51 protein-coding genes and 1 riboswitch (2 of these 52 running past the window's edge) are annotated in these 56,976 nt (G+C 70.3%); of the genes, 19 read left to right on the top strand and 32 right to left on the bottom strand.

Translation table 11 applies throughout. The annotated features are described in order from the left end of the window. The 3 genes from ACIBW9_RS39095 to ACIBW9_RS39085 form a co-directional block, all read left to right on the top strand. Nucleotides 1-237 carry the 3' portion of an SDR family oxidoreductase gene (locus ACIBW9_RS39095; protein WP_398962554.1) on the top strand. 618 nt of this gene lie to the left of the window's left edge, so only the last 237 of its 855 coding nucleotides appear in the window; its start codon lies off the left edge, out of view; it ends in the stop codon at nucleotides 235-237. Between the two features lie 128 nt (nucleotides 238-365). Further along, on the top strand, nucleotides 366-1,316 hold the full coding sequence (gene rarD / locus ACIBW9_RS39090; RefSeq protein WP_398962552.1) for an EamA family transporter RarD: 951 nt from the start codon (nucleotides 366-368) through the stop codon (nucleotides 1,314-1,316). A 98-nt stretch (nucleotides 1,317-1,414) separates the two neighbouring features. Continuing rightward, a complete protein-coding gene (locus ACIBW9_RS39085; protein WP_398962549.1) occupies nucleotides 1,415-1,885 on the top strand; it encodes a VOC family protein in 471 nt (156 codons plus the stop codon). Nucleotides 1,886-1,929: 44 nt separating this feature from the next. On the opposite strand, the gene ACIBW9_RS39080 is transcribed toward ACIBW9_RS39085, so the two are convergent. After that, complete coding sequence (locus ACIBW9_RS39080) at nucleotides 1,930-3,108, bottom strand: tetratricopeptide repeat protein (RefSeq protein WP_398962546.1); 1,179 nt, start codon at nucleotides 3,106-3,108, stop codon at nucleotides 1,930-1,932. Between the two features lie 246 nt (nucleotides 3,109-3,354). Between ACIBW9_RS39080 and ACIBW9_RS39075 the strand changes: the two genes are divergently transcribed. Continuing rightward, a complete protein-coding gene (locus tag ACIBW9_RS39075; RefSeq protein WP_398962543.1) occupies nucleotides 3,355-3,864 on the top strand; it encodes a hypothetical protein in 510 nt (169 codons plus the stop codon). Here the strand turns inward: ACIBW9_RS39075 and ACIBW9_RS39070 are convergent. The 5 genes from ACIBW9_RS39070 to ACIBW9_RS39050 all read right to left on the bottom strand — a co-directional run bounded on the left by ACIBW9_RS39070 (nucleotide 3,854) and on the right by ACIBW9_RS39050 (nucleotide 9,395). Continuing rightward, nucleotides 3,854-4,735 carry an ABC transporter permease gene (locus tag ACIBW9_RS39070; protein WP_398962541.1) on the bottom strand — a complete coding sequence of 294 codons (882 nt, stop codon included), beginning with the start codon at nucleotides 4,733-4,735 and terminating at the stop codon, nucleotides 3,854-3,856. The genes ACIBW9_RS39075 and ACIBW9_RS39070 overlap by 11 nt on opposite strands. Next, nucleotides 4,722-5,699 carry an ABC transporter ATP-binding protein gene (locus ACIBW9_RS39065; RefSeq protein ID WP_398962538.1) on the bottom strand — a complete coding sequence of 326 codons (978 nt, stop codon included), beginning with the start codon at nucleotides 5,697-5,699 and terminating at the stop codon, nucleotides 4,722-4,724. Before ACIBW9_RS39065 ends, ACIBW9_RS39070 begins: the two co-directional genes overlap by 14 nt. Before the next feature lie 84 nt (nucleotides 5,700-5,783). Then, complete coding sequence (locus tag ACIBW9_RS39060) at nucleotides 5,784-7,022, bottom strand: outer membrane lipoprotein carrier protein LolA (RefSeq protein WP_398962535.1); 1,239 nt, start codon at nucleotides 7,020-7,022, stop codon at nucleotides 5,784-5,786. A 257-nt stretch (nucleotides 7,023-7,279) separates the two neighbouring features. Further along, the gene (locus tag ACIBW9_RS39055) at nucleotides 7,280-8,233 is read right to left on the bottom strand and encodes a CHRD domain-containing protein (protein WP_398962532.1); all 954 of its coding nucleotides are present in this window, start codon (nucleotides 8,231-8,233) and stop codon (nucleotides 7,280-7,282) included. Between the two features lie 151 nt (nucleotides 8,234-8,384). Continuing rightward, a complete protein-coding gene (locus tag ACIBW9_RS39050; RefSeq protein WP_398962530.1) occupies nucleotides 8,385-9,395 on the bottom strand; it encodes a polyprenyl synthetase family protein in 1,011 nt (336 codons plus the stop codon). Nucleotides 9,396-10,071: 676 nt separating this feature from the next. Then, nucleotides 10,072-10,245: riboswitch (cyclic di-AMP (ydaO/yuaA leader) on the top strand. Nucleotides 10,246-10,249: 4 nt separating this feature from the next. Between ACIBW9_RS39050 and ACIBW9_RS39045 the strand changes: the two genes are divergently transcribed. After that, entirely contained in the window at nucleotides 10,250-10,732 is a 483-nt protein-coding gene (locus tag ACIBW9_RS39045) for a transglycosylase SLT domain-containing protein (RefSeq protein ID WP_398962527.1), read from the top strand. 123 nt (nucleotides 10,733-10,855) lie between these two features. Here ACIBW9_RS39045 and ACIBW9_RS39040 read toward each other — a convergent pair whose 3' ends face one another. The 3 genes from ACIBW9_RS39040 to ACIBW9_RS39030 form a co-directional block, all read right to left on the bottom strand. Beyond that, entirely contained in the window at nucleotides 10,856-11,713 is an 858-nt protein-coding gene (locus tag ACIBW9_RS39040; protein ID WP_398962524.1) for an HAD family hydrolase, read from the bottom strand. 134 nt (nucleotides 11,714-11,847) lie between these two features. Further along, nucleotides 11,848-13,050 carry an FAD-dependent oxidoreductase gene (locus ACIBW9_RS39035; protein WP_398962521.1) on the bottom strand — a complete coding sequence of 401 codons (1,203 nt, stop codon included), beginning with the start codon at nucleotides 13,048-13,050 and terminating at the stop codon, nucleotides 11,848-11,850. 67 nt (nucleotides 13,051-13,117) lie between these two features. Next, nucleotides 13,118-14,386, bottom strand: a complete 1,269-nt coding sequence (locus ACIBW9_RS39030) for an ATP-grasp domain-containing protein (protein ID WP_398962518.1) — start codon at nucleotides 14,384-14,386, stop codon at nucleotides 13,118-13,120. Nucleotides 14,387-14,628: 242 nt separating this feature from the next. Here ACIBW9_RS39030 and fahA point away from each other — a divergent pair, with 242 nt between their 5' ends. From fahA to ACIBW9_RS38990, 8 genes are all read left to right on the top strand, one after another. Continuing rightward, a complete protein-coding gene (fahA, locus tag ACIBW9_RS39025) occupies nucleotides 14,629-15,858 on the top strand; it encodes a fumarylacetoacetase (RefSeq protein WP_398962516.1) in 1,230 nt (409 codons plus the stop codon). Nucleotides 15,859-16,066: 208 nt separating this feature from the next. Next, nucleotides 16,067-17,008, top strand: coding sequence for a M56 family metallopeptidase (locus ACIBW9_RS39020; protein ID WP_398962514.1), 942 nt, complete (start codon nucleotides 16,067-16,069; stop codon nucleotides 17,006-17,008). Nucleotides 17,009-17,299: 291 nt separating this feature from the next. Continuing rightward, nucleotides 17,300-18,088 carry a GntR family transcriptional regulator gene (locus tag ACIBW9_RS39015; protein WP_398962511.1) on the top strand — a complete coding sequence of 263 codons (789 nt, stop codon included), beginning with the start codon at nucleotides 17,300-17,302 and terminating at the stop codon, nucleotides 18,086-18,088. 42 nt (nucleotides 18,089-18,130) lie between these two features. Beyond that, a complete protein-coding gene (locus ACIBW9_RS39010; RefSeq protein WP_030347217.1) occupies nucleotides 18,131-18,358 on the top strand; it encodes a ferredoxin family protein in 228 nt (75 codons plus the stop codon). A 16-nt stretch (nucleotides 18,359-18,374) separates the two neighbouring features. Then, a complete protein-coding gene (locus ACIBW9_RS39005; protein ID WP_398962507.1) occupies nucleotides 18,375-19,718 on the top strand; it encodes an ABC transporter substrate-binding protein in 1,344 nt (447 codons plus the stop codon). Between the two features lie 68 nt (nucleotides 19,719-19,786). Next, complete coding sequence (locus tag ACIBW9_RS39000; protein WP_398962582.1) at nucleotides 19,787-20,635, top strand: ABC transporter permease; 849 nt, start codon at nucleotides 19,787-19,789, stop codon at nucleotides 20,633-20,635. Next, nucleotides 20,619-21,386: an ABC transporter ATP-binding protein gene (locus tag ACIBW9_RS38995; protein ID WP_398962505.1), complete on the top strand. Its 768-nt coding sequence runs from the start codon at nucleotides 20,619-20,621 to the stop codon at nucleotides 21,384-21,386. Before ACIBW9_RS39000 ends, ACIBW9_RS38995 begins: the two co-directional genes overlap by 17 nt. Nucleotides 21,387-21,397: 11 nt before the next feature. After that, nucleotides 21,398-24,163, top strand: coding sequence for a fumarate reductase/succinate dehydrogenase flavoprotein subunit (locus tag ACIBW9_RS38990; RefSeq protein WP_398962503.1), 2,766 nt, complete (start codon nucleotides 21,398-21,400; stop codon nucleotides 24,161-24,163). 203 nt (nucleotides 24,164-24,366) lie between these two features. Here ACIBW9_RS38990 and recQ read toward each other — a convergent pair whose 3' ends face one another. The 15 genes from recQ to ACIBW9_RS38915 form a co-directional block, all read right to left on the bottom strand. After that, nucleotides 24,367-26,355: a DNA helicase RecQ gene (gene recQ, locus ACIBW9_RS38985; RefSeq protein WP_398962579.1), complete on the bottom strand. Its 1,989-nt coding sequence runs from the start codon at nucleotides 26,353-26,355 to the stop codon at nucleotides 24,367-24,369. Between the two features lie 168 nt (nucleotides 26,356-26,523). After that, entirely contained in the window at nucleotides 26,524-28,182 is a 1,659-nt protein-coding gene (gene nuoN, locus ACIBW9_RS38980) for an NADH-quinone oxidoreductase subunit NuoN (protein WP_398962500.1), read from the bottom strand. Further along, nucleotides 28,179-29,753 carry an NADH-quinone oxidoreductase subunit M gene (locus ACIBW9_RS38975; protein WP_115906544.1) on the bottom strand — a complete coding sequence of 525 codons (1,575 nt, stop codon included), beginning with the start codon at nucleotides 29,751-29,753 and terminating at the stop codon, nucleotides 28,179-28,181. The genes nuoN and ACIBW9_RS38975 overlap by 4 nt, the downstream gene beginning before the upstream one ends. A gap of 5 nt (nucleotides 29,754-29,758) precedes the next feature. After that, entirely contained in the window at nucleotides 29,759-31,705 is a 1,947-nt protein-coding gene (gene nuoL, locus ACIBW9_RS38970; RefSeq protein ID WP_398962496.1) for an NADH-quinone oxidoreductase subunit L, read from the bottom strand. A gap of 14 nt (nucleotides 31,706-31,719) precedes the next feature. Continuing rightward, nucleotides 31,720-32,019 (bottom strand): NADH-quinone oxidoreductase subunit NuoK, encoded by a 300-nt coding sequence (gene nuoK, locus ACIBW9_RS38965; protein WP_020130147.1) that lies wholly within the window; start codon nucleotides 32,017-32,019, stop codon nucleotides 31,720-31,722. Then, nucleotides 32,016-32,858 carry an NADH-quinone oxidoreductase subunit J gene (locus ACIBW9_RS38960; protein WP_398962493.1) on the bottom strand — a complete coding sequence of 281 codons (843 nt, stop codon included), beginning with the start codon at nucleotides 32,856-32,858 and terminating at the stop codon, nucleotides 32,016-32,018. Before ACIBW9_RS38960 ends, nuoK begins: the two co-directional genes overlap by 4 nt. Further along, nucleotides 32,855-33,505 (bottom strand): NADH-quinone oxidoreductase subunit NuoI, encoded by a 651-nt coding sequence (gene nuoI, locus ACIBW9_RS38955; RefSeq protein WP_398962490.1) that lies wholly within the window; start codon nucleotides 33,503-33,505, stop codon nucleotides 32,855-32,857. Before nuoI ends, ACIBW9_RS38960 begins: the two co-directional genes overlap by 4 nt. Continuing rightward, complete coding sequence (gene nuoH, locus ACIBW9_RS38950) at nucleotides 33,498-34,859, bottom strand: NADH-quinone oxidoreductase subunit NuoH (protein WP_398962488.1); 1,362 nt, start codon at nucleotides 34,857-34,859, stop codon at nucleotides 33,498-33,500. The genes nuoI and nuoH overlap by 8 nt, the downstream gene beginning before the upstream one ends. After that, nucleotides 34,856-37,360 carry an NADH-quinone oxidoreductase subunit G gene (locus ACIBW9_RS38945; protein ID WP_398962485.1) on the bottom strand — a complete coding sequence of 835 codons (2,505 nt, stop codon included), beginning with the start codon at nucleotides 37,358-37,360 and terminating at the stop codon, nucleotides 34,856-34,858. The genes nuoH and ACIBW9_RS38945 overlap by 4 nt, the downstream gene beginning before the upstream one ends. After that, entirely contained in the window at nucleotides 37,357-38,706 is a 1,350-nt protein-coding gene (nuoF, locus tag ACIBW9_RS38940) for an NADH-quinone oxidoreductase subunit NuoF (protein ID WP_398962483.1), read from the bottom strand. Before nuoF ends, ACIBW9_RS38945 begins: the two co-directional genes overlap by 4 nt. Next, on the bottom strand, nucleotides 38,703-39,578 hold the full coding sequence (gene nuoE / locus ACIBW9_RS38935) for an NADH-quinone oxidoreductase subunit NuoE (RefSeq protein ID WP_398962480.1): 876 nt from the start codon (nucleotides 39,576-39,578) through the stop codon (nucleotides 38,703-38,705). Before nuoE ends, nuoF begins: the two co-directional genes overlap by 4 nt. Then, complete coding sequence (locus ACIBW9_RS38930) at nucleotides 39,575-40,897, bottom strand: NADH-quinone oxidoreductase subunit D (protein ID WP_398962477.1); 1,323 nt, start codon at nucleotides 40,895-40,897, stop codon at nucleotides 39,575-39,577. Before ACIBW9_RS38930 ends, nuoE begins: the two co-directional genes overlap by 4 nt. After that, nucleotides 40,894-41,637 carry an NADH-quinone oxidoreductase subunit C gene (locus ACIBW9_RS38925; RefSeq protein WP_351462614.1) on the bottom strand — a complete coding sequence of 248 codons (744 nt, stop codon included), beginning with the start codon at nucleotides 41,635-41,637 and terminating at the stop codon, nucleotides 40,894-40,896. Before ACIBW9_RS38925 ends, ACIBW9_RS38930 begins: the two co-directional genes overlap by 4 nt. Continuing rightward, a complete protein-coding gene (locus ACIBW9_RS38920) occupies nucleotides 41,634-42,188 on the bottom strand; it encodes an NADH-quinone oxidoreductase subunit B family protein (protein WP_007383964.1) in 555 nt (184 codons plus the stop codon). The genes ACIBW9_RS38925 and ACIBW9_RS38920 overlap by 4 nt, the downstream gene beginning before the upstream one ends. Nucleotides 42,189-42,202: 14 nt before the next feature. Further along, nucleotides 42,203-42,562: an NADH-quinone oxidoreductase subunit A gene (locus ACIBW9_RS38915; RefSeq protein ID WP_003992243.1), complete on the bottom strand. Its 360-nt coding sequence runs from the start codon at nucleotides 42,560-42,562 to the stop codon at nucleotides 42,203-42,205. Nucleotides 42,563-43,327: 765 nt separating this feature from the next. Between ACIBW9_RS38915 and ACIBW9_RS38910 the strand changes: the two genes are divergently transcribed. Then, nucleotides 43,328-44,119, top strand: a complete 792-nt coding sequence (locus ACIBW9_RS38910) for a C40 family peptidase (RefSeq protein ID WP_398962473.1) — start codon at nucleotides 43,328-43,330, stop codon at nucleotides 44,117-44,119. Nucleotides 44,120-44,481: 362 nt separating this feature from the next. On the opposite strand, the gene ACIBW9_RS38905 is transcribed toward ACIBW9_RS38910, so the two are convergent. Continuing rightward, on the bottom strand, nucleotides 44,482-45,798 hold the full coding sequence (locus tag ACIBW9_RS38905) for a geranylgeranyl reductase family protein (protein ID WP_398962470.1): 1,317 nt from the start codon (nucleotides 45,796-45,798) through the stop codon (nucleotides 44,482-44,484). A gap of 100 nt (nucleotides 45,799-45,898) precedes the next feature. Here ACIBW9_RS38905 and ACIBW9_RS38900 point away from each other — a divergent pair, with 100 nt between their 5' ends. Then, nucleotides 45,899-46,423 carry a GNAT family N-acetyltransferase gene (locus tag ACIBW9_RS38900; RefSeq protein ID WP_398962468.1) on the top strand — a complete coding sequence of 175 codons (525 nt, stop codon included), beginning with the start codon at nucleotides 45,899-45,901 and terminating at the stop codon, nucleotides 46,421-46,423. A gap of 83 nt (nucleotides 46,424-46,506) precedes the next feature. Beyond that, nucleotides 46,507-46,842, top strand: a complete 336-nt coding sequence (locus tag ACIBW9_RS38895) for a PASTA domain-containing protein (RefSeq protein WP_398962465.1) — start codon at nucleotides 46,507-46,509, stop codon at nucleotides 46,840-46,842. Nucleotides 46,843-46,845: 3 nt separating this feature from the next. On the opposite strand, the gene ACIBW9_RS38890 is transcribed toward ACIBW9_RS38895, so the two are convergent. The 4 genes from ACIBW9_RS38890 to ACIBW9_RS38875 form a co-directional block, all read right to left on the bottom strand. Then, entirely contained in the window at nucleotides 46,846-47,538 is a 693-nt protein-coding gene (locus tag ACIBW9_RS38890) for a demethylmenaquinone methyltransferase (protein ID WP_398962462.1), read from the bottom strand. 133 nt (nucleotides 47,539-47,671) lie between these two features. Beyond that, nucleotides 47,672-48,118 carry an imidazolonepropionase-like domain-containing protein gene (locus ACIBW9_RS38885; protein ID WP_398962459.1) on the bottom strand — a complete coding sequence of 149 codons (447 nt, stop codon included), beginning with the start codon at nucleotides 48,116-48,118 and terminating at the stop codon, nucleotides 47,672-47,674. Between the two features lie 7 nt (nucleotides 48,119-48,125). Next, nucleotides 48,126-49,325 (bottom strand): cyclic dehypoxanthinyl futalosine synthase, encoded by a 1,200-nt coding sequence (mqnC, locus tag ACIBW9_RS38880; RefSeq protein WP_398962456.1) that lies wholly within the window; start codon nucleotides 49,323-49,325, stop codon nucleotides 48,126-48,128. Nucleotides 49,326-49,491: 166 nt separating this feature from the next. After that, nucleotides 49,492-49,905, bottom strand: coding sequence for an SsgA family sporulation/cell division regulator (locus tag ACIBW9_RS38875; RefSeq protein WP_398962453.1), 414 nt, complete (start codon nucleotides 49,903-49,905; stop codon nucleotides 49,492-49,494). Between the two features lie 241 nt (nucleotides 49,906-50,146). Between ACIBW9_RS38875 and ACIBW9_RS38870 the strand changes: the two genes are divergently transcribed. Together ACIBW9_RS38870 and ACIBW9_RS38865 are read left to right on the top strand one after the other, a co-directional pair. Then, nucleotides 50,147-51,901, top strand: coding sequence for a sigma-70 family RNA polymerase sigma factor (locus tag ACIBW9_RS38870; protein WP_398962451.1), 1,755 nt, complete (start codon nucleotides 50,147-50,149; stop codon nucleotides 51,899-51,901). A gap of 179 nt (nucleotides 51,902-52,080) precedes the next feature. Beyond that, nucleotides 52,081-53,178, top strand: a complete 1,098-nt coding sequence (locus tag ACIBW9_RS38865; protein ID WP_398962448.1) for a sugar ABC transporter substrate-binding protein — start codon at nucleotides 52,081-52,083, stop codon at nucleotides 53,176-53,178. 12 nt (nucleotides 53,179-53,190) lie between these two features. Here the strand turns inward: ACIBW9_RS38865 and ACIBW9_RS38860 are convergent, their stop codons facing one another. Further along, a complete protein-coding gene (locus ACIBW9_RS38860) occupies nucleotides 53,191-54,990 on the bottom strand; it encodes a protein kinase (RefSeq protein ID WP_398962445.1) in 1,800 nt (599 codons plus the stop codon). A gap of 67 nt (nucleotides 54,991-55,057) precedes the next feature. Next, nucleotides 55,058-55,906, bottom strand: a complete 849-nt coding sequence (locus ACIBW9_RS38855) for a menaquinone biosynthetic enzyme MqnA/MqnD family protein (RefSeq protein WP_398962443.1) — start codon at nucleotides 55,904-55,906, stop codon at nucleotides 55,058-55,060. 307 nt (nucleotides 55,907-56,213) lie between these two features. On the opposite strand from ACIBW9_RS38855, the gene ACIBW9_RS38850 reads away from it, so the two are divergent. Beyond that, nucleotides 56,214-56,417, top strand: coding sequence for a cold-shock protein (locus tag ACIBW9_RS38850; RefSeq protein WP_003992177.1), 204 nt, complete (start codon nucleotides 56,214-56,216; stop codon nucleotides 56,415-56,417). Nucleotides 56,418-56,526: 109 nt separating this feature from the next. On the opposite strand, the gene ACIBW9_RS38845 is transcribed toward ACIBW9_RS38850, so the two are convergent. Next, on the bottom strand, nucleotides 56,527-56,976 hold the 3' portion of the coding sequence (locus ACIBW9_RS38845; RefSeq protein ID WP_398962440.1) for a helix-turn-helix domain-containing protein. 117 nt of this gene lie beyond the right edge of the window; the window shows 450 of its 567 coding nt (coding positions 118-567); the start codon falls outside the window, past its right edge; its stop codon occupies nucleotides 56,527-56,529.

Genomic DNA, 56,976 nt, shown 5'->3' with positions numbered 1-56,976 from the left:
GCCGAGCTCAGCAAGCAGACCGGCAAGGAGATCGTCTACAGCCCCGTCTCGGTCGAGGCCTACACCGGGATCCTGACCGGCGCCGGGCTGCCCGGCCCGCTCGCCGCCGTCCTTGCGGGCGTGGACGCCTCCATCGAGAAGGGCGAGCTGGTCGTCTCCACCGGCGACCTGTCCCGCCTGGCCGGCCGTCCGACCACGCCGCTCGCCGACGCGATCGCGGTGGCCGTCAAGGGCTGACGCTCCCGGCGCCCCGGGTGCGACACCCCCGCCTGTCATGACCGTATGGCGATACGGGCATGACAGACGGGGGCGCTCGGCGTTACTTTCTGCCTGGCACGCGTGCGCGACGAGGTGAGGAGGGGCCCGTGACCGGGAAGCCGAGGGGCGAGCGGCACATAGGACTGCTGAACGGCTTCGCCGCCTACGGGATGTGGGGCCTCGTCCCCCTCTTCTGGCCCCTGCTGAAGCCCGCCGGCGCGGTCGAGATCCTCGCCCACCGGATGGCCTGGTCCCTGGTCTTCGTGGGCGCCGCGCTCGTGGTGATGCGGCGCTGGGCCTGGGCGGGCGAGCTGCTGCGGCAGCCGCGCAGGCTGGGGCTGCTCGCGATCGCCGCGGCCGTCATCACCGTGAACTGGGGCGTGTACATCTGGTCCGTGAACAGCGGGCATGTCGTCGAGGCCTCGCTCGGGTACTTCATCAACCCGTTGGTCACCATCGCCATGGGAGTGCTGCTCCTCAAGGAACGGCTGCGGCCCGTGCAGTGGGTGGCGGTCGGGACCGGCTTCGCCGCGGTGGTGGTGCTCACGGTGGGGTACGGGCAGCCGCCGTGGATCTCGCTCACGCTCGCCCTCTCGTTCGCGACGTACGGTCTGGTGAAGAAGAAGGTCGGGCTCGGCGGGATCGAGTCGCTGGCCGCGGAGACCGCGATCCAGTTCCTGCCCGCGGTGGGTTATCTGCTGTGGCTGAGCTCGCGGGGCTCGTCGACGTTCACGACGCACGGGGTGGGGCACGGGGCGTTGCTCGCCGCGACCGGGGTGGTGACGGCGTTGCCGCTGGTGTGTTTCGGGGCGGCGGCGATTCGGGTGCCGTTGTCGACGCTGGGGCTGCTGCAGTATCTGGCGCCGGTGTTTCAGTTTCTGCTCGGGGTGCTGTACTTCCATGAGGCGATGCCGGTGGAGCGGTGGGCCGGGTTCGCGTTGGTGTGGGTCGCCTTGTCTCTGCTGACCTGGGATGCCTGGCGCGGGGCGCGGCGCTTGCGGAGCGAGGTGGGCGTGCCGAGGGTCGAGGCGGCGCCGCCCGCTGCGGTGGACGCCTGACCGGGAGGTCTGCCCCGGACCCCCGTGTCGGTCTGAACGGCCTCGTCCTCAAACGCCGGACGGGCTGAGTGTCGTACCCGACCGCTATAAGTGGTCGCATGACACAGACTTCCGAAACCACCCCCGTTCACTGGAAGCTCGTCATCGACGCGGCCGACCCCCATGCGCAGGCCGACTTCTGGGCCGCCGCGTTGCGGTACGAGGTCGAGGACAACAGTGCGTTCGTGGAGCGACTGCTGGAGCTCGGGGCGCTGCCCGTCGCGGCCACCGTCGAGTTCCATGGGCGGCGCGCCTTCCGGGACCTGATTGCGGTACGGCATCCGGACGATCCGTACGACAAGGAGCGGGGTACGGGGCTCGGGCGGCGGTTGCTGTTCCAGCGGGTGCCCGAGGCGAAGAGCGGCAAGAACCGGCTGCATCTGGATCTGCATCCCGGCGACGGGCGGCGGGACGGCGAGGTCGAGCGGCTGGTGGGGCTGGGGGCGAGCGTGCTGCGGCGGGTGCGGGAGCCCGCCGGGGAGTGGGTGGTGATGGCGGACCCGGAGGGGAACGAGTTCTGCGTGCAGTAGGTCAGGGCGCCGTTCAAGGACGGCCGAGCAGCAGCCCTCGGTCGTCAGCCCGGCGTCTGCCCGGCCGACTTGCGGGCACGTTCCGTGAGCCTGCCCATGCGGGTGCGGGCCGACTCCAGGCGTTCGATGTCGTCGGCCGCCGGGCCGTCCTCGGCCGTGAGCTCGGTCCACAGGCCGATCAGTTCGTGGCCGAGCTCCAGGCCCTGCTGCGGGTCGCGCACGGCACGCCAGGCGGAGGCGGCGCTCTGGATGTTGCCGTAGGCCGCCTCCGCGTCCCCGGTGCGGCGGTGGAGCCGGACCAGGTCGAGCGAGAGCCGGAACGCGCGGATCGGTTCGCCCGCCAAGTAGGCAATGTACGCGGTGAGTTCACGCAGCCGGAGCACTTCGGCGTGCTCCGGCCCGAGTGCCGCGGACGCCTCCTCGACCGTGGTCTCGGCCAGTGCGGCCGCGATCTCTGTCCGCCCCGCCTTCACGGCCTCGTTGATCTGCGCCATCGGCTCCGCGAGGAAGGCGGGAGCGGTCGGCGGTTCGTCACCGAGGACGGCTTCCGCCACGGCGTCGAAGCCGCGGGCGGGGGTGGGCCCGGGGTCGGGGTCGAGGGCCGGGTCCGGGGGGACCAGGAGGAGGGGGGCGGGCGCCGGGCGCTTGGATGCGGGTGCGTCCTCGGGTTCCGGGTGGTGCCGCGGGACCGCGTCCATCGGCGGGGGCGGGCCGAACTCGCCGGTCGGGGCCGCCACCGTGCCCGGGGCCCTGTCCGGTGCCGGCTGCGGCAGCGCACGCAGCACGAACGTCGGGGAGGCCTCCCGCGCGGTTTCCGCGGACGCCCGTAGGACGTGCGTCGGCGTGTCACCCTGGGGCGACGGCTCCGGCTGCCGCGGCGGGGACGGCGGAGCCTGGGCCGCGGGAACAGTCATCCCTACGGGCTCCCCGGTGAAACTGCTGGCCCCGTCCGTGTCCACCTGAAGGTGTACGACACAGCCGATCCGCTCGTCGTGCACGGTGGCGAGGACGCAGCGGCCGGTGGCGAGGGCGATGCGATGGAGATGGTTCAGGACGGCCTGCTGGATCTCCTCGCCGGCGGCCGCGGTGACCGGCACACCGCCGACCCAGGCGCCGATCGCACCTGCTTCGGGGACGCGGACGTCGATGGGAGCCGCCACCAGGGCCGCCGAGCCCTCGGCGCGCTGCTGTTCCCGCTTCTTCTCGCGGCTGAGTCGAGCCATCGGTTCCCTCACTCGGATGCGTCGGGGAGTCTGCGGACAGCGCGTTCGGGTTCCATGGTGCTCCCTCCCGCCGTCGGGTTTCCGCTCCCCCGGCGTCAAGATCCGTTCGTGCACGTACTGTTGAGTCTCGCCGGTCGCTGCCGGTTCTCCGGTCACCGTGGCGTCACAGACTCGTCCCAGGAGCCCGCCCCCCTCGTGTGGCCGGCGTCATGAGCACCGGTGGGTGTACGAGGGAGGAAGGCGGGCATGCGGACGGACGTGCAACAGGGACCTGAGATCTGGATCCGCGGCCCGGTCACCGTACCGGAGCCGGGACCGCAGCGGCCCGCACTGTCCACCGCCACCGCCCGGCGCTACTCCTTCGTGGGCACGCACGGCGGCGCGGGCGTGTCCACCCTCGCCGCCGTCTACGGCGGCCATGACTGCGGCCGCGCCTGGCCCGGCCCCGAGGACCCGCAGTCCGTCCTGCTCGTCGCCCGTACGCATGCGTCGGGGCTGACGGCGGCCCTGCGCACCCTGGAGGTCTTCCGCCTCGGGGAGGCCCCGCCGGGGCTCGACCTCGACGCCGTCGTGCTCGTCGCGGACGCGCCGGGGCGGTTGCCGCGGCCCCTCGACCGGCAGGTCCGGCTGATCGAGTCGCTCGTCGACGTGTACCGGGTGCCCTGGGTGTCCGGCTGGCGCCTCGGCGACCTCGCCGGGTCACCGCCGCGCGGGACGCAGCCGCTGGCCCGCCTTATGGGGGCGGCTAGGCGGTGATGTCCTTCGCCGTGAACCGGGCCCAGGCCGCCGAGCCGAACACGGCCGCGTACAGGGCCTGGATCTCGAGGTTCTTCACCAGGTCGTCCCAGTAGACCGGGTCGCGCATCAGGTCGGCGAAGGACAGCCAGTAGTGGGAGAAGAAGTACGGCTGTATCGCGTGGAGCTGGGGTATCTGGTCGAGGATCTGGACGGTGATCAGCAGTCCGACGGTCGTCGCCATCGCGGCGATGCCGCTTCCGGTCAGGGTGGAGACGAACACGCCGAGTGCCGCGACGCCGATGAGGGACACGGCGACGATCAGAGCGATCAGCAGGGCTCTGCCCAGCCCCTCGGTGAAGCTGATCCGGGTGCCGGAGATGGTCGTCAGTTCGCCGAGCGGGAACAGTATCGCCCCGACGGTGAGCGCCGAGACCGCCACCACGAGCGTGGCGACCAGGCAGAAGGTCATCACCGTCGCGTACTTGGTGAGCAGCAGGCGGGTTCGGCCGGCCGGGGCGACCAGCAGATAGCGCAGGGTGCCCGAGCTCGCCTCGCCGGCGATGGCGTCGCCCGCGATGACGCCGATCGCCATCGGCAGGAAGAACGGGAGCGTCGCGGCCAGCGCGGTGAACACCAGGAACAGGCCGTTGTTGGTGATCTGCGAGATGAAGGCGGGACCGCCGCCGCGACCTGGGCCTTCCGGCGAACCACCGCTGGTCTCGATCTTGACTGCGATGCCGACCAGGACCGGGATGGCCGCGAGCACGGCGAGGAGCGCGAGGGTCCGCCAGCGGCGGAACGTGGTGACCAGTTCACTGCGGAAGAGCCCGAAGGTCCACAGGGGACTCGGCTGACGCACCTCGGTCACGACCGCTTCAGCCTGCGACATCGAAGCCCTCCCCCGTCAGTGCCACGAACGCGTCCTCCAGGGAGGCCCGTTCCACGCCGAAGCCGCGGACCCGGACGCCGGCTGTGACCAGCGCGGCGTTCACCTCGGCGAGGTCGCGGTCCGGGGGCTCGGCGGTCACTCGGTCGTCGGTGACGACGACGTCGGCGGCGCCTTGCTCCTTCAGCACCCGGGCCGCGTCCCCGGGGTCGGGCGTGGTGACGACCAGCCGGCCGCGCACCCCCGCGGCCAGGTCGGCCACGGCGCCCTGGGTGATCAGTCGGCCCTGCGCCATCACCGCGGCATGGGTGCAGACCTGCTCGATCTCGTCGAGGAGGTGGGAGGAGAGGAAGACCGTCGTGCCGTCGGAGGCCAACTCCCTGACCAGCGACCGGATTTCACGCATGCCCTGCGGGTCGAGCCCGTTGGTCGGCTCGTCGAGCACGAGCAGTCTGCGGGGCTGCAGCAGCGCCGCCGCGAGGCCGAGCCGCTGCTTCATGCCCAGCGAGTAGGCCTTCGCCTTCTTGCCGGCCGCCGCGGTCAGGCCCACCCGGTCCAGCGCGGCCGCGACACGGGCACGGCGGGTGCGCGGATCGGCGGTCGGGTCGGCGGCGTCGTACCGCAGCAGGTTGTCGCGGCCGGAGAGGAAGCCGTACAGGGCGGGGCCCTCGATGAGGGCGCCGACGTGCGGGAGCACGGTGCGCGAGGCGCGCGGCATGGGCCGCCCCAGCACGCGCGCCGTGCCCGATGTGGGTTCGATCAGCCCCATCAGCATGCGGATGGTGGTGGTCTTGCCCGAGCCGTTCGGACCGAGGAAGCCGAAGACGCTGCCCGCCGGGACGGTCAGATCCAGACCGTCGACGGCGAGTTGCCCGCCGCGGTAGCGCTTGGTGAGCCCATGGGTGGCGATGACACTGTCACCCGGCGGCTCACTCCGCTCCGGCTCCGTGGCGGACTCCTCGTCCATCGGCTTCCTCGATTCGTACGGGTACGACCTCATGCGGCGACTACGTACAGTGATTACGTACGGGCGCCGCGCAAGGTTCCCGGGCTAGCCCGCGTTCGCCGCCCTGACCAATGCGTCCTTGCTCACCGCACCGACGTAGACCTTGCCCTTGTCGGTGATCAGGGCGTTGATCAGGCGGGTCTTGAAGACCGTGCCCGAGCCGAACTTGCCGGAGACCTTGTCGCCGAGCGAGTCCAGGAAGCCGCCGAACTGGCCGCCGGCCTCGGAGCCGGACGGGATGCCCTTGCCGCCGGTGTCGAAGGTGGCGATGGAGTTCCAGCCCTTGCCGATGACGTTCAGCCCGTCGGCCCCCTTGCCGAGGTCCTGGCCGGGCTTGCCGTGGGGCGTGCCGGGCTTGTGGTCGGCCTTCGGGCCGCCCTCGAAGTGGCCCTTCGCGTGGTCGCCCGGCTTGTCCTCGGTGACCTTCGCGCCCTTGGGCGGGGTGAAGTCGAAGGTCGAGGCGCTCGGCTTGGCGAAGCTGACCTGGGTGAAGCCGGCGTCGATCACGGCGGCCCCGCCGCTCGCCGGGGTCAGGGTGAACTTCAGGGGCAGGCCGGTCTTCGAGTCCACGGCCACGGTGATCTGACCGACCGTCGTACCGGACTGCTTGGGCTTGATGACCAGCCGGTATGCGTCACGGCCCGCGACCTGGGCGGTCCCCTCCACGGTCACCGAGGTGGTGGAGTCGACCGACTTCAGGGCGTCCTTGGTGAGGTCCTCGGGCGTGGCCGGGACGTCCTGCTTCTGCTGCTTCTCCGCGCCGGCGGGGGCGGTCGAGTGGTAGACCTCGTTCGACTGGCTGTCGTAGCCCCAGACGTCCTTGCCGTTGTGGATGATGCTGTATTCGGCCGCGTTCTCCAGCAGCGACAGCTTCTGCCTGTCCTGGCCGTCGGCCGCGACGCGCAGGGTGTGCGTGCCGGCGGCGAGCTCCGTGAGCTTGGAGGTCGGGTCGGCGGACGAGCCGTCGCCCGACTTGCCGGCGCCGGACGTCAGGCTGCTCTCCAGACCGCCGAGGTTCGGCAGCCCCAGATCCGTGGTGATCTTCACCGTGCCGGACAGCTGCTGTACGTCCGACTTGGCGATCTTGTCGATGAGTTGCTGTGCGCTGATCTTCGGCAGATCGGGGTCGCCGGAGTCGGCGAGCGCCGGGACCAGGCCGATGGTCGCCGCCGCCACCCCCACCACCGCGACCGGGACGACGTACCGCGCGGCCTTGCGGCGACCCGCACGCAGGTCGTCGGCCTCCTCGGCGCTCGTGCTGTCGTCGGTTTCGTACGGTGCCATGTGTGCGCTACCTCCGTCGTCGGCGGCGGCTTGTCCAACTCCTGTGTTTCCGTTGTCCACCCCGAGCCGCCATTCTCACCCGAATCGGTGATCAGTGGTGATTTCCGTGGTTTCCATCTCACCAAATCGGCCAGGGGGAAGCGTCAGCCCCGGGGGCCAACTCCGTGTACACCTGGGGTATGACGCGAGCGGGCGACGCCTGCCCCGACCCGTAGGGGTCGCAGGGGAGGACGCCGCACGCCCGAGGTGAGCTCCCGTCAGCTCTGCAGGAAGACGTAGTCCGCCCGGTACGGGACTCCCACGATCGCGCCGGGCGTGCAGGAGCCGGCCGGGGCCACTCCGCCCACGGTGTTGAGCCGCAGGATCTCGGCGGTGTTCGCGAGCAGACCGTGGTGCTTGCCGGACCGGGTGGCCTTGAGGTCGAGCTCGGGGATGTTGCCGTCGCCGTTCGGCGTCTTGGACAGGACCGCCCCGGTCACCGCACTTCCGTCCGGTGCGACCCACTGCGGCATACCGGAGTCGGGCGCGACGAAGGAGTGCCGGATGCCGCCGCCGAGCAGGGCGCCGACGTCCCGCTGGGCGAAGGCGTAGCCACCGCCGGCGGCGGGCTTGCACTCGTAGATCTGCTTGCCCTTGATCACGGACGCCTGGAAGTTGTGCAGGGCGTCACGGAAGTCGAAGGCGGCGACGGCGACCTTGTGGAGCTGGCCGCGGACGGCGCCGCCGGGGAACTCGGTGGTGTGCAGGTTGGCGTAGAACGAACCCGGGTCGGACTTGAGGGCGGCGAGCAGGCCGGCGTCCTTGACCTCGACCGTGCCGGTGACGCTGTGCCGCTTGCCGTTCTTCAGCAGGTCGGTGAAGTCGACCTTGACGCCGCCGTTGGTGCCCTTGGCGCCCTGGTGGATGTGGAGCATGGTCGGTTTGCCGGTGCCGCGCCAGGTCACGGCGACGGACACCTTGTCGTCCTGCACCTTGATGAACTCGAGAGCGGCCCCGTCCTGGTCGCCGACTGCCGGACCGCCCGCCACGGGCACCTCGTTGGCCCCGCGCAGACTGGCGGCCAGAAGGGTTCCCCCGTTGTCGTCGGACGCGGCCCCTGCGGTGGCATGGGCAGGGATCACCGCGACGGCGATCCCCCCGGCGGCGACCACCGCGACAGCGGTGGCCATCAGGCTCTTACGGCGCTTCGAGAACGTCGCGTTCATGCCCATGATTCTGTTTTCTCCCCGTAGACCGGCCGACACCCCCTGCGTCGGCCTCTGGCTGTGTCTACGGAAGTGATCTCATTCTGGACTCAGTCCAGATGTGTGACGCGTATCACACCATGTGGAACGCAGGACGGAGTCCGACCCGGCCGACAGCTCAGCCGGCCCGATGCACCACGGCGTCGCACATCTCCATCAGCGCGAGCTTTGCATCGCACTCCGGCAGCGGAGCCAGCGCCGCTCGCGCCTCCTCCGCGTAGCGCACCGTGTCCCGACGTGCCTGCTCGAGCGCCGGGTGCGCCCGCAGCCCGGCGAGCGCCTCGGCGTGCCGGGCGTCGTCGCTCAGATCGGAGTCCAGCAGCTCGCACAGGGCGATGTCCTCGGCAAGCCCGAGCCGGGCCGCCCGCTCCCGCAGCCGCAGCACCGGAAGCGTGGGGACTCCCTCGCGGAGGTCGGTGCCCGGGGTCTTGCCGGACTCGCGCGACTCGGAGGCGATGTCCAGTACGTCGTCCGCCAGCTGGAAGGCGACCCCGAGCCGCTCCCCGTACTGCGTGAGCACGTCCACGACGGTCTCGTCGGCGCCCGACATCATCGCCCCGAAGCGGCACGACACGGCCACCAGCGAGCCCGTCTTGCCGCCGAGCACGTCCAGGTAGTGGTCGACCGGGTCCCGTCCGTCCTGCGGCCCCGCCGTCTCCAGGATCTGCCCGGTGACCAAGCGCTCGAACGCCTCGGCCTGCACCCGGACCGCCTCGGGTCCGAGGTCGGCGAGGATGTGCGAGGCGCGCGCGAACAGGAAGTCGCCGGTGAGGACCGCCACCGAGTTGCCCCAGCGGGTGTTGGCGCTGTCGACGCCGCGCCGCACGGCGGCCTCGTCCATCACGTCGTCGTGGTACAGCGTCGCCAGATGGGTCAGCTCCACCACCACGGCCGACGGCACGACCCCCGGCGCATACGGGTCGCCGAACTGGGCGGCGAGCATCACGAGCAGCGGGCGGAACCGCTTCCCGCCCGCCCGCACCAGATGCTGGGCGGCCTCCGTGATGAAGGGCACCTCACTCTTGGTGGCTTCGAGCAAACCTTCCTCGACGGCCGCCAATCCGGCCTGGACATCGGCTTCCAGAGCCTGGTCCCGCACGCTCAGCCCGAACGGCCCGACGACGGTCACGAGGGGTCTCCTGTCTGCTGGTGTCTACTGGCGGTTACACGGTTTGTCGATAGGTCGCTGACATCACTCAAGTCAGCGTATCCGGTCACCTTTCGATCACCGATGCCGCCCACCCGTCCAGCCCGGGCGGTATCGGATCACGACCGGTATGTTTTTGATCAAGAGATAAGAACGGATATCTATCGACTTGTCTATCGGGGTGTCGGCCGGCGCGCCTCTCGGCGTGTACCCCGGCGCGTCCGTACGAGTCGGAACGCCCGATCGCCCCTCCCTCACGAAACGACTCACGAGGACCTCCGGATCCCGGTGCGGGGCGCTCGACGGGCGACCGTCATGACAACGACGCGCACCACACGCCAGGTTCCGCTTTCGCCCCCCAATGAGGCGATGGGCGGCTGGTTGACCACGAGTTGGGGCCATTGCCCCATTTGCCGTTCTTGCGGATGCCGGTGACTTGACTCACACGGCAGTGCCGGCCGACGAGCGCCGCGCTCACTCCGGTTCCCCTCCTTCGTACGCGAGTTGAAGCTTGGCAACCGCAAAGGATCAAGTCCCCCATAAGCCTCAGACCAAGGTCAACAGGTGTGATCTGTGAAGCTGACACTTGTTCCCGCCATGTGCTCTCGCATACGTTCCCGGCCTGTCGGGTGGACGCCGAATCCTGCCGCCACCCGGGCACGACCATCGACCGACTCACTCGCACGGCAGGAGCGGGGGAACCAGGTAGGCCGCCGGACCGGGCATCGTCCCGGGCCGGCTAGGGGTGAAGTCGCGTTGCCGTACGGCTGCGCGGCCGGGCATCTCCCCGCCCGAACCCGACAGCTCACCTCGCAGGCGACGGAGAGGATCCCGCCATGCCTGCAACAGGTCAGCACCGCCGCCCCAGAAGCAACCGCCTCGCCCGCAAGCTCGCCGTCACCGGTACGGGCGCCGCCGTTCTCGCCCTCCCGCTCATCGGGGCCAACAGCGCGTCCGCGGCCACCCCGACCGTCGCCAACGTGAAGTCGATGGGCTACGCCGACAACCTCGACGGCTGGATCCGGGGCGCCCTCCAGGTCATGAAGCAGAACGGGATTCCCGGGACGTACAACGGCATCTACCGCAACATCATCCGCGAGTCCTCGGGCGACCCGGCCGCCATCAACAACTGGGACTCGAACGCGCTCGCAGGCACCCCGTCCAAGGGACTGCTGCAGGTCATCGACCCGACGTTCCTCGCCTACCACGTGCCCGGCACGGCGATGAACCCCTTCGACCCGATCGCGAACATCACGGCCGCCTGCAACTACGCCGCCGCGCGGTACGGGTCGATCGACAACGTCTTCGGTGCCTACTGAGCCCTCCGTCGGAGGTGCCGCGATGGGCCGTTCGTTGTCTGCTGCGCCGTCGTGGCTGGTCGCGCCGTTCCCCGCGCCCCTGAAGGGGCGCTGCCGGACCGTGGCGGACTTCGCCGAGGCCGCTCAGAGCTCCTCCAGCTCCCCGAGTTCACGGAGCACATCGAGCTCCCCGAACTCGAAGAACAGTCGCTCGAGGACGACGGCGATGCCGTCGTCCTCGTTCGACAGGGTGATCTCGTCGGCCACCGCCTTGAGTTCGGGGTGGGCGTTGGCCATGGCGACGCCGTGGGCGGCCCAGTCGAACATGGGGATGTCATTGGGCATGTCGCCGAAGGCGATGGTCTGCTCAGGACCGAGTCCCAGGTGCGCGGCGGCCAGTGCGAGGCCCGTCGCCTTGGTGATGCCGCATGGCTGGAGTTCGACGGTCCCCGGCCCCGACATGGTGACGGTGGCCAGCGAACCCACCACCGAGCGTGCCGTCGCCGCCAACTCGTCGTCGGACAGGGCGGGATGACGCAGCAGCACCTTGCTGATGGGTTCGCACCACAGGTCCTCGCGTCGGTCGACCCGGACCGCCGGCAGCGTCGGATGCGGCATCAGATAGCCCGGTTCGATGAGCGTGAGTCCCTCCACACCGTCCTGGTCGACAGCCGCGTACACCTGGCCCACCTCTGCCTCGATCTTGCCGAGGGCGGTCTCGGCCAACTCCCGGTCCAGGGTGACGGACCACAGCAGACGGTCCGCGCCCACGTCGTACACCTGCGCGCCCTGCCCGCACACCGCGAGCCCCCCGCTGCCCAGTTGCTCGAAGAGCGGCCGCACCCTGGGGGCCGGCCGGCCCGTCACGACCAGGTGCCGGGCACCGGCCCCGGCGACCCGTGCGAGAGCGGCGAGGGACCGGTCGGACAGCGTGTCGTCGCCTCGGAGCAGCGTGCCGTCCAGGTCGGTGGCGATGAGTGCATATGCGGTGGGTGCGGCCATGATCAGAGAATACGGACAGGACGCCCCACCTACTCATCGCGAACCGGAGGACGGCTGATTGCCCCGCCGTCCCCCGCTCAACTCCCCTATCCTTGTTGGCTCTTCCTCGTCAGGCAGGGGCCCGCGGCCGCTGCCTAACCGTGCACTGCCGCCAGGTGTTTGGCCAGCCTCGGAGAGGCGAACTCGGTGCCGCACACGAAGCGCATCACCGGGCCGTACGACGCCGCGGCCGGCAGGCCGGTGAAGTACAGGCCGGGGACCGAGGAGACGTATCCCGCACCCAGTTTGGGCGTGCCGCGGCTCACCGCGAGACGGGTGCGCAGTTCGTGGCCGAGGAAGTCCATGGCCGCGATGTCCACCCGGTATCCGGTGGCCGCGATGACATGGTCCGCGGACATGTCCAGGATGCGGCCCGCGTGGGTGCGGACCGTCAGCTTGGGGCTGCCGTCGGCCGCGTCCGCCCGCACGATCCGGTCGACCTCGCTGACCTGCACCTTCCCCTCGAAGCGGTCGCGCAGCCACCACGCGCCGAGCGGACCGAGGACGCGCCGCACCAGGTAGTGGCGGGCCTCCGCCGGCAGATAGCGGTACGGGTGCGGGTAGTAGCTGAGGGCCCACAGGGACCAGGCGCGGCCGAAGGGCGACTCGGGGCGCAGCCTCGGCTGCTTCCACGGTGGTGCGCCGAAGGCGACCCTGCCACGACCGCGGGAGACCACCCGCACCTGTGCGCCCGCCTCAGCGGCCAGTGCCGCCGTCTCCAGCGCGGACTGCCCTGCGCCGATCACGATCAGTTCCTTGCCGGCGTAGCGCGTGAGGTCGTGCTGCTGGGAGCTGTGGGAGACCGGGCCCGTGGGGGTGGGTCCGTCCGCCGCGGCGGTGGCCAGTTCGGCCGGCAGGTGGGCGAGGCCGGACAGACCGGTCGCCACGACGACCGCGCGGGCGGTGAACAACTCACCGGAGTCCAGCTTCAGTTCGAAGCCACCACCCTTGCGCCGGTCCACCGACACCACCCGCACCCGCTCCAGTTCGGGCACCAGCTTCTGCTGGAACCACTCGCCGTAGGCGATGAAGGTCTCGACGGGGATGATGTCCTCGTCCGTCACCAGCCGCCTGATGCCGGCGGCATCGCAGTAGTCGGCGAGTGTGTGGCCCTGCTGCGGCGCGTCCAGACTGGAGGCGACAGGGGTCGACTTGAGGAGCATTCCGACGGGCATGTGGTCGCGCCAGCTGACCATGGGCTCGCCGAAGACGCGGACCGGCAGTCCGCGGGCTCGGAGATGGGCGGCGGTCGACAGGCCGAAGGGCCCGGCGCCGATGACTGCAACCGGTTGAATCACGAAGTCCCTCCCCAGGACGCTCACTTCGTCACTTCGTGTGATTCGTCTCGGGCCGCTGACCGGTCGGCTAGCCGCCCGAACTGGTGGTGCTGCCACGGCGGTTGGTCCGCCACAGCTGGTACAGGTGCTTCGCGCCCGGCCGCACGAAGCGCGCGAGCATCGTCAGGAACGGCAGCGGGTCGTCACCCGCGAGCCAGGCCAGCTCCGTCCCGCTCGCGCGCGCCGGGGCGTGCGGCGTCGTATAGCCGCTGCGGCGGTAGGCGAGCAGGGCGGGCAGGTCGATGTTCTCCACGATGTACCGGTGGCCGGCCCGCTGTTCCCCCTCCGGGACGGAGCGGCCGGTCAGGTCCAGATGCATGGCGCGGACGACGTCCACCCCCGACTCGTTCTCGAAGAGCCGGAACTGGGCGCCCATGCGGGGGTTGAAGTCGAGGAGTTTGTACTGTCCGTCGCGCCGGTCGAAGCGCAGGTCGAGGTCGATGATGCCGGTGAAGCCGATCTGTTTGATGAAACGCGCGGCGATGTCCGCGAGTTCCGGGTTGTCGACCACGTACGCGTTCGCCGTCATGCCCGCGTGCGGCGGCCAGGAGCGCACCTTCACGCCCGTGAACATCGCGAGCGGCGTCGAGTCCCGGTCGAAGTAGGCGTGCACGATCCAGTCCTCGGCGTCCTCCCTCGGCAGGTACTCCTGGAGGATCACCCCGGGGCACTCGCCCCAGTCCCGGGCGAGGCGGAGCAGGCCCTCGGGGGTGGCGATCCGCGTGGTGCCGTTCACCGCCGGCCGTTTGCGCCGTACGAACGCCTCACGGTTCTTGGCGACCACCGGGAAGCGGGCCTTCTCGGCGAACGTGACGATGTCGTCGTACGACTGCGGGAAGGCGGCCGTGGGGCTCGGGATGCCGTGTTCCACGCACAGTTCGTGCAGGCCCTGCTTGCTCGCGAGACGGCGGGGCAGGGCGGGCTCGACCCGCGGGAACAGGAAACGGCCGGCGAGCGCGTCCTGGTTCTCTGCGATCAGGACGGCTGCCTCCTCGTCGGTGGGGACCAGGACGGTGGGGCGGCCGATGCGGCGCCCGATGCGCAGCAGGCCCTCCACCAGACGGGCGGGGTCCTCCGTGCCGGTGGTCGGCCAGACGAAGGCTTTCCGGAGGTAGCGGGAGCAGGCGGCGGGCGTGTAACGGTCCTCGGCGATCGCATACATCGGCACGCCGAGACGGCCCAGGCTGCGGATCGCACCGACACCGCCGTGGTGCAGCGGGTAGTCGCCGAACTTGACGATCAGGCCCGGCACTTCACGGTCGGCCGCGAACGGCACACTGCGCGTGCTGCTGGCCACGGGTCCCCCCACGCGTCCCCCCTACGGACCGGACCCACCCCGTCCGTGTCCCCCAAAGGACGCTAAGCCGGAATTGCCACATCCGACAAGCCCAATTCGGACATTGCAAACTCTTTAGACACTGCCCAAGACCGGTCACGCGGCCGTAACGTGTGGCGCGGCCACCCAGCGGCCGTATAACGGTTCGCGCAGGTGGCACACGACAGACGGTCCGCGACACAGTGAGAGTGAGGCAGCACCCCATGCCCCCCTTCGATGTCCCCGAGGGCGATCCCTTCGGTCCGCACAACCTTCCGTACGGCGTCTTCTCCCCCGCCGGCTCGACGGAGCGGACCGTCGGCGTCCGGCTCGGCGACCAGGTCCTCGACGCGGGCGCGGCGGCGCGCGCGCTCGGCTCGCCGTACGCCTCCCTGCTCGCGCAGCCCTCGCTGAACCCGCTGCTCGCCGCGGGCCGCACCACCTGGTCGGACGTACGGCGCGCCCTGACGGCGTGGGTGACGGTCCCGGCGCACCAGGAGGCGGTCGAAGCGTTCCTGCACCCCCTGGCGTCGGTGACGCTCCACCTCCCCTTCGAGGTCGCGGACTACGTCGACTTCTACGCCTCGGAGAACCACGCCCGGAATGTCGGCCAGATCTTCCGCCCGGACGCCGCCGACTCGCTGACGCCGAACTGGAAGCACCTCCCGATCGGTTACCACGGGCGGTCCGGCACGGTCGTGGTGTCGGGCACGGACGTCGTACGGCCGGCCGGGCAGCGCAAGGCCCCGACCGACGCGGCGCCCGTCTTCGGGCCGTCCGTCCGCCTCGACATCGAGGCCGAGGTCGGATTCGTGGTGGGCGTGCCCTCGAAGCGCGGGCGGCCGGTGGCGCTCGGCGACTTCCGGGAGCACGTCTTCGGTCTGTGCCTGCTCAACGACTGGTCCGCGCGCGACATCCAGGCCTGGGAGTACGTCCCCCTCGGCCCGTTCCTCGGCAAGTCCTTCGCCACGTCGGTGTCGGCGTGGATCACCCCGCTGGACGCCCTGGAGGACGCGCGGGTGGCGCCGCCGGAGCGGACCCACGAGCTGCTGCCGTATCTGGACGACGCAGCCGACTCGGGCCACGAGCCCGGCGGGTACGACCTGCGGATCTCCGTCGCGATCAACGGCTCCGTCGTCTCCGAGCCGCCGTTCTCCACCATGTACTGGACGGCCGCGCAGCAGCTGGCCCATATGACGGTGAACGGCGCCTCCCTGCGGACCGGCGACCTCTACGGGTCGGGCACGGTGAGCGGCCCGGAGCCCGCGCAGCGCGGCTCGCTGCTGGAGCTGACCTGGAACGGGCGCGATCCGCTGGAACTTCCCGAGGGCAAGCGGACGTTCCTGGAGGACGGGGACGTGGTGACCTTGTCGGCGTGGGCGCCCGGACCGGGCGGGACCCGCGTGGGCCTCGGCGACGTGGGCGGACGGATCGTGGCAAGCGAGACGGAGTGAGCGGGTGCGGGCCGTGACGGCGGCGGTACGGGTCGTGCGGGCGGTCGTACGAGACGTGCGACAAGTACGAGGTGTGTCGTACGGGATGGCTGTCGTCCCCTGACTCCTGCGCCGTTCGCCGTCATACTGGCGGCGGGCGCCTTGTGCGCCGAGCCGCACCACCGAACCGCCCCGCCCCTTCCTCCGACCAGGATCCGGAGACCGTGGCATGACCGTCTGTCTGCTCCTGCTGAGCGTCGTCGCCCTGATGGCCGCCGTGCCGGTGCCGCGTGCGCTGGTGCGGTCGGCGTGGCCCGAGCGAGAGCCCGTGGTCGCGCTGTGGGTGTGGCAGTGCCTGGTCGCCACGGTCCTGCTGTGCTGTCTGACGGCGCTCGTGCTGGGCACGGCCGCCGTCTTCCACACCTTCCGCGACCACGTCTTCGCGCCGGCGCCGCCGGCCGTGACCGCGGCGTACGACCTGACCGCCGCGCCCGCCTGGTCCGCGGCCCTCACCCTGCTGCTGGCCTGCGGCGCCGCCTGGACGACGGCGATGCTCGCCCGCGAACTCGTCGAGGCGCGCCGCCGCCGCGGGCAGACCCGGGCGCATCTGCGCGAACGCGCCCCCGAGTTGCCCGCCGGACTGGGGGCGGCGGCGCGCGGCCCGCTGCTGGTGCTGGAGGACGAGTACCCGGACGCCTGGTGGATGCCCGGCCACCCGCCCCAGCTGGTCGTCACCACGGGTGCCCTGCACCGGCTCACCGACCACCAGCTCGACGCGGTCCTGACACATGAACGCGATCATGCGCGGGCGCACCACGACTGGCTGCTGCATCTGTCCAGCGCGCTGGCCACCGGCTTTCCCCGCATCCCACTGTTCGCCCACTTCTGCGAGCAGACCCACCGGCTGGTGGAGCTGGCGGCGGACGACACGGCGTCCCGCCGGTGCGGCCATCTGACCACCGCGCTCGCCCTGATCGAGCTGAACCAGCACCGCGGTGTGCTGTCCTGCGCCTCCAGCCACCGCCTCCTCGGCGAACGTGTCGACCGCCTCCTGGAGCCGCCGCCGCGGCTGGGGCGCAGGCACCGGGCGCTGACGACGACGGTGGCGGCGCTGGTGCCGTTGCTGCCGCTGCTGATCGCGTTCGCGCCGGGGTTGACGGCACTGGGGTGACCCTGACCCTGGGGGCTGCTTTCTTTGGGACGGGCACTTCGGCCTGAACGGCCTCGTCCTCAAACGCCGGACGGGCTGAGATTGGCTGAGCTGGTCTCGTCCGTGCACGCCGGACCGGCTGGAAGGGGCTGGGCCAGCCTCGTACCTGCACGCCCGACAGACTCGGGCGCCCTGGCAGATCTTGCTCCGGAGCAGACGTATCAGCAGGTCAGCGGGCCATCTGACGCCCCGGCAAGTGGCGCAACACTGCCGCAACACTCCATTCCCTACCCGCTCGCTATGGTTCGAGGCATGCCTCCCGCCGACCGCATCCGAGACCACGCCGGACAGGGCGCGACCACCGTCGCCGCCCACCGCGCGCGGCGTCGGCTGCGTGCCGACCAGGCCAGGCAGCTCGCCGACCTGCTCCGCCACCAGCTCCTGGCCGGCGGTTTCCCGGACGGCACACTCCCGCACGAGACGACCCTCGCCTCGGAGTACCGCGCCACCCGCAACACCGTCCGCCAGGCCCTGGACCTGCTCAGGGCCGAAGGCCTCGTGGAACGGCTCCCCGGAGTGGGCACCGTGGTCGTCGCCGAGAAGTATCCGCACGGCCTCGACCATCTGATGGGCCTCGCGGAGACCCTCCATGAACACGGCCGCGTCACCAACGAGGTCCGCACCATGGGCCCCGCCCCCGCACCCGCCCCGGTCGCCGAACGCCTCCGCGTCCCCGCCGGCGACGACGTCCTCTACATCGAACGCCTGCGCCGGCTCAACGGCCTCCCCCTCTCCCTCGACCTCACCTACATCCCGCTCGACATCGGCACCGCCCTGCTCGGCGCCGACCTGGAGAACACCGACGTCTTCCGCCTCCTGGAGACGATCACCGGCCAGCGCCTCGGGCACGCCGAGATCACCCTGGAGGCGGTCAACGCGGACACCCACTCCGCCGCCGTACTCGAAGCCCCGCGCGGCGCGGCCGTCCTCATGCTGGAACGGCTCACGCACCTCGCCGACGGCCGCCCGGTCGACCTGGAGTTCATCCGCTTCCGCGGCGACCGCATCACCATGAGCGGTCTGCTGCACCGCTCCCTCTGACCTCTCCCCGACCCCTTTCAGACCCGTTTCCTGGAGACAGCCATGCCTTTGGCGCCCCAGCGGGCCGACGTGCCCGTGACCATCGACGAGTCGAAGTGCATCGACGGCTGCACCCTGTGCGTCGACATGTGCCCGCTGGACTCCCTCGCCATCGACGAGAGCAGCGGCAAGGCCTATATGCACGTCGACGAGTGCTGGTACTGCGGCCCGTGCGCGGCCCGCTGTCCCACCGGAGCCGTGACGGTCAACATGCCCTATCTGCTCCGGTGAAAGGCCCCGAACTCCCATGAAACACAAAGCAGTTGCTGCCGCCGCCCTCCTTTTCCTCCCCCTGACGGCCTGCGGTGGCAACGCGGAGGCCGGCAGCGACGGCTCCACGGTCACCGTCACCGTCGGCTACCAGTCCAAGACCATCAACACGGTCACCGCGGGCACCCTCCTGCGCTCCCTCGGCTACTTCGAGAAGGAGCTGAACTCGCTGGGCGACGGCAAGCACTACAAGGTCGACTGGCAGGACTACGCCACGGGCGCCCCCATCACCGCCCAGATGACCGCGGGGAAGATCGACATCGGCTCGATGGGCGACTTCCCGCTCCTCATCAACGCGGCCCGCGGCAGGCAGCTCGGCAAGCCGACCCACTTGGTCTCCGTCACCGGCTACAACCTGCGCGGCGGTCTCAACACGATCGTCACCTCCCCGGACTCGAAGCTGGCCACCCTCACCGACCTGAAGGGCAAGAAGGTCTCCACGAGCGTCGGCTCCGCGGCCGACGGCACGCTCGTACGGGCCCTGCAGCGAGCCGGCATCGACCCCGACAAGGGCATCCAGAAGCTCAACCAGCAGCCCGCGGTCGGCGCCTCGGCCCTGACGGCGGGCAGCGCGGACGCCCTGTCGCAGTTCGTCGCCTGGCCAGGACTGCTCACCTTCCAGGGCAAGGCGAAGGCTCTGTACGACGGCGCCCAGCTGAACCTCCCCACCTTCCACGGCGTCACCGCCCGCGAGGACTTCGCCAAGCAGCGGCCCGCCGTCCTGGAGGCCTTCCTCAAGGCCCAGTCACAGGCCACCGACTACCTGAACGCCCACCCGGTCGCCGCCGCCGAGTCGGTCGCCAAGGCCACCGGACTGCCCCCCGAGGTCGTCTATCTCTACAACGGCGCCCACGGCATCTCCACCTTCGACCCCGCGGTCAAGCCGCAGCTGATCTCCGCGCTGAAGAAGGACGTCTCGGTCCTGAAGTCGGCCAAGCTGACCGGGGACATCGACGTGGACTCCTTCGTCGACGACCGGTACGTGAAGAAGGCCCTCGGCGCGGACTACGCCCAGCGGCTCGCCGCGACACCGCCGGCCTCCGCGAGCGAGGTGTGGCCCAAGGGCACCGAGAAGACCGTCTCCTTCAAGTCGCCCGCCGAGCTGCTGGGTTACGTGAAGAAGCACAAGGACGGCATCCGCGCCGCCTATGTCCCCGACGCCACCACCGGCACCCTCTGGTTCGCCGACAAGGCGGTCTGGGTGGCCGACGGCAGCCGGCTCCTCCCCTTCGTCGCACCCGCCACCGCCAAGGCCTACGTCGCCGCACACGGGGGTGCCCGCGTCATCACGTACGCCGACGCGCTGGGGCGGGCGTCGTGACCCGGCGAACGCCGCAACGGGAGAACCGGTTCGCGCCCCGCCGTCCGCGGCGCGCGGGCCGGTACGCCCTGCGGCTCGTCTCGCTCGCGGCCGCCCTCGGCGCCTGGCAACTGCTGGCCGGCCTCAAGGTCGACCTGTGGCTGCGCTTCTCGCAGTTCCCGACCGTCACCGATGTGGCCCGCACCTTCGCCGACCGGCTGTCCGGCCCGGACTACTGGACGGATCTCACCGACAGCCTCACCCGCATCCTCACCGGCTTCCTCCTCGCCGCCGTGCTCGGCGTGGCGACGGGCGTGCTCGTGGCGCGCTCCCGCCTCGCCGAGGACCTGCTCGGGCCGGTGCTGGAGGTCGTCCGCCCGATTCCGGCGATCGCCCTGGTCCCCGTCGCGATCCTGCTCTTCCCCTCCAACGAACAGGGCATCGTCTTCATCACCTGCACCGCCGCCTTCTTCCCCGTCCTGGTCTCCACCCGCCATGCGGTCCGCGCGCTGACGCCGGTGTGGGAGGAGGCGGTCCTCACCATGGGCGGCGGGCGGTGGCGGATCCTCGGCTCGGTCGTCCTGCCGGGCGCGCTGCCCGGTATCTTCGGCGGGCTGTCGGTCGGCATCGGCGTCTCGTGGATCTGCGTGATCTCCGCCGAGATGATCTCCGGCCAGTACGGCGTCGGCTACCGCACCTGGCAGGACTACACCGTCGTCAACTACGCGGGTGTCTTCGTCGGCATGATCACGATCGGTGTGCTCGGCTGGGTCACGTCCACGGCCGTGGAGCTCCTCGGCCGCCGCCTGACCCGCTGGTTGCCGCGCACGTCGTACATCCCCGGCGCACGGGCTCCCCGTCCGGCGCGCGGTGCCGCCGCTCCCGCGCCGGTGAGTCCCACCACCAAGGAGGAGGCGCCCCATGACCAGCTCGTCTGACCTCCGCTCGCCCGCCCGCACCGGCGCGGGACTGGCCCTGCGGGACGCCAGGCTCGGACGGCCCGGTGCACCCGTGCTGGAGGGAGTCGACCTCGACGTGGCCCCCGGCGAGATCCTCACCCTCGTCGGACCCTCCGGCTGCGGCAAGTCGACCCTGCTGCGGACCCTGGCCGGACTGCTGGCCCCCCTCGCCGGAGACGTCGGCCAGGACGGACACCCGCTGACCGGCCCCGCCGCCGACCGCGCCCTGATCTTCCAGGAGGACGCTCTCCTGCCCTGGCGCACCCTGCGCGCGAACGTCGAACTGCCCCTCGCCATCAAGGGACTGCCCCGTGCGGAGCGCCGGCGCCAGGCGGAGGACTGGCTGGAGCGCGTCGGCCTCGCCGAACAGTCCCGGCAGCTGCCCCACCGGGTCTCCGGCGGGCAGCGCGGGAGGGCCCAACTGGCCCGGGCGCTCGCGGGCGCACCCCGCGCCGTCCTCATGGACGAACCCTTCGGCGCCCTCGACGCCCAGACCCGTGCCGGCATGCAGGACCTGCTGGTGGAGGTACTGCGCGGCACGGGCGCGACGGTCGTCTTCGTCACCCACGACGTGGACGAAGCCCTCTTCCTCGGCGACCGTGTGGCCCTCCTCGGCAACGGCCGGCTGACGGCCGTACGCGCAGTGCCACGCCCGCGCGACCGTACGGCGCACGACGATCCCGCGCGCGTGGCACTGCGGCGCGACGTCCTCACCTCGCTCGGTACCTGAAAGGCCCCCCGGTGACCACCCCCTCCTCGAACACGCCCCTGGAGATCCCCGCCCTCACCGACGCCGAGGAGATCCGCTGCGATGTCCTCATCGTCGGCGGCGGCACCGCCGGCACCATGGCCGCGCTGACCGCCGCCGAGCACGGCGCGGACGTCCTCCTTCTGGAGAAGGCCCACGTCCGCCACTCCGGCGCGCTCGCCATGGGCATGGACGGCGTCAACAACGCAGTCATCCCCGGCCGCGCCGAGCCCGACGACTACGTCGCCGAGATCACCCGCGCCAACGACGGCATCGTCGACCAGTCCACCGTCCGCCAGACCGCCACCCGCGGCTTCGGCATGGTGCAGCGCCTGGAGTCGTACGGCGTGAAGTTCGAGAAGGACGAGCACGGCGACTACGCGGTCCGCCAGGTCCACCGCTCCGGCTCCTACGTGCTGCCGATGCCGGAGGGCAAGGACGTCAAGAAGGTCCTGTACCGGCAGTTGCGGCGACGCGAGATGCGGGAGCGGATCCGTATCGAGAACCGGGTGATGCCGGTGCGCGTGCTCACCGCGGAGGGGCGCGCGGTGGGGGCGGTCGGCTTCAACACACGCACCGGCGCGTTCGTGGTGGTGCGCGCGGGCGCGGTGATCCTCGCGACCGGCGCATGCGGCCGACTGGGCCTCCCGGCTTCCGGCTACTTGTACGGCACCTACGAGAACCCGACCAACGCCGGTGACGGTTATGCCATGGCCTACCACGCGGGCGCCGAGCTCACCGGTATCGAGTGCTTCCAGATCAACCCGCTGATCAAGGACTACAACGGGCCGGCCTGCGCCTACGTCGCCAACCCCTTCGGCGGCTACCAGGTCAACCGGCACGGCGAACGCTTCGTCGACTCCGACTACTGGTCGGGCCAGATGATGGCCGAGTTCGCAGCGGAGGTCGCGAGCGACCGGGGTCCCGTCTACCTGAAGCTGAGCCACCTCCCTGAGGAGTCGATCTCCTCCCTGGAGTCGATTCTGCACTCGACGGAGCGGCCCACCCGGGGGACCTTCCATGCGGGCCGGGGCCACGACTACCGCACCCACGACGTCGAGATGCACATCTCCGAGATCGGCCTGTGCGGCGGCCATTCGGCCTCGGGCGTACGAGTCGACGACCACGCCCGCACGACCGTCCCCCGGCTGTACGCCGCCGGCGACCTGGCCTGCGTGCCCCACAACTACATGATCGGCGCATTCGTCTTCGGCGACCTGGCGGGCGCGGACGCGTCCCAGTACCAGGCCTACGAGGGCGAGTTGCCAGAGGAGCAGCTGCGCGAGGCGCACGAGCTGATCTACCGTCCGCTGCGCAACCCGGACGGCCCCCCGCAGCCCCAGGTCGAATACAAGCTGCGCCGCTTCGTGAACGACTACGTGGCCCCGCCGAAGTCCGGCGCCCGCCTGTCCCTGGCCCTGGAGGCCTTCGAGCGGATGCACGACGACATCGCGGCGATGGGTGCGCGCACCCCGCACGAGCTGATGCGCTGCGCCGAGGTCTCCTTCATCCGCGACTGCGCGGAAATGGCCGCCCGGGCCTCCCTGGCCCGCACGGAGTCGCGCTGGGGGCTCTATCACGACCGCATCGACCACCCCCGGCGCGACGACGCCTCCTGGTTCCACCACCTCGACCTGCACAAGTCCCCCTCCGGTTCGATGGAGTTCACGGCCCGTCCCGTGGCTCCGTATCTGGTCCCCGTCGACGAGTTCACGCCCGTGGGCGGCCCGCCCCGGCACATCGGCGAGGTCCACGCCGAGAACGTGGCGACCGCCGGGTCGCGGGACGTGGCGCCGGTCGCCACCGGGCCGACCTCCGCGCGTACCGCCACGCCCGTGGGCCACGGCTCTGGCGAGACTGCCTCGCCCAGGCTCCTTGAGCTGCTGGAGCTGGCCGAGGAGCAGCCGGAACTCGCCGCGATCGAGCCCTACTTGACCGACCTCGACGCCGCCGTGCGGCGCACTGCGGTCTCGGTCCTCACCGAGACGGTGCCGCCCGGCACCGGGCAGGCCCTGGCCGGCGCCCTCAGCGACCCCGACGGCGACGTCCGTGCGGCCGCCGCGGCCTCGCTGCGCGAACTGGTCGAGACCCTCCCGCCCGAACCCGACCTGGGTGTCGCCCTCGTCGCTGCGGTCACCGAGGCGGACCCCGTGGTCCGCGCCGCCGCCCTCGACGTACTGCGCGCCCTGCGCCTGGGGAACGTCGGGGTGTTCGCCGGGGCGTTGGACGATCCCGACATCGCCGTCCGTATCGAAGCCGTGCGCGCGCTCGTCTCGGTCGACGCGGTCGAACCCCTCTCCGGGGCGGCGGCCGACGCCTCACGCGAGGTCCGCGTCACCGTGGCCAAGGCACTCGCCGCCGTCAGCCCTCAGGCCCGTGCCGCGAGCGGCCCGGAGCTGCTCACCGGCACCCTGGACCGGCTCACCGAGGACGACGACCCCCTGGTCCGCGGTGCCGCGCTCGGCGCGCTGGCCACCGTCGGCTGCCCGGCCACGCTCGCCGCGCGTGCCGTCGCCTCGCTGGCCGACCCGGCGTGGCAGGTCCGCGCCGGTGCCGCCGCCGCCCTGTCCGCCGCGCCCGCCGACATCGCCGTGCCCGCCCTCGCCAAGACGCTCGCCGACGCCAACGCCGACGTGCGCAAGGCGGCGGTGCTCGCCCTGACCAGGCACAACGGCACAGCGGAGGCCCGGGCGGCCCTCGCCACCGTCACCTCGGACCCGGATGCGGACGTCAGGGCGTATGCGGCACGGGGGCTGTGACGGCGGCCCGGACCCTGTGACGGTGCTTCCGCCGCGGGCCGGCGCCAGCCAGCCGGCCCCCCTCATATATCCAGGGGGCGCAGGCCGGTGAGGCGAAGGCCGAGCTGGCCCAGTACCCGTGCGAGGTGCTGTGACGGCGCTCCGGACCCTGTGACCGTGCCTCCGCCACAGGCCGGCGCCGACCGATCGCGGCCGGCCCGCCTCTATATCCAGTCCGGTTCCGGCTCCACGTCCATCTCGGGCCAGTCGTCCTCGCCGCCCGCACCGGCTCCCGCACCGACATCCCCGGCGGGAGCCGTGTGAGGTGCGCCGTCCAGTGAGGCCAGCACCTCCAGCACCCCTTCCCCGTAAGTCGCCAGCTTCTTCTCACCGACCCCGCTGATGCCGCCGAGCTGCGTCACCGACGTCGGCCAGGTGGTGGCGATCTCCCGGAGCGTGGCGTCGTGGAAGATGACGTACGCAGGGACGCCCTGTTCCCGGGCCTGCTCGGCGCGCCAGGCGCGCAGCGCCTCGAACGCGGGCTGCAGTTCCTCGGGCAGCTCGGCCGCCGCGGCCTTGGCCTTGCGCTCGCCCCGGCCGGCGGAGCCCGATGCCGAACGCGAGGTCACCGGCTTCTTCGGCTCCTTGCGCAGCGGTACCTCCCGCTCGCGCCGGAGCACCGACCCGCTGGCCTCGGTCAGCACCAGCGTGCCGTACTCCCCCTCGACCGCGAGCAGCCCCTGCGCCAGCAACTGCCGTACCACGCCCCGCCATTCGCCCTCGTCGAGCTCCTCACCGATGCCGAACACGGACAGCTGGTCGTGGTCGAACTGGATCACCTTGGCCGTGCGCTTGCCGAGCAGGATGTCGACGATCTGCACGGCACCGAACTTCTGCCCCCGTTCACGCTGCAGTCGCACCACCGTGGACAGGACCTTCTGGGCGGCGATCGTGCCATCCCAGGTCTCCGGCGGGACCAGACAGGTGTCGCAGTTGCCGCAGCCCGCGGGATCGGGGTCCTGGCCGAAGTAGGCGAGCAGCTGGCCGCGCCGGCACTGGGCGGTCTCGCACAGCGCCAGCATCGAGTCGAGGTGGGCGGCGGCCCGGCGCCGGAACGCCTCGTCGCCCTCGCCGGACTGGATCAGTTTGCGCTGCTGTATGACGTCGTTGAGGCCGTACGCCATCCATGCCGTCGACGGCAGCCCGTCCCGGCCGGCCCGGCCCGTCTCCTGGTAGTAGCCCTCGACCGACTTCGGCAGGTCGAGATGGGCGACGAACCGGACGTCCGGCTTGTCGATGCCCATGCCGAAGGCGATGGTCGCGACCACGACCAGGCCTTCCTCCCGCAGGAAGCGGGACTGGTGAGCCGCGCGCGTGCCCGCGTCCAGGCCTGCGTGGTAGGGCACCGCCTCGATACCGTTGCGGCTCAGGAACTCCGCCGTCGACTCCACCGACTTGCGGGACAGGCAGTACACGATGCCCGCGTCCCCCTCATGCTCCTGCCGCAGGAAGCTCAGCAGCTGCTTCTTGGGGTCGGCCTTGGGCACGATCCGGTACTGGATGTTGGGCCGGTCGAAGCTCGCGACGAAGTGCCGGGCCGTTGGCATGTGGAGCCGCTGGGTGATCTCCTGGTGCGTGGCGTGCGTGGCCGTGGCCGTGAGCGCGATCCGTGGGACGTCCGGCCAGCGCTCGCCGAGGAGGGACAGGGCGAGATAGTCGGGGCGGAAGTCGTGGCCCCACTGGGACACGCAGTGTGCCTCGTCGATCGCGAAGACCGCGATCTTGCCGCGGGAGAGGAGGTCCAGCGTCGAGTCGAGCCGCAGTCGCTCCGGTGCGAGATAGAGCAGGTCCAGCTCGCCGGCGAGGTATTCGGCCTCGACGACCCTGCGCTCGTCGAAGTCCTGTGTGGAGTTCATGAACCCGGCGCGCACGCCGAGCGCCCGCAGCGCGTCCACCTGGTCCTGCATCAGCGCGATGAGGGGCGAGATCACGATGCCTGTGCCGGGTCTGACCAGGGCGGGGATCTGGTAGCACAGCGACTTGCCGCCGCCGGTCGGCATGAGGACCACGGCGTCGCCGCCGGTCACCACATGCTCGATGACGGCTTCCTGCTCGCCGCGGAAGGCCTCGTAGCCGAAGACCCGGTGCAGCGTGGCCAGCGCCTCGCTCTCGGTCACCCCTGGCATCTCGCTGATCCCGCCCATCCCACCCATAGTTCCGTCCCCCGTACGTCGTCCCTCGACCACTGCCTCCACGATAGGGGCCCGCACTGACAGCCCAGGGGTTATCCACAGGGCCGTACCCCCTCCTCACGGCAGTGTGGGCCCCGGTTCCTGTTCGAGAACCGGGGCCCACACCCACGCAATGCAGGTCCGTGCAGGTCAGCGCACGAACACTCCCGCCTGGCTCGCCAGGTCGAGGAAGTACTGCGGTGCCACACCGAGCACCAGCGTGACCACGACGCCGAGTCCGATCGCGGCCATGGTCAGCGGCGACGGCACGGCGACCGTCGGGCCCTCGGGCCGTGGCTCGCTGAAGAACATCAGCACGATCACGCGGATGTAGAAGAAGGCCGCGACCGCGGACGAGATCACACCGATCACGACCAGCGGGGCCGCCCCGCCCTCCGCCGCCGCCTTGAACACGGCGAACTTCCCGGCGAAACCGGAGGTCAGCGGAATGCCGGCGAAGGCCAGCAGGAACACCGCGAACACGGCCGCCACCAGCGGTGAGCGCCTGCCGAGACCGGCCCACTTGGACAGATGCGTCGCCTCGCCGCCCGCGTCACGCACCAGTGTCACCACCGCGAAGGCGCCGATGGTCACGAAGGAGTACGCGCCCAGGTAGAACAGGACGGAGGAGACACCGTCCTTCGACGTGGCGATGACACCCGCGAGGATGAATCCGGCGTGTGCGATCGACGAGTACGCCAGCAGCCGCTTGATGTCGGTCTGCGTGATCGCGACGATCGCGCCGCCGAGCATGGTGACGATCGCGACGGCCCACATCACCGGCCGCCAGTCCCAGCGCAGACCCGGCAGGACGACGTAGAGCAGCCGGAGCAGCGCACCGAACGCGGCCACCTTCGTCGCCGCCGCCATGAACCCGGTCACCGGGGTGGGCGCGCCCTGGTAGACGTCCGGGGTCCACATGTGGAACGGGACGGCGCCGACCTTGAACAGCAGGCCCATGACGATCATCGCGCCGCCGACGAGCAGCAGCGCGTCGTTGCCCATCGTGTCGGCGAGCGCCGGGTCGACGTTCGTGACCGAGCCGTCGACGACATGCGCGATCGTCGCGTACGACACGGAGCCCGCGTAGCCGTAGAGCAGTGCGATGCCGAACAGCGTGAACGCGGAGGCGAAGGCACCGAGCAGGAAGTACTTCACCGCGGCTTCCTGCGACATGAGCCGCTTGCGGCGGGCCAGGGCGCACAGCAGGTACAGCGGCAGCGAGAAGACTTCCAGGGCCACGAACAGGGTCAGCAGGTCGTTGGCCGAGGGGAAGACCAGCATGCCGGCGATCGCGAAGAGCAGCAGCGGGAACACCTCGGTGGTGGTGAACCCGGCCTTCACGGCCGCCTTCTCGCTGTCGCTGCCGGGCACGGACGCGGCCTGCGCGGCGAACGAGTCGACGCGGTTGCCGTGCGCCTCCGGGTCCAGGCGCCGCTCGGCGAAGGTGAACAGGCCGACCAGACCGGACAGCAGGATCGTGCCCTGCAGGAACAGGGACGGCCCGTCGACCGCGATCGCGCCCATCGCCGCGATGTGCGCCTTGGTGGTGCCGTACCCGTCGGCCGCGAGTCCGACGACCGCGGCGAAGGCGGCGCAGAGCGCGACGGCGGACACGAACACCTGGGCGTAGTAACGGGACTTGCGCGGCACGAAGGCCTCGATCAGTACCCCGACGATCGCCGCGCCCACGACGATCAAGGTGGGCGACAGCTGTCCGTATTCGATCTTCGGTGCGGGGATCTTCGAGATCGGATCGGCCGCGGTTGCCGCCGTTGTCCACAGGCTGTGGACGGCTGATGCGCTCACTTGGCCACCGCCTCCACCTCAGGCTTGGGGTCCTTCTTGTGTACGTCGGACAGGGTCGACTTCACCGCCGGGTTGACGATGTCGGTGACCGGCTTCGGGTAGACGCCCAGGAAGATCAGCAACACGATCAGGGGGGCGACGACCACGAGTTCGCGTGCCCTGAGGTCGGGCATCGCGGAGACCTCCTGTTTCACCGGGCCGGTCATCGTCCGCTGGTAGAGGACGAGGGTGTAGAGCGCGGCGAGCACGATGCCGAAGGTGGCGATGATCCCGATGGCCGGATAGCGCGTGAACGTGCCGACCAGCACCAGGAACTCACTCACGAACGGCGCGAGACCGGGGAGCGACAGGGTGGCCAGGCCCCCGACCAGGAAGGTGCCGGCGAGGACCGGGGCGACCTTCTGCACACCGCCGTAGTCGGCGATGAGCCGCGAGCCGCGCCGGGAGATCAGGAAGCCCGCCACCAGCATCAACGCGGCGGTGGAGATGCCGTGGTTGACCATGTAGAGCGTCGCTCCGGACTGGCCCTGGCTGGTCATCGCGAAGATGCCCAGGATGATGAACCCGAAGTGCGAGATCGACGCGTACGCCACCAGCCGCTTGATGTCCCGCTGCCCGACGGCGAGCAACGCCCCGTAGATGATGCTGATCAGGGCCAGGACGAGGATGGCGGGCGTCGCCCACTTCGAGGCCTCCGGGAAGAGCTGGAGGCAGAAGCGGAGCATCGCGAAGGTGCCCACCTTGTCGACGACCGCCGTGATGAGGACGGCTACCGGGGCGGTGGCCTCCTGCATGGCGTTGGGCAGCCAGGTGTGCAGCGGCCACAGCGGCGCCTTCACCGCGAAGGCGAAGAAGAAGCCGAGGAACAGCCAGCGTTCGGTGTTCGTCGCCATGTGCAGCGAGCCGTTGGCCCGGGCCTGCGCGATCTCCTGGAGGCTGAAGTTCCCGGCGACCACGTACAGGCCGATCACCGCGGCCAGCATGATCAGGCCGCCGACCAGGTTGTAGAGGAGGAACTTCACGGCCGCGTACGACCGCTGCGTCGACGCCGCCTCCTCGCCGTGCTCGTGGGCACGGTCCCCGAAGCCGCCGATGAGGAAGTACATCGGGATCAGCATGGCTTCGAAGAAGATGTAGAAGAGGAAGACGTCGGTGGCCTCGAAGGAGATGATCACCATCGCCTCGACGCCGAGGATCAGGGCGAAGAAGCCCTGCGTCGGCCGCCACCGCTTGCTGCCTGTCTCCAGCGGATCAGCGTCGTGCCAGCCCGCGAGGATGATGAACGGGATCAGCAGTGCGGTCAGCGCGATGAGCGCCACCGCGATGCCGTCGACGCCCAGCTCGTATCTGACCCCGAAGTCCTTGATCCAGGCGTGGGATTCGGTGAGCTGGTAGCGGCCGCCGTCCGGGTCGAAGCGGACCAGGACGACGATCGCCAGGGCGAGGGTGGCGAGCGAGACGATCAGCGCGAGCCATTTGGCGGCGGTGCGCTGCGCCGCCGGCACGGCAGCCGTGGCGATGGCCCCGATCGCCGGGAGCACCGCCGTCGCTGTCAGCAGAGGAAAGGACATCGGTATCAGACCGCCCTCATCAGCAGGGTCGCGGCGATGAGGAGCGCCGCACCGCCGAACATCGAGACCGCGTACGACCGCGCGAAGCCGTTCTGCAGCTTGCGCATACGCCCGGACAGGCCGCCGACCGAGGCCGCCGTGCCGTTGACGACGCCGTCGACCAGGGTGTGGTCGACGTACACCAGGGAGCGCGTGAGGTGTTCACCGCCGCGGACCAGGACGACGTGGTTGAAGTCGTCCTGCAGCAGATCGCGCCGGGCGGCCCGGGTGAGCAGCGATCCGCGGGGGGCGACGGACGGGACCGGGCGGCGGCCGTACATGGCGTACGCGATGCCGACGCCGATGAGCAGGCAGACCATCGTCCCGCCGGTGACCGCCGCCGCGCTGAGCGGGGAGTCGCCCTCGCTGTGGCCGGTGACCGGCTCCAGCCAGTGCAGGAAGCGGTCGCCGATGCTGAAGAACGCGCCGCCGAAGACCGAGCCGACGGCCAGCACGATCATGGGGATCGTCATGACCTTCGGCGACTCGTGCGGATGCGGCTCCGCGTGCTCGCCCCGGTGCTCGGCGGCGGGCTCCGCGCTCGGCGCCTCCGGTGAGCGGGTGGGCTCGTTGCGCCAGCGCTCCTCGCCGAAGAACGTCATCAGCATCACGCGCGTCATGTAGAACGCGGTGATGGCCGCGCCCAGCAGGGCCGCGCCGCCGAGGATCCAGCCCTCGGTGCCGCCCTTCGCGAAGGCCGCCTCGATGATCTTGTCCTTGGAGAAGAAGCCGGACAGACCGGGGAAGCCGATGATCGCGAGGTAGCCGAGGCCGAAGGTGATGAAGGTGACCGGCATGTACTTGCGCAGGCCGCCGTACTTCCTCATGTCGACCTCGTCGTTCATGCCGTGCATGACCGATCCGGCGCCGAGGAAGAGCCCGGCCTTGAAGAAGCCGTGCGTCACCAGATGCATGATCGCGAAGACGTAGCCGATGGGGCCGAGGCCCGCCGCCAGCACCATGTAGCCGATCTGCGACATGGTCGAGCCGGCCAGCGCCTTCTTGATGTCGTCCTTCGCGCAACCGACGATCGCACCGAACAGGAGCGTGACGGCACCGACCACGGTGACCGCCAGCTGTGCGTCGGGCGCTGCGTTGAAGATCGCTCCGGAGCGGACGATGAGGTAGACGCCGGCGGTCACCATGGTCGCGGCGTGGATGAGGGCCGAGACCGGGGTCGGGCCCTCCATCGCGTCGCCGAGCCAGGACTGCAGCGGCACCTGGGCGGACTTGCCGCACGCGGCGAGCAGCAGCATCAGGCCGATGGCGGTGAGCTTGCCCTCGCCGGTGTCCCCGGTGTGGCTGAGGACCGGCCCGAAGGCGAAGGTCCCGAAGGTCGTGAACATCAGCATGATCGCGATGGACAGACCCATGTCGCCGACGCGGTTGACCAGGAAGGCCTTCTTCGCCGCGGTCGCCGCACTGGGCTTGTGCTGCCAGAAGCCGATCAGCAGGTAGGAGGCGAGGCCGACGCCCTCCCAGCCGACGTACAGCAGCAGGTAGTTGTCGGCAAGGACGAGCAGCAGCATCGCCGCGAGGAACAGGTTCAGATAGCCGAAGAAGCGGCGGCGGCGCTCGTCGTGCTCCATGTACCCGACCGAGTACAGGTGGATCAGCGAGCCGACACCGGTGATCAGCAGGACGAACGTCATCGACAGCTGGTCCAGGCGGAAGGCGACATCCGCCTGGAAGCCCTGGACCGGGACCCAGCTGAACAGGTGCTGCAGCAGGGTCCGGTGTTCGGCGTCCTTGCCGAGCAGGTCGGCGAAGAGGACGACGCCGATGACGAAGGAGGCGCCGGCGAGGACCGTGCCGATCCATTGGCCGACGGCATCGAGCCGCCGGCCGCCGCACAGCAGTACGGCCGCTCCGAGCAGTGGCGCCGCCACCAGCAGCGCAATCAGGTTCTCCACGATTCAGCGACCCCTCAGAGCTTCATCAGGCTGGCGTCGTCGACCGAGGCCGAGTGGCGGGAACGGAACAGGGACACGATGATCGCGAGGCCGACCACGACCTCCGCGGCGGCCACGACCATCGTGAAGAAGGCGATGATCTGGCCGTCGAGATTGCCGTGCATCCGGGAGAAGGTGACGAACGCGAGGTTGCAGGCGTTGAGCATGAGCTCGATGCACATGAACACGACGATCGCGTTGCGCCTGATCAGTACGCCGGTGGCGCCGATCGTGAACAACAGGGCGGCGAGATACAGGTAGTTGACCGGGTTCACTTCGACGCCTCCTCGGCCCGCTTGAGGTTCGCCGGATCGATCGCGGTCCGCTCCAGTCGCTCCTCGGCGCGCTGCTCCAGCGCCCGCAGGTCGTTGAGCGCCTCGGCCGACACGTCACGGATCTGGCCCCGCTCACGCAGCGTCTTGCTGACCGTCAGCTCGGAGGGGGTGCCGTCGGGCAGCAGACCCGCGATGTCCACCGCGTTGTGCCGGGCGTACACGCCGGGTGCCGGCAGCGGCGGTACGTACTTGCCTTCCCGGACGCGCTGTTCGGACAGCTCGCGCTGGGTCTTGGCCCGTTCGGTGCGCTCGCGGTGCGTGAGCACCATCGCGCCGACCGCGGCCGTGATCAGCAGGGCGCCGGTGATTTCGAAGGCGAAGACGTACTTGGTGAAGATGAGGGCCGCGAGGCCCTCCACATTGCCGTTCGCGTTCGCCTCGCCCAGGCCGTTGAAGTCCTTGAGGGAGGCGTTGCCGATCCCGGCGAGCAGCAGGATGCCGAAGCCGAGCCCGCACAGAAGGGCCAGCCAGCGCTGGCCCTTGATGGTCTCCTTCAGGGAGTCCGCGGCCGTCACACCGACGAGCATCACCACGAACAGGAACAGCATCATGATCGCGCCGGTGTAGACGACGATCTGCACGATGCCCAGGAAGTAGGCACCGTTGGCGAGGTAGAAGATCGCCAGGATGATCATGGTGCCGGCGAGCGAGAGCGCGCTGTGCACGGCCCTCTTCATGAAGACGGTGGCCAGGGCGCCGATCACGGCGACGGTGCCGAGGACCCAGAACTGGAAGGCCTCTCCGGTGGAGGTGGAGTAGGCGGCGAGTTGCGCGCTCATCGTCCGATCACCTTCTCCGAGGCGGGCTCGTCCTCACCGAAGGTGGAGGCGGCCTCCTGGACGACCTCGCCCTTGGAGACGGCCGCCTGACGCTCGGTGCCGGGCGCGGCCTCGGTGACGAGCCCCCGGTAGTAGTCCTGCTCGTCCATCCCCGGGTAGATGGCGTGCGGGGTGTCGACCATGCCCTCTTCGAGGCCGGCGAGCAGCTGCTCCTTGGTGTAGATGAGGTTGGCGCGGCTCGAGTCGGCGAGTTCGAACTCGTTGGTCATCGTGAGCGCGCGCGTGGGGCACGCCTCGATGCACAGGCCGCACAGGATGCAGCGGGCGTAGTTGATCTGGTACACGCGCCCGTACCGCTCGCCCGGCGAGTAACGCTCCTCGTCCGTGTTGTCGGCGCCCTCCACATAGATGGCGTCGGCGGGACAGGCCCAGGCGCACAGCTCACAGCCCACGCACTTCTCCAGGCCGTCCGGATGGCGGTTGAGCTGGTGCCGTCCGTGGAACCGCGGAGCCGTGGTCTTCTTCTGCTCCGGGTACTGCTCGGTCAGCCGCTTCTTGAACATGGCCTTGAAGGTCACGCCGAAGCCTGCGACGGGGTTCATGAAGCCGGGCTTCAACTGCTCGGTCTCCTTGGGCTCCTCAGCCATCGGACGCCTCCTTTCCATCCGAAGATCCGTCACTGGCAGTATCCGACCCACCACTGACAATCAGCTCTCGCTCGCGGCGCGGACTGCGCCTCGGCACCGACGGCAGCTCCTGTCCCGGCAGTGGCGGTACGGGGAATCCGCCCGCCATCGGGTCGAAGCCGGCGACCTGTTCGGCAGGCGGCTCGGCTTTCCCGGCCTTGCGGAAGATGTCGGCGACGAAGGAGAGAAGCAGCAGGGCGAGGACGCCGCCGGCGATGTAGAGGGCGATGTCGGCGAAGTCGTAGTTCTCGTTCTTCATGGCCCGGACGGTCGCGACCAGCATCAGCCAGACCACGGAGACCGGGATGAGGACCTTCCAGCCGAGCTTCATCAGCTGGTCGTAGCGGACCCGCGGGAGGGTGCCGCGCAGCCAGATGAAGCCGAACAGCAGCAGCTGCACCTTGATCACGAACCAGAGCAGCGGCCACCAGCCGTGGTTGGCGCCCTCCCAGAAGGTGCTGATCGGCCAGGGGGCGCGCCAGCCGCCGAGGAAGAGCGTGGTCGACACGGCCGAGACCGTCACCATGTTCACGTACTCGGCGAGCATGAACATCGCGAACTTGATCGACGAGTACTCGGTGTTGAAGCCGCCGACCAGGTCGCCCTCGGACTCCGGCATGTCGAAGGGGGCGCGGTTGGTCTCGCCGACCATCGTGACGATGTAGAGGATGAAGGAGACCGGCAGCAGGACGATGTACCAGCGGTCGTGCTGCTGCTGGACGATCGTCGACGTCGACATCGACCCCGAGTAGAGGAACACGGAGGCGAAGGCGGCACCCATGGCGATCTCGTACGAGATCATCTGTGCGCAGGAGCGCAGGCCGCCGAGGAGCGGGTAGGTGGATCCGGAACTCCAGCCCGCCAGCACGATGCCGTAGATGCCGACCGAGGCGACCGCGAGGATGTAGAGCATCGCGATCGGCAGGTCGGTCAGCTGCATCGCCGTACGGTGGCCGAAGATCGAGATCTCGTTGTCGGCCGGGCCGAAGGGGATCACCGCGATCGCCATGAAGGCCGGGATGGCCGCGACGATCGGCGCGAGGACGTAGACGACCTTGTCCGCGCGTTTGACGACGACGTCTTCCTTGAGCATCAGCTTGATGCCGTCGGCGAGCGACTGGAGCATGCCCCAGGGGCCGTGCCGGTTGGGGCCGATGCGCAACTGCATCCAGGCGACGACCTTGCGCTCCCAGACGATGGAGAACAGCACGGTCACCATCAGGAAGGCGAAGCAGAAGACGGCCTTGACGACGACCAGCCACCAGGGGTCGCGGCCGAACATCGAGAGGTCTTCTGCGGCGAGGTACGGGCTCATGCCTCCACCTCCTCGGGGGCCTCGCCGACGAGCGTCGCCGGGCCGATACGGACGAGAGCGCCGGGCAGCGCCCCGGTGTCGGAGGCGACGCCCCCGCCTGCGGAGTTCAGCGGGAGCCAGACCACCCGGTCGGGCATCTCGGCGATCCGCAGCGGCAGTTCGACCGCTCCGGAGGGGCCGGTCACCGCGAGGGTGTCGCCGTCCTTGACTCCCGCCTCGGCGGCGGTCGCGGCGGACACGCGCGCGTGGGCGGCGTGCCGGGTTCCGGCGAGCGCTTCGTCGCCCTCCTGGAGGAGCCCCTGGTCGAGCAGCAGCCGGTGCCCGGCCAGTACGGCTTCCCCGGCGGCGGGCCGCGGCAGCTGGGCCGCGGTCTCCAGGGGCTCCGTGGCCCGGGGCCCGTCCCAGGGGCCGAGCCGGTCGATCTCCGCGCGTACGGTGCGCAGATCGGGCAGTCCCAGGTGGACGTCCATGGCGTCGGCCAGCATCTGCAGCACGCGCGCGTCGGTGGGCGCGAGGGGGCGGGTCATCTGGTCCGGCTTGAGCGCGGCCTCGAAGAACCGCACCCGGCCCTCCCAGTTGAGGAAGGTGCCGGCCTTCTCGGCGACCGCGGCGACGGGAAGGACGACGTCGGCGCGTTCGGTGACCTCACTGGGCCGCAGCTCCAGCGACACCACGAATCCGGCTTCCTGCAGTGCTTCACGCGCGCGTGCCGGGTCCGGCAGATCGGCGACCTCGACGCCCGCGACCAGCAGTGCCTGCAGTTCGCCGGCCGCCGCGGCCTCGATGATCTGGCTGGTGTCGCGGCCGTAGCGGTGCGGGAGTTCGGCGAGGCCCCAGGCCGCGGCGACCTCCTCACGCGCGCGTGGATCGGTGGACGGACGTCCGCCCGGCAGCAGCGAGGGCAGCGCGCCCGCCTCGAGGGCACCGCGCTCACCGGCCCGCCGCGGGATCCACACCAGCTGGGCGCCGGTCGCGGAGGCCGCCCGTACAGCTGCGGTGAGTCCGCCTGCCACGGCGGCCAGCCGCTCGCCGACGACGATCACCGCGCCCTCGGCGCGCAACGCCTCGGCCGCCCTGGCCCCGTCGTCCTCAAGGCCGACCCCGCTCGCCAGTGCGTCCAGCCACTCGGTCTCGGTTCCCGGGGCGGCCGGCAGCAGCGTGCCGCCGGCCTTCTCCAGGCCGCGCGTGGTGTGCGTGGCGAGCGAGAACACCTGCTGGCCGTGCCTGCGCCAGGCCTTGCGCAGCCGCAGGAAGACGCCGGGCGCCTCCTCCTCGGCCTCGAACCCGACCAGCAGAACAGCGGGGGCCTTCTCCAGGGAGGTGTACGTGACGCCCGTACCGTCGAGATCACGTCCGCGTCCGGCGATCCTGGCGGCGAGGAAGTCGGCTTCCTCGCTGCCGTGCACGCGCGCGCGGAAGTCGATGTCGTTCGTGTCGAGGGCCACGCGCGCGAACTTGCTGTACGCGTAGGCGTCCTCGACGGTGAGGCGGCCGCCGGTCAGGACGCCGGTCCTGCCGCGGGAGGCGAGCAGTCCCTGAGCGGCGATCTGCAGCGCCTCGGGCCAGGAGGCGGGTTCGAGGTCGCCCTCCGCGTTCCGTACCAGGGGCGTCTGGAGCCGGTCCCGCTGCTGTGCGTACCGGAACGCGAAGCGCCCCTTGTCGCAGATCCACTCCTCGTTGACCTCGGGGTCGTTGGCGGCGAGCCGCCGCATGACCTTGCCGCGCCGGTGGTCGGTGCGGGTGGCGCAGCCGCCGGAGCAGTGCTCGCACACGCTCGGCGAGGACACCAGGTCGAAGGGCCGGGAGCGGAAGCGGTAGGCCGCCGAGGTCAGCGCGCCGACCGGGCAGATCTGGATGGTGTTGCCGGAGAAGTACGACTCGAAGGGGTCGCCCTCACCGGTACCGACCTGCTGCAGGGCGCCCCGCTCGACCAGCTCGATCATCGGGTCGCCCGCGATCTGGTTGGAGAAGCGGGTGCAGCGTGCGCACAGCACGCACCGCTCACGGTCGAGCAGCACCTGCGTGGAGATCGGCACGGGCTTCTCGTACGTCCGCTTCTTGCCCTCGAAGCGCGACTCGGCCTGCCCGTGCGACATGGCCTGGTTCTGCAGCGGGCACTCGCCGCCCTTGTCGCAGACCGGGCAGTCCAGCGGGTGGTTGATGAGGAGCAGCTCCATCACACCGTGCTGGGCCTTCTCGGCGACCGGCGAGGTGAGGTGGGTCTTCACGACCATGCCGTCCGTGCACGTGATGGTGCAGGACGCCATCGGCTTGCGCTGGCCCTCGACCTCGACGATGCACTGCCGGCAGGCGCCGGCCGGGTCGAGCAGGGGATGGTCGCAGAACCGGGGGATCTCGATGCCGAGCTGCTCGGCGGCCCGGATGACCAGGGTGCCCTTCGGCACGCTGATCTCGGCGCCGTCGATCGTCAGCGTCACGAGATCCTCCGGCGGGACCGCCGCCTCTCCCCCACCCGTGGGAGCGCTGGTGGTCACGGTCATGCGTTCACCTCCGTGCGGTCGGCCCAGGCCGTCGACTTGGCCGGGTCGAAGGGGCAGCCGCGGCCCGTGATGTGCTGCTCGTACTCCTCGCGGAAGTACTTCAGCGAGGAGAAGATCGGCGAGGCGGCGCCGTCGCCGAGGGCGCAGAACGACTTGCCGTTGATGTTGTCGGCGATGTCGTTCAGCTTGTCGAGGTCGCTCATCACGCCCTTGCCGGCCTCGATGTCGCGCAGCAACTGCACGAGCCAGTACGTCCCTTCACGGCACGGCGTGCACTTGCCGCAGGACTCGTGGGCGTAGAACTCAGTCCAGCGGGTCACGGCGCGGACGACGCAGGTCGTCTCGTCGAAGCACTGCAGGGCCTTGGTGCCGAGCATGGAGCCGGCGGCGCCCACTCCCTCGTAGTCGAGGGGTACGTCGAGGTGCTCGTCGGTGAACATCGGCGTCGAGGAGCCGCCCGGCGTCCAGAACTTGAGCCGGTGGCCCGGCCGCATGCCGCCGCTCATCTCGAGCAGCTGGCGGAGCGTGATGCCGAGCGGGGCCTCGTACTGGCCGGGGCTGGCGACATGGCCGCTGAGCGAGTAGAGCGTGAAGCCGGGGGACTTCTCGCTGCCCATCGACCGGAACCATTCCTTGCCCCGATGCAGAATCGCGGGAACCGACGCGATCGACTCGACGTTGTTCACAACAGTCGGGCACGCATAGAGGCCCGCCACCGCAGGGAAGGGGGGACGGAGCCGCGGTTGACCCCGGCGGCCTTCGAGCGAGTCGAGCAGTGCGGTCTCCTCACCGCAGATGTACGCGCCGGCGCCGGCGTGCACGGTGAGCTGGAGGTTCAGCCCGCTGCCCAGGATGTTCTCGCCGAGGTAGCCGGCCTCGTAGGCCTCGCGCACGGCCTCGTGCAACCGCCGCAGAACGGGGACGACTTCACCACGCAGATAGATGAAGGCATGCGAAGACCTGATGGCGTAGCACGCAATGACGATGCCCTCGATGAGGCTGTGCGGGTTCGCGAAGAGGAGCGGGATGTCCTTGCACGTCCCCGGCTCCGACTCGTCGGCGTTGACAACTAGATAGTGCGGCTTTCCATCCCCCTGGGGAATGAACTGCCATTTCATTCCCGTCGGGAATCCCGCGCCGCCACGGCCGCGCAGCCCGGAGTCCTTGACGTACGCGATCAGGTCGTCCGGGGACATCGCGAGCGCCTTGCGGAGCCCCTCGTATCCCTCGTGCCTTCGGTACACGTCCAGAGTCCAGGACCGGTCCTCGTCCCAGAAGGCCGACAGCACGGGTGCGAGCAGCTTCTCGGGGCTGTTGTTCCTGAGTTCGGGTGCCAAGGTCATCACTCCCCCTCCTCGGCGGCAGGCCCTGCCGGGTGGGCCGGGTCGGAGGCCGACGTGTCCTGTGGCGCATCGTGTGAGCTGAGGTGCTCGGTCGGCGACGGCTCGTGCACTTCCCTGTCCTGCGGCTCGTCCTCGTACGGGCCGCCGTCCCGCGGATGGACCACGCGCGCGGGTGCGGCCTCTCCCCTTGCCAGGCGAAGGCCCACCAGCGACGCCGGTCCCGCACCGCCGCTCTCCTCGACGGCCCCGGGCCGCTCGTCGGGGAAGCCGGCCAGAATCCGCGCGGTGTCCTTGAAGGTGCACAGGCGCGCCCCGCGCGTCGGCTCGACGTCCCGTCCCGCGCGCAGGTCGTCGACGAGGCGCTTGGCACTGGCCGGGGTCTGGTTGTCGAAGAACTCCCAGTTGACCATCACCACCGGCGCGAAGTCGCAGGCCGCGTTGCACTCGATGTGCTCCAGGGTGACCTTGCCGTCGTCGGTGGTCTCGCCGTTGCCGATGCCGAGGTGCTCCTGGAGCTCCTCGAAGATCGCGTCACCGCCCATCACGGCACACAGCGTGTTGGTGCAGACGCCCACCTGGTAGTCACCGCTCGGCTTGCGCCGGTACATCGTGTAGAAGGTCGCGACGGCGGTGACCTCGGCCGTGGTCAGGCCCAGCACGTCCGCGCAGAACTGCATCCCGGTACGCGTGACATGGCCCTCCTCCGACTGCACGAGATGCAGCAACGGCAGGAGCGCGGACCGGGAGTCGGGGTAGCGGGCGATCACCTCGCGCGCGTCCGCCTCGAGCCGGGCTCGAACGTCGTCCGGGTAGGCGGGCGCGGGCAGTTCGGGCATGCCCAGGCTGACGCCCCGCTCCGAAGAACTGGTGGTCACCGGTCGACGCCTCCCATCACGGGGTCGATGGACGCGACGGCGACGATGACGTCGGCGACCTGGCCGCCCTCGCACATCGCCGCCATGGCCTGCAGGTTGGTGAAGGACGGGTCACGGAAGTGGACCCGGAAGGGGCGGGTGCCGCCGTCGGACACGGCATGCACCCCGAGCTCGCCCTTGGGCGACTCGACGGCCGCGTACGCCTGTCCCGGCGGCACGCGGAAGCCCTCGGTGACCAGCTTGAAGTGGTGGATCAGGGCCTCCATGGAGGTGCCCATGATCTTCTTGATGTGATCGAGGGAGTTGCCGAGCCCGTCCGGTCCCAGAGCGAGCTGGGCGGGCCAGGCGATCTTCTTGTCGGCGACCATGACCGGTCCGGGCTGCAGCCGGTCCAGGCACTGCTCGACGATCCTGAGGGACTGGCGCATCTCCTCGAGGCGGATCAGGAAGCGCCCGTAGGAGTCGCAGGTGTCGGCGGTCGGGACGTCGAAGTCGTACGTCTCGTAGTCGCAGTACGGCTGCGCCTTGCGCAGGTCGTGCGGGAGGCCGGTGGAGCGCAGGATCGGGCCGGTGGCACCGAGGGCCATGCAGCCGGCCAGGTCGAGATAGCCGACGTCCTGCATACGGGCCTTGAAGATGGGGTTCCCGGTGGCGAGCTTGTCGTACTCCGGGAGGTTCTTCTTCATCTTCTTCACGAACTCGCGGATGTGGTCCACCGCGCCGGGCGGCAGGTCCTGCGCGAGTCCGCCGGGCCGGATGTACGCGTGGTTCATGCGCAGGCCCGTGATGAGCTCGTAGATGTCGAGAATCATTTCACGATCACGGAATCCGTAGATCATGATCGTGGTGGCGCCGAGTTCCATTCCACCGGTGGCGATGCACACCAGATGCGAGGAGAGCCGGTTCAGCTCCATCAGGAGCACCCGGATGATCTTGGCGCGCTCGGTGATCTGGTCCTCGATGCCGAGGAGTTTCTCGACGGCGAGGCAGTAGGCGGTCTCGTTGAAGAAGGACGTCAGGTAGTCCATGCGCGTCACGAACGTGGTGCCCTGCGTCCACGTGCGGAACTCGAGGTTCTTCTCGATGCCGGTGTGCAGGTAGCCGATGCCGCAGCGGGCCTCGGTGACCGTCTCGCCGTCGATCTCCAGGATCAGACGGAGCACTCCATGGGTGGAGGGGTGCTGGGGCCCCATGTTGACGACGATGCGCTCGTCGTCGGCGCGCGCCGCGGACTGGACGATCTCGTCCCAGTCGCCACCGGTGACCGTGTAGACGGTGCCTTCCGTGGTCTCGCGAGGAGAGGCTTGCGAAGTGCTCACGAGTACGACCTCCGCTGGTCGGGAGCCGGGATCTGGGCGCCCTTGTACTCGACGGGGATGCCGCCGAGGGGGTAGTCCTTGCGCTGCGGATGGCCCTGCCAGTCGTCCGGCATCATGATCCGCGTCAGGGCCGGGTGACCGTCGAAGACGATCCCGAAGAAGTCGTAGGTCTCGCGCTCGTGCCAGTCGTTGGTGGGGTAGACGGAGACCAGGGACGGGATCTTCGGGTCGGCGTCCGGGGCGCTGACCTCGAGGCGGATCAGCCGGTTGTGGGTGATCGAGCGCAGGTGGTAGACGGCGTGCAGCTCGCGGCCCTTGTCGTGCGGGTAGTGGACTCCACTGACGCCGGTACAGAGCTCGAAGCGCAGAGCGGGGTCGTCGCGCAGGGTGCGGGCGACACGCAGCAGGTGCTCACGCTCGATGTGGAAGGTGAGTTCACCGCGGTCGACGACCGTCTTCTCGATCGCGTTGTCCGGGAGGAGTCCTTGTTCCTCCAGGGCGCCCTCCAGTTCGTCGGCGACCTCGTCGAACCATCCGCCGTAGGGGCGGGCCGCCGGTCCCGGGAGGCGGACCGAGCGGACCAGGCCTCCGTAGCCGGAGGTGTCGCCGCCGTTGTTGGCGCCGAACATGCCGCGCTGGACGCGGATCTCCTCACCGCCCTCGCCGCGCATGCCCGGGAGGTTGGAGGCGCCGAGATCCTTCTCCGGGTTGACGCCGTTGGTGCCGTTCGCGTCGCTCACCGCAGCAGCCCCTTCATCTCGATCGTGGGCAGGGCCTTGAGCGCCGCTTCCTCCGCCTCGCGGGCCGCTTCCTCGGCGTTCACGCCGAGCTTGGAGGACTGGATCTTCTGGTGCAGCTTGAGGATGGCGTCCATCAGCATCTCGGGCCGTGGCGGGCAGCCGGGCAGATAGATGTCGACCGGCACGATGTGGTCGACGCCCTGGACGATCGCGTAGTTGTTGAACATGCCGCCCGAGGAGGCGCAGACCCCCATGGAGATCACCCACTTGGGGTTCGGCATCTGGTCGTAGACCTGGCGCAGCACCGGCGCCATCTTCTGGCTCACCCGGCCGGCCACGATCATCAGGTCCGCCTGGCGGGGCGAACCGCGGAAGACCTCCATGCCGAAGCGCGCCAGGTCGTAGCGGCCGGCGCCGGTGGTCATCATCTCGATGGCACAGCAGGCCAGCCCGAACGTGGCCGGGAAGACGGACGCCTTGCGCACCCAGCCCGCGGCCTGCTCGACGGTGGTCAGCAGGAATCCGCTCGGCAGCTTTTCTTCGAGTCCCATGTGTTAAAGGCCCCTCAGTCCCATTCCAGGCCGCCGCGCCGCCATACGTACGCGTACGCGACGAAGACGGTGAGCACGAAGAGCAGCATCTCCACGAGCCCGAAAATCCCCAGGGCGTCGAAGGTGACGGCCCAGGGGTAGAGGAAGACGATCTCGATGTCGAAGACGATGAAGAGCATCGCCGTCAGGTAGTACTTGATGGGGAAGCGCCCGCCGCCGGCCGGCGTGGGGGTGGGCTCGATCCCGCACTCGTAGGCCTCGAGCTTGGCCCGGTTGTACCGCTTCGGACCGATCAGCGTGGCCATGACCACGGAGAAGATCGCAAAGCCTGCCCCGAGGGCTCCCAGTACGAGGATGGGCGCATACGCGTTCACCGCTCCTCGCTCCTCTCAGTCGGCACTGACTGCTGGCGATGGCATCAGACTCACACCAACCTCATACGTCTCTCCAACCCCGCCCGTCCCGGCGAAGATCGAGAACATGTGAAGCAGGTCACAAGCCCAACTGCCTCGCATCTTATGCCCGCCGCTCTGTGATCTGCGACACGGGGTATTGCACAAGCTTTGTGATCTCCACCACCTGATGAAGGATCATGAAGTCGGATGAGCGGTGATCTTCGTACGCGAAGCGTCCAAGTGATCACCAGAGGTGACATTTTCGCTCGTCGGCGCAGCTCGGGAGGGGCGTCTCAATATCAAGAGACTTCCCTTGCATGCAAATTGGCGTTGGACGAGATGTCCTGATAATGCGCCGCGTTCACACATCAGAGGGAGTGTGCGGTCCGGTGTGGACGCGTGCACGCATTCACGAGCGGGACCCGGCCGTGACGCGAGCGCAATCGGGCTGTGATCTTCGCGCGAGACGCGCCCATTGCCGTGACCGTTGCGTGACCTCCGCCACACCATGAGAGGCGCCTGAGAACGGGGCTTGGCCACCTGCCCCAACGAATGGTAGGCGCGGGGCAATTCGGGCGTAATCATGAAACGCCGTGATCACAGGGCCGACAGGCCGTGTCCGCAATGTCCGTTACGGCGTCAATAAAGAGTCAGCCGCCCGGAATTCGGGCCGTCGACTGAACAACTGTGGCGCACCACACGTTTCTTGAAGGTATGGAGGAGCCCCTGATACCCGTTGTCCTCATGTCCCACACCGCTCACATACGCAGCCACCGGAAGCCCCGCCGCAGCGCGACCACGAGTCTCGCGGTGCGCGCCGGAGTTGCCGGTGGCGTCCTCAGCATGGCTGCCGCGGGTGCGTCGGCCTCGGCGAGCGCCGCCGAGACCACGCAGACCCTGCAACTGCCCACCCTGACGGCCGATCTGGCCACTCAGGTCGCCCAGTCCGCGGAAGCCACACAGCAGGCAGCCGCGAACTACGAGCTGCAGGCCGAGCGTGACGCGGCCGCCGCAAAGGCCGCGAAGCAGGCCAAGGCGGACCTCGCGGAGGCGAAGAAGAAGGCCGAGGCCAAGCAGAAGGCCGAGGCGGCCCGCAAGGCGGCCGCCGAGCAGGCCGCTTCCCGGAGCGCGGAGCGGACCACCCTCGCCGCCACGACGAGCACCTCGACGTCCACGGCCACCGGTTCGGCCGCCGCGATCGTCAACTTCGTGAAGGCTCAGGTCGGTAAGGCGTATGTGTCCGGTGCGACCGGTTCGTCCGCTTACGACTGCTCGGGTCTGGTGCAGACCGCCTTCAAGCAGATCGGCATCAGCCTCCCGCGCGTCTCGCAGGACCAGTCGACCGCCGGCACCCAGGTCTCGCTGAGCAACCTGCAGCCGGGCGACATCCTGTACTGGGGCAGCGCGGGCAGCGCGTACCACGTGGCGGTGTACGTCGGCGACGGCATGTTCGTCGGCGCGCAGAACCCGTCCACCGGTGTGGTCGAGAGGCCGCTCTCCTACGACCCGCCGACCGGCGCGGTGCGGGTGCTCTGACGCACCCCGCAGCACAACGTGCTGCACGGACGCACGGAAGGGCCGCAGCCGCTCGGGGGCAGCGGCCCCTCCGTCGATTCCGCCGGGCCCCGTGCCGGGCGGTTCTGTCCCAGGCCGGAGGTGTCGGGCACGCCGAGCCTGTAGCGCAGTTCGTCGGCCCGCTTCAGGGGCTCCGTCTCAGGAGCTGTTCACGGCTCTGCGGGGCCGGGCCGCCGAGACCCGTCACCTCGAACTTCGTGCTCCCCCAAAGGGGGGACACCCACTCGGCGGAAGGGCGCGCGCAGGCAGGCTGATCGCGCCCCGCGGCGAAGCCGCTGTTGCGTCTGCGCCGCGGGGCAGTGGACTTCGCCGGACCTGCTGGGTCAGGCCTTCGGGGCCACCCTGCTCAGCCCGTTGATGATGCGGTCCATCGCGTCGCCGCCGCTCGGGTCCGTCAGGTTCGCCAGCAGCTTCAGGGTGAACTTCATCAGCATGGGGTGGGTCAGACCGCGCTGGGCCGCGATCTTCATGACCTTCGGGTTGCCGATGAGCTTCACGAAGGCGCGACCCAGCGTGTAGTACCCGCCGTAGGTGTCCTTGAGGACGCGCGGGTAGCGCTGCAGGGCGAGTTCACGGCTCGCGGGGGTCGGGCGCGCGTGGGCCTGGACGATGACGTCGGCCGCGATCTGGCCGGACTCCATGGCGTAGGCGATGCCCTCGCCGTTGAAGGGGTTCACCAGGCCGCCGGCGTCGCCGACCAGCAGCAGGCCCTTGGTGTAGTGGGGCTGGCGGTTGAACGCCATCGGGAGGGCGGCGCCGCGGATCGGCCCGGTCATGTTGTCCGGGGTGTAGCCCCAGTCCTCCGGCATGGAGGCGCACCAGGCCTTGAGGACCTCGCGCCAGTCGAGCTCCTTGAAGGAGTCGGAGGTGTTCAGCACGCCCAGGCCGACGTTGGAGGTGCCGTCGCCCATGCCGAAGATCCAGCCGTAGCCGGGGAGCAGGCGGTCCTGAGGGCCCCGGCGGTCCCAGAGTTCCAGCCAGGACTCCAGGTAGTCGTCGTCGTGGCGGGGCGACTCGAAGTACGTCCGCACCGCGACGCCCATCGGGCGGTCCTCGCGGCGGTGCAGGCCCATGGCCAGCGACAGACGGGTCGAGTTGCCGTCGGCGGCGACCACGAGCGGGGCGTGGAAGGTGACTTCGCGCTTCTCCTCACCGAGCTTGGCGTGCACGCCGGTGATGCGGCCGGTGCGGTCGTCGATGATCGGGGCGCCGACGTTGCAGCGCTCGAAGAGCCGGGCGCCCGCCTTCTGCGCCTGGCGGGCGAGTTGCTCGTCGAAGTCGTCACGCTTGCGGACGAGGCCGTAGTCCGGGAAGGAGGCGAGATCCGGCCAGTCCAACTGGAGGCGGACGCCGCCGCCGATGATGCGCAGGCCCTTGTTGCGCAGCCAGCCGGCCTCCTCGGAGACGTCGATGCCCATCGCCACGAGCTGCTTGACCGCGCGCGGGGTCAGGCCGTCGCCGCAGACCTTCTCGCGCGGGAACTCGGTCTTCTCCAGCAGCAGTACGTCGAGGCCGGACTTGGCGAGGTGGTACGCCGTGGTGGAGCCGGCCGGGCCCGCGCCTACGACGATCACATCGGCGGTGTTCTCGGAGAAGGGCTCGGGGGAGGGCTCGGAGTGGGGCTCGGTCACGACGGTCACGGCGGGATCTCCCCAAGTTCGATAAATCTCTGTGCCGAGCGGCACTGGACACAGGCAGTCTATTCAGCAGAATTGATCACCAGGCTGAAGGGCTGCCCTCGTGAACCGAGCTCTCCCCGTAGTACGGCTGCGCGTCCCCACCGACGAGGACGCGGTCGCCTGGCACCGGGTCTTCGACGACCCGGACGTCATGGAGTTCCACGGCGGGAAATCCGCCGACCTCTCCGTCTACGAGGAGCTCACCGCCCGGCAGCGCAGACATGACGCGGAGCTCGGCTTCTGCCTGTGGACCATGGTCGACGAGTTGGGGCAGGTCATGGGCTTCACGGGCGCCCAGCCGTGGCCGCGGGACTGGGGCCCCACGGGCGAGATCGAGATCGGCTGGCGGCTCGGGCGGGACTTCTGGGGCAAGGGATATGCCACCGCGGCCGCGCAGATGACGCTGGAACGGCTCAGGGCGGCGGGCGTGCCGAGCGTGGTGGCCATGATCAGGCCCGGGAACGAGCGGTCCACCGCGGTCGCCCGGCGGCTCGGCATGGAACCGGCGGAGACCTTCCCACACCCCCGGTTCCAGGAGGACGCCCTCTGCTTCCGGCTCCGGCTCCAAAACGGTCACGCACAGTAACCGACTGCTACAGAAAGCCACTCGGCGCTTCCGGTCGACACCCCCGTGCGGTTACCCTTCCAGTACCGCTGGGGGTGACATCTGTGCGAATAACACCCAAAACACCCGAGGTACGCGTGCCTCGGCTGGTCGGACTGATGGCCATGGACGCACGCAAGACGGCGGAGGCGACCGGCCTCTTCCTGACTGCGCCGGACCGCCCCGACTTCCACCAGACCGTGGTCGAGTACGTCGTACGGCAGTACCCGCAGCCCAATGCGGAGGTGCCGCGGGACTCCGTGATCTACGTGTGGTTCGACTTCGGCGAGGGAGAGGGAGGCGGAGGCGTGCGCGAGCCGCGCATCCCGAGACCCCCCACCGGCGGGCTGCAGCGCGAGCTGGACGAGCCGGGCGACCCGTACGTCGTCAGCTCCGCCTGAGCGTCAGCCCTTGAACCCGCGGTGCAGGGCCACGACCCCGCCCGTCAGGTTCCGCCACGCCACCTTCGACCAGCCGGCCTTCTGCAGGTGCTCGGCCAGCGCGGGCTGGTCCGGCCAGGCGCGGATGGACTCGGCGAGGTAGACGTAGGCCTCCGGGTTCGAGGAGACCGCGCGGGCCACCGGTGGCAGGGCGCGCATCAGGTACTCGGTGTAGACCGTGCGGAAGGGCGCCCAGGTCGGGTGCGAGAACTCGCAGATCACCACCCGGCCGCCGGGCCTGGTCACCCGGTACAGCTCGCGCAGGGCGGCGTCGAAGTCCTGCACGTTGCGCAGCCCGAAGGAGATCGTGACGGCGTCGAAGGTGTCGTCCTTGAACGGCAGCTTCGTCGCGTCGCCCGCGGTCAGCGGCAGCCAGGGGTGCTTCTTCTTGCCGACCTGGAGCATGCCGAGCGAGAAGTCGCAGGGGACGACGTACGCGCCCGTGCGGGCGAAGGGCAACGAGGACGTGGCCGTGCCGGCGGCCAGGTCCAGGATCTTCTGCGCGGGCCGCGCGTCGACCGCCCGGGCCACCTCCTTGCGCCACACCCGGTCCTGGCCGAGCGACAGCACGTCGTTCGTCAGGTCGTACCGTTCCGCCACGTCGTCGAACATCGAGGCGACTTCGTGCGGCTGCTTGTTCAGGGAAGCGCGGGTCACCCCGCCATTCTTGCAGCACGGCCCGCGGCTCCCGCTCAGGGGAGGAGCCTGGCTCCTCCTTCCGGGGCGGGCGCCGGCGCAGGACCACGGCGTACCCGGGGCACAGCAAGCCGGCGAGGAGGCCGGTCCGGCGCTAACGGCGCCTGTGGACGAGACGCCCCGCGCAGACGGTCGCGATGCACGCGCCGGTTTCGTCGAACACGGCGAGGTCGGCCCGCTCGGACTCGGCCAGCGCCGAAGGCACCGCACCGGACACCACGAGGACGTCGTTCCGGTCGGCCGCCGCCCGCAGTTCGGGTGAGTCGGCGTAATCCGCGAGGATCGCCACGGCACCCGACTTCAGCACGGCATGGATGCGTTCGCGCGGGCTCGGGGCGTCGGGAAGCGGGCCCTCGTGCAGGCGCCCGGGCTCCAGGACGCCCGGCCAACTCCGCACCCGTGCCTGCGGAAACCGCTCCCGGACCGCCGCCAGCGGACCCACCGCGGCGATCCGGTTCCCCTCGACCGCCACGGCGCCGTCCTCGATCGGTCGGGCGTCGCGGCCGGTGCGGACCTCGTCCGCCGCGTGGATCGTCAGCACCGGTACGTCAGTTGGAGGCCAGCAGCTTCAGCTCGGGATGCGCGGTGCCGCCCGCGATCGCGGTGGACGAGATGTGCGACATCACCCGCTCGTCGACCGGGTCGTTCGCCGGGTCGTCGTGGACGACGATGTGCTCGTACGTCGTGGTCCGCTGGGCGGGAACGCGCCCCGCCTTCCTGATCAGGTCGATGATCTCGAGCCGGTTGGAGCGGTGCTTGGCGCCGGCCGAGGAGACGACGTTCTCCTCCAGCATGATCGAGCCGAGGTCGTCGGCGCCGTAGTGCAGGGACAGCTGCCCGACCTCCTTGCCGGTGGTCAGCCAGGACCCCTGGATGTGCCGGACGTTGTCCATGAACAGCCGCGCGATGGCGATCATCCGCAGGTACTCGAAGAGCGTGGCCTGGGTGCGGCCCTTCAGATGGTTGTTCTCGGGCTGGTAGGTGTACGGGATGAAGGCACGGAAGCCGCCCGTCCGGTCCTGCACGTCACGGATCATCCGCAGGTGCTCGATGCGCTCGGCGTTGGTCTCGCCCGTGCCCATGAGCATGGTGGACGTCGACTCGACGCCCAGGCGGTGCGCGGTCTCCATGATCTCCAGCCAGCGCTCGCCGGACTCCTTGAGGGGGGCGATGGCCTTGCGCGGCCGCTCCGGCAGCAGTTCGGCGCCCGCGCCCGCGAAGGAGTCGAGCCCGGCGGCGTGGATCCGCGAGATCGCCTCTTCCACGCTCACCTTGGAGATCCGGGCCATGTGCTCGACCTCGCTCGCCCCCAGGCTGTGGATGACGAGCTGCGGGAACTCCTTCTTGATGGCGGCGAAGTGCTTCTCGTAGTACTCGACGCCGTAGTCCGGGTGGTGTCCGCCCTGGAACATGATCTGGGTGCCGCCGAGCTCGACGGTCTCCGCGCAGCGCCGCAGGATGTCGTCCAGATCCCGCGTCCAGCCCTTCGCCGTGTCCTTGGGAGCGGCGTAGAAGGCGCAGAACTTGCACGCCGTGACACACACGTTCGTGTAGTTGATGTTGCGCTCGATGATGTACGTCGCGATGTGCTCGGTGCCGGCGTACTTACGGCGGCGTACGGCGTCGGCGGCGGCGCCCAGCGCATGCAGCGGGGCGTCGCGGTAGAGGTCGAGTGCCTCTTCGGGGGTGATCCGACCACCGGCCGCGGCACGGTCGAGGACGGACTGAAGGTCGGCCTTCTCGGTCACCGGGGCGTCCCTTTCGTCAAGGGTTGTGGACAGACCAGCCCAGCCTACGTCAGGCCGGGTACGCCCCGATCAGCAGCCCGAGAAACACCCCGCCGAGCAGGAACGGCCCGAACGCCACGGCCGTCCCCCGCCCGGCCCGCCCCGCCGCGAAACCGTGGCCCCGGCCTCACACAGCGCCGAACAGAGAGGCGAGCCCCCGGTCGAGGGCCGGTTCCAGGGGCTCGCCGCCCGGTTCGGTGACCGTGTAGGAGCGGAGCAGGAAGCGGTGCAGCGCTCTGGTCTCGAAGCGGACCGCCGCAATGCCCTGGGGGGCGTGGAGTTCCACGACGGTGTGGGCCGGGCCGTGCGGGCGGAGCCGTACCGTGCCGAGACCGACGGGGGTGCCCAGGCCCTCCTCGAGGAGACTGCGGGCGAAGGTCCAGATCACCTCCTCCTCGTCGAGCGAGATCCAGGCCGGGAAGACGAAGTGCACCGCCAGCGGGTCGTCGGAGAGATAGCGGAGGGTGACGGGCACCGCCAGCTCCTCCTGGTCGGGGGTGAGCAGGTGGGCGCCGGTGGGCTGCTCCAGGGCTATGTACACGAGGGGGGCTCCCTTTTCGGGCATGTAGAGCATTTCGAGCATGTCGGGTTCTGCGGCGGCCCGTTGGGCCTGTGCACCTCTTGGGAGCCCCTTTGCGGCGCAGGCATTACGCCGCAACAGAAAACAACCCCAGTGACGTGCGCCACATCGGCGAGGAGCCGCAACTTTGATTGGAACTTTTGCCATCTAGGCTTACAAAATCCCCTCCGCCCTCAGTAGTAGGCAACTGGAGCGTTCCGCCATGTCCGACGGTTCCACTGCAGTGTCCGCACCGGCTTCCGCGTCCGACGCCGCCACCACTGCGTATGCCCGGATCTACGAGGAACAGCAGCCGCGACTCGTCGCCTACGCCCGCTCGCTCACCCGGAACGCCTGGACCGCCGAAGACCTCGTCGCCGAGGCGCACTTCCGGGTGTGGCGACGGCTGGCCGCGGGGCACGAGATCGACAACGTGCCGGCGTATCTGATGACGACGGTGCGCCACCTCGCGATCGCCGCCGGGGGCGCGGTCCGCGAGACGCCGCGGGACCCGCACGGCGAGGAGCGGGTCGCGACGGACGCCCACCCGCACACGGACGACCCCGCCGAGCGGGTGTCCTCCGTCGACCTGGTGGTACGGGTGCTGGGGCAGTTGCCCGAGCGGTGGGTGAAGGCGCTGTGGCTGGCCGAGGCGGAGGGGCAGCCGCTGGCCGCGATCGGTCCGCAGCTCGGGACCAAGGAGGGTGCCACGGCAGTGCTGTTGCACCGGGCCCGGGAGGGTATGCGGCAGGCGTTCCTGCGGACGCAGACCGGGGCGCCCGACGACCCCGCGTGCCAGGTGTACTGGGCGCGGATGCCCGCGTATGTAAGGGGTGCGGCGACGGCGAAGCAGTCCGAGCGGCTGCTCGGGCATGTGGACGCGTGCGACGACTGCCGGGCGCGGCTGGCCGCCCTGATGAGCGCCAACGACCGGCTGCCCGCACTGGTCGGCCCGGCACTTCTCGTGTTCGCGGTGGGCGGTGCGGGCAAGTTCCTGCTCGCCCTGACCGCCGGACCGGCCGGTGCGGCGACCGCGGCCGGCGGGCACGGCGGGCTGCTGCACGGAGTGCGCCACATGGCGGTCGGCGGTTCGAAGACCCAGGTGGCGGCGGCTGCCGGGGCGGTCGTGGCGGGCGCCGCCGCGCTCCTGCTCGTCCTCGGCCCTGCCGACGCCGGTCGGATACCGGCCCAGCGCACTCCGGTGGCCGACGCACCCGCGGCTCAGGTCCCGGTGGCCGGGACGCCGGCGGGGCCGCCGTCGAAGGGCCCGCGGCACGGGGCAGCGAAGAAGGGCGGTACGCAGGCTCACGCGGCCGGCGTTCAGGCCGGCGAACGGGTGCGTACGGCCGGCACCGGCAGCACCGCACCGGCCGTACCGAAGCCCCGTCATACCGACGGGCCCACCCCGGCTCCGAGCGGGAACACGGCCGGGAGCAGCACGCACGACACACCGCCGCCCACCAAGCCCGCACCGAAGAAGCCCACCAAGCCGGCACCGAAGGGCACGGACCCGGCGCCCCCGAAGAAGGGCGGTTCGGACAAGGACCCGAAGACCCCGCCCCCGCCCCCGCCCGGCGACCCGTACCCGGACCCCCCGGCTCCGACCGAACAGCCCCCGCAGACTCCGGCACCCCCGACCGAACAGCCCCCGCAGACTCCGGCACCCCCGACCGAACAGCCCCCGCAGACTCCGGCACCCCCGACCGAGGACACCCCCGCACCCGCGTCCCCCAGCGCGCCCACACCGGAGCCCGAGAACCCGACTCCTGTGGAGCCCGGGCCTGTTGAAGACCCTGCTCCCCCCGCGGACGGCACCGGCCAGCCCCCCGTCACACCGCCCGCCCCGGACCCGGCACCGACGGCGCCCGGCCCCGCCGGGACCGAGCCCCCGTCCGGCTCCGGGCCCGCCGCCCCACCGGTCCCCACACCTCCCGGAGACGGCTGCGGGCACCCGCACGGGAGCGCAGGCCCGGAGTAGACGCGCCAAGCCCGAGAGGTCCCCCGCACCCACCGGTCACAGGTGTACGGTGCGCCCGCCGCGCTCCCTCCGGCCGGGTGGGTGCGACGTCTACAGTGGGGGCGAGGAGGCCTGATGAGCAGCGAAAACCACGGCAGCATGCACGGGCTGCCGATCCGCCCCCGGGCCTGATCTCCGGCATGAACCGTCCGCAGGGAGAGCCCCCCGTGAAGACCCGCCGCCTCAGACATCCCGGCCTCGGCACCGTCGCCGTCCTCGCGGTCGTCGCGCTCAGCGCCTGCGGCGGCTCCGGTGCCGACCCGGGGGCCGGCGCGAGCGGGGCCCCGGTGGTGGGCGTCGACTATCCCCGCTCCGACACCGACTTCTGGACTTCGTACATCGAGTACACCCCTCGGTTCGCCAAGGAGCTCGGGCTGAGGCTGGAGACGACCAACTCGCAGAACGACGTCGGCAATCTCGCCGCCGACGTGCAGACGCTCATCATCCATGGGGTGCAGGGCGTGGCGATGGCTCCGCAGAGCACCGGCGCGATCGGGCCCGTCCTGCGGCAGCTGTCCGCCCAGAAGATCCCCGTGGTCACCCTGGACACCCGCCCTGACACCGGCCGCGTCTACATGATCGTCCGCGCCGACAACCGCGCGTACGGCGAGAAGGCCTGCCGGTTCCTCGGCACCGAGCTTCACGGCGAGGGCAAGGTCGTCATGCTCGAAGGCGACCTCGCCTCGATCAATGCCCGGGACCGCACCGAGGGGTTCAACGGGTGCATGAAGAAGAACTACCCGGGGATCCAGGTCTTCGGGGAGGCGACCAACTGGGACGGGGCGATCGCGGCCCGGAAGCTGCAGACGGATCTCACCGCCCACCCGGACATCAAGGGCGTCTACATGCAGGCCAGCTCCGCGCTCTCGGGCACCCTCCAGGTGCTCCGGCAACAGGGCCTGCTGGTCGGCCCGAAGGACGCCGGACACGTGTTCGTGGTCTCCAACGACGGCACCCCCAGGGAGCTCAGGAGCATCGCCCGGGGCGAGATCGACGCCACGGTCTCCCAGCCCGCCGACCTCTATGCGAAGTACGCCCTCTCCTATCTGAAGGCGGCGATCGAAGGCAAGACGTTCAAGCCGGGCCGGACCGACCACGACAGCACGATCGTCCAGATCCGCAAGGGTGTCCTGGAGGACCAGCTCCCCGCCCCGCTGGTGACCGCGGGCGGCGGGACCTACGGCGGGGTTCCCAGTCTCAGAAGCGACGACGCGTCCCTCTGGGGCAACAACCGCTGATCTGCGCTCGGCCTATTCGACCTTCGTCATCTGTGCCGTGGGCTTGCCCTCGGCGTCACTGTCCGACATGTACGTGAGGTCGTTGCCCGACCGGGCCAACCGCACCGTGTGCGCCACCGGGTTGCACCCGGCGTGGTTGGACTTGGCGCCCACCGACACCGTGACGAGCTCCCGCTTCGTCACCTTCTTCAGGGTGAGTACGTCGTTGCAGACGCCCCCGAGCTGGTCGGTCTGCCGGACCCGGCCCAACTCTTCGCCCACGCCCGCCTGATGGACCGTGACCCGGAAGGTGCCCGCGGGCAGGGCACCGTCGAGGACGAGGCCCTGGCCCTCCCAGGTGCCGAGGTAGCCGGCCGGCACGGCGGACCCGGTGGCGCCGTCGGCGGTGGAGTCGCCGGTGGGTGAGGCGCTCGAAGTGGCGCCCGGCTGCGGGGAGTACGCCCCGCTGCTCGAACCGCCCGCATCGTTCTCACTGCTGCCCGGCAACAGGTCGAACAGGAACACCGACCCCACCGTCACAGCCGCCAGCGCCCCGGCAACGGCCAGCGCCACCGTGCAGCTCAGCCGCCGTCCACGCCCGCTCTCCCCCGGCGCGGACGTCGCCGCGACGGACACCGAAAGCCTGCCGGGAGCCTGCTCGACGGGAGGCGCGTCCCGCGGCTCGGGCACGGGGGCGGGAGGCGCATCAACGGCGGAGGCAGGTGCGGCAGGGACAGGAGCAGCAGGCGCGGAAACCGAGGGGGCGGAGAAAGCCGCGGCCCCCGGCATCACCGGCGCAGGGCCGAACTCCCCCGCCGTGGGCTGCCCGGCCGCCTCCCGGCCGGCCGTCGACCGCCCGGCCGCTTCTCCGCCGGCCGTCACCGCATCCCCGACCGAGGGGCTGCTGAACCCCACCGGCCCCGACGGCGCCTCGTCCCCCGCCTCCAGGTTCAGCAGCTTCACGACACTGCGGCTCACCTGTTCCACCAGCGTCCCCGGCAGCCACCCGCCCGCCAGCAGCCGCGCCGCCCCCTCGGGAGCCAGCCGCCGTGCCACCTCACCGGGCGTAGGCCGCCGCCCCGGCTCCTTGACCAGGCACGCCTCCACGACGTCCCGCAGCTCACCGCCCAGCGCGCCGAGTTCGGGCTCCTCGTGGACGACCTTGTAGAGCAGCGCCGCGGACGAGTCCCCGGGGAACGGTGGCCGGCCGGTCGCCGCATACGCCAGCACCGCGCCCAGCGAGAAGACGTCGGCCGCCCCCGTGGCCCCCTTGCCGAGGATCTGCTCGGGCGACATGTATCCGGGCGAGCCGATGGACACGCCGGTCGAGGTCAGGGACGCCGTACCGTCGGTGGCCCGCGCGATGCCGAAGTCGATCAGCAGCGGACCGTCGAGCGTCAGCAGCACGTTGGACGGCTTCACGTCCCGGTGCACCAGGCCCAGTTCGTGCACCGCCGCCAGCGCCTCACCCAGCCCCGCACCCAGCACCCGTACCGAATGAGCCGGCAGCGGGCCGCCGTCCGCGACCGCCGCCGCAAGCGACGGGCCCGCCGCATACGCCGTGGCCACCCAGGGAACGTCCGCCCCCGGGTCCGCGTCGAGCACCGGGGCCGTCCATGCGCCGCCCACCCGCCGCGCGGCCTCCACCTCGCGGCGGAAGCGGGCGCGGAACTCCTCGTCGAGTGCGAAGTGCGGATGCACGATCTTGACGGCGACCGTGCGGCCCCCGGCGCTGCGTCCCAGGTAGACGCGGCCCATCCCGCCGGAGCCGAGCCGGCCGAGCAGCCGGTAGGGCCCCACGACGGTGGGCTCGTCGGCTCCGAGCGGCTGCATGGCGTCCACCCCTCCCCCGTATCCCCCGTAACGACGAGAAAAGGGTAGTGCGCCGTTCCCGTACGGCTTACGGCTGCAGCAGATCCACCTTCACATCGGCCGGGAAGCCGGTCGTCGGACCGATCCGCCGGGCGAACTCGGCGACCGCGGCCAACTGCGGCCCGCCGAAGCGGAAGTCCAGCGTCGTGAAGTACTGCTCCAGGACCTGCTCGTCGAACTCCTCCCAGCGGGCCGCCTGCTCGGCGACCTTGCCGACCTCCTCCAGGGAGAGGTTGCGGGAGGCGAGGAAGGCCTCGTGGACCTTGCGGGTGATCTCCGGCTCGCGCTCCAGGTAGTCCCGGCGCGCCGCCCAGACCGCGAACACGAACGGCAGACCCGTCCACTCCTTCCAGAGCGTGCCGAGGTCGTGCACCTGGAGGCCGAAGCGCGGCCCGTCGTGCAGGTTCGCCCGCAGGGCCGCGTCCCCGATGAGTACGGCCGCCTCGGCCTCCTGCATCATCAGGCTGAGGTCGGGCGGGCAGGTGTAGTAGTCGGGCTGGACGCCGTAGCGGTCGGACAGGAGGAGCTGGGCGAGGCGGACGGAGGTGCGCGAGGTCGAGCCGAGCGCGACCCGGGCGCCGTCCAGCTCGTCCAGCGGGACCTGCGAGACGATCACGCAGGACATCACCGGGCCGTCGCAGCCCACCGCGATGTCCGGGAAGGCGACCAGGTCGTCCGCGTTCTTGAGGAACTCGACGAGGGTGATGGGCCCGATGTCGAGGTCTCCCTGCACCAGCTGCTCGCTGAGCTTCTCGGGGGTGTCCTTGGTGAGCTCGAAGTCGAGGAGCGTGCCCGTTCTCGCGAGCCCCCAGTACAGGGGCAGGCAGTTCAGGAACTGGATGTGGCCGACGCGCGGCCGGGTGCGAGAATTGTCCACATCGCGAGGCTAGACCCTATGAGGTACGGTGCAGCCTTCAGGGTGGTGTGGTGCCGTCCCCGGTGTCACGTCAATCCCACTGCGAGACCTTCAAACGTCCGAGTGACGTGATCTTGCCCTCTATTGCTTTCGGCTGCCCGCGTGCTAGGCTCGCCGCAAGTTGCAGTTTGGTTTCCCTTGCAGTACAGAGCCTGCGGAGCATGTAACCGCGGGCTCTCGTCGTTTTCAGAAGTATGCAGTTGTGCAGCACTGTTTTCACACTTGCAGGTTCTGGAGCAGGGCAACCCTTTGGGCCCAAGGAGGGCTTATGGCTACCGGAACCGTGAAGTGGTTCAACGCCGAAAAGGGCTTTGGCTTCATCGCCCAGGAAGGTGGCGGCCCGGACGTCTTCGTCCACTACTCCGCCATCAACGCGAGCGGCTTCCGCTCGCTGGAGGAGAACCAGCAGGTCTCCTTCGACGTGACCCAGGGCCCGAAGGGCCCGCAGGCGGAGAACGTCACCCCCGTCTGATTCGGTCTCGGAGCCTGGTGCTTTGATCCGGAACTGAGAGCAGTACCCAAGGAGCCCCGCGCCGCAAGGCAGCGGGGCTCCTGCCTTTTCCGTACCTCACCCGTACGGCTCACACATGCTGCATGACCAGCACGAACGTCGTCCCCGGCGCCAGCGCCTCGTACAAGTGCGGCACATCCCCGCGATACGTCATGTAGTCCCCGGGCCCGAGTTCCTCGGTCTCCCCCGCCGGCCCGGCCTTGAGCCTCCCCGTGGACACGATCAGATGCTCCACCGAACCCGGGATGTGCGGCTCCGACTCACGGGCGGGTCCCGGCTCCGCACGCAGGTGGTAGATGTCACGCCGGGCACCGGGCGGGCTCGCGGAGAGCAGGGTGGCCCGGTAGTCCGCCCGTTCGGATGCCACGACCGGCCCCTCTCCCGCCCGGATGACGTGCACTGCAGGGGCGGGCGGCTCCACCAGGACGCTGAAGGGCACCCGCAGGGCCACCCCCAGCGCCCACAGGGTCTCCACGCTCGGGTTTCCGCTGCCGCCCTCCAGCTGCGACAACGTCGACTT

It is taken from the genome of Streptomyces sp. NPDC049541 (assembly GCF_044465725.1).
Lineage (GTDB): Bacteria > Actinomycetota > Actinomycetes > Streptomycetales > Streptomycetaceae > Streptomyces.
This window is presented reverse-complemented; position numbering and strand designations above follow the sequence as displayed.

What these genes read in the sequence shown, in the direction of transcription:
- ACIBW9_RS39005 (WP_398962507.1), top strand. Translation starts at nt 18,375, where the DNA reads ATGAAACACAAAGCAGTTGCTGCCGCCGCCCTCCTTTTCCTCCCCCTG.
- ACIBW9_RS38870 (WP_398962451.1), top strand. Translation starts at nt 50,147, where the DNA reads ATGTCCGACGGTTCCACTGCAGTGTCCGCACCGGCTTCCGCGTCCGAC.
- fahA (WP_398962516.1), top strand. Translation starts at nt 14,629, where the DNA reads ATGCCCCCCTTCGATGTCCCCGAGGGCGATCCCTTCGGTCCGCACAAC.
- recQ (WP_398962579.1), bottom strand. Translation starts at nt 26,355, where the DNA reads ATGGGTGGGATGGGCGGGATCAGCGAGATGCCAGGGGTGACCGAGAGC.
- ACIBW9_RS39055 (WP_398962532.1), bottom strand. Translation starts at nt 8,233, where the DNA reads ATGGGCATGAACGCGACGTTCTCGAAGCGCCGTAAGAGCCTGATGGCC.
- ACIBW9_RS39045 (WP_398962527.1), top strand. Translation starts at nt 10,250, where the DNA reads ATGCCTGCAACAGGTCAGCACCGCCGCCCCAGAAGCAACCGCCTCGCC.
- ACIBW9_RS38860 (WP_398962445.1), bottom strand. Translation starts at nt 54,990, where the DNA reads ATGCAGCCGCTCGGAGCCGACGAGCCCACCGTCGTGGGGCCCTACCGG.
- ACIBW9_RS39010 (WP_030347217.1), top strand. Translation starts at nt 18,131, where the DNA reads ATGCCTTTGGCGCCCCAGCGGGCCGACGTGCCCGTGACCATCGACGAG.
- ACIBW9_RS39015 (WP_398962511.1), top strand. Translation starts at nt 17,300, where the DNA reads ATGCCTCCCGCCGACCGCATCCGAGACCACGCCGGACAGGGCGCGACC.
- ACIBW9_RS39060 (WP_398962535.1), bottom strand. Translation starts at nt 7,022, where the DNA reads ATGGCACCGTACGAAACCGACGACAGCACGAGCGCCGAGGAGGCCGAC.
- nuoH (WP_398962488.1), bottom strand. Translation starts at nt 34,859, where the DNA reads ATGAGCCCGTACCTCGCCGCAGAAGACCTCTCGATGTTCGGCCGCGAC.
- ACIBW9_RS38920 (WP_007383964.1), bottom strand. Translation starts at nt 42,188, where the DNA reads ATGGGACTCGAAGAAAAGCTGCCGAGCGGATTCCTGCTGACCACCGTC.
- ACIBW9_RS39040 (WP_398962524.1), bottom strand. Translation starts at nt 11,713, where the DNA reads ATGGCCGCACCCACCGCATATGCACTCATCGCCACCGACCTGGACGGC.
- ACIBW9_RS38975 (WP_115906544.1), bottom strand. Translation starts at nt 29,753, where the DNA reads ATGTCCTTTCCTCTGCTGACAGCGACGGCGGTGCTCCCGGCGATCGGG.
- ACIBW9_RS38995 (WP_398962505.1), top strand. Translation starts at nt 20,619, where the DNA reads ATGACCAGCTCGTCTGACCTCCGCTCGCCCGCCCGCACCGGCGCGGGA.
- ACIBW9_RS38850 (WP_003992177.1), top strand. Translation starts at nt 56,214, where the DNA reads ATGGCTACCGGAACCGTGAAGTGGTTCAACGCCGAAAAGGGCTTTGGC.
- ACIBW9_RS39070 (WP_398962541.1), bottom strand. Translation starts at nt 4,735, where the DNA reads ATGTCGCAGGCTGAAGCGGTCGTGACCGAGGTGCGTCAGCCGAGTCCC.
- ACIBW9_RS38865 (WP_398962448.1), top strand. Translation starts at nt 52,081, where the DNA reads ATGAACCGTCCGCAGGGAGAGCCCCCCGTGAAGACCCGCCGCCTCAGA.
- ACIBW9_RS39065 (WP_398962538.1), bottom strand. Translation starts at nt 5,699, where the DNA reads ATGGACGAGGAGTCCGCCACGGAGCCGGAGCGGAGTGAGCCGCCGGGT.
- ACIBW9_RS39075 (WP_398962543.1), top strand. Translation starts at nt 3,355, where the DNA reads ATGCGGACGGACGTGCAACAGGGACCTGAGATCTGGATCCGCGGCCCG.
- ACIBW9_RS38910 (WP_398962473.1), top strand. Translation starts at nt 43,328, where the DNA reads ATGTCCCACACCGCTCACATACGCAGCCACCGGAAGCCCCGCCGCAGC.
- ACIBW9_RS38945 (WP_398962485.1), bottom strand. Translation starts at nt 37,360, where the DNA reads ATGACCGTGACCACCAGCGCTCCCACGGGTGGGGGAGAGGCGGCGGTC.
- nuoI (WP_398962490.1), bottom strand. Translation starts at nt 33,505, where the DNA reads ATGGCTGAGGAGCCCAAGGAGACCGAGCAGTTGAAGCCCGGCTTCATG.
- ACIBW9_RS39080 (WP_398962546.1), bottom strand. Translation starts at nt 3,108, where the DNA reads ATGGCTCGACTCAGCCGCGAGAAGAAGCGGGAACAGCAGCGCGCCGAG.
- ACIBW9_RS39085 (WP_398962549.1), top strand. Translation starts at nt 1,415, where the DNA reads ATGACACAGACTTCCGAAACCACCCCCGTTCACTGGAAGCTCGTCATC.
- ACIBW9_RS39020 (WP_398962514.1), top strand. Translation starts at nt 16,067, where the DNA reads ATGACCGTCTGTCTGCTCCTGCTGAGCGTCGTCGCCCTGATGGCCGCC.
- ACIBW9_RS38960 (WP_398962493.1), bottom strand. Translation starts at nt 32,858, where the DNA reads ATGAGCGCGCAACTCGCCGCCTACTCCACCTCCACCGGAGAGGCCTTC.